The following is a 55660-nucleotide window of genomic DNA, read 5'->3' as shown; positions in this document are numbered from 1 at the left end:
GCCGGGTTGCCCACTGCGCAGAACCTCCACTCGGCCTCACGAGGGGGCGTACACCGCAACAGCGTCCGAGGCGGCCTACCGGCCGGCCTGGTTCTGATGCAAGCGCATTCCCCTGTAGGAGCTGTCGAGTGCAACGAGGCTGCGATCTTTTGGAGGTGATACATCCACAAAATTTCAGTCGGCTGTCGGGCCGCCATCGCGAGCAAGCTCGCTCCCACAGAAAAGCAAAGACAGAGCGGCATACACAGACGCTCTTCACCACTCAACAGGCCGAGCGTTAGCTCGCCTGCCGCTCTTGATCTTGATCCACCCGCCCCCTCGGAAGGCTGAGTGGGTGAGTCATACCAGCGAGACTTTTTGGTTCCTTTTGTGTCGTTTGACAAAAGGGACTCGCCGTAAGGGCGAAACCGCCAGCCGCCGCTACCGCAGAAACGGATATGCACACCCCCTCAAAGAACACCCCTCCCCAAAGCGATACAAAAAACAAATACGACACGTCATTTTGTGTTTGATATTAAATTCTGTATCGCTTATAAAGTCCCCATGCCCCAGAACAGATTCAAGGCGGGAACTCAAAAATGTACGCACAGCTCGTAGAAACAGGCGTAAAGCGCATCAAGGACCTCTCGGAAATGTCCGAACAGGAACGCGCCTTCCAGGAAAAAATCGATTCAGAAATCAAGATCGAAGCCAAGAACTGGATGCCAGATGCCTACCGCCAGACCCTGATCCGGCAGATCTCCCAGCACGCCCACTCCGAAATCGTCGGCATGCTGCCCGAAGGCAACTGGGTCACCCGCGCGCCGTCGCTCAAACGCAAACTGCAACTGATGGCCAAGATCCAGGACGAAGCCGGCCACGGCCTGTACCTGTACAGCGCCATGGAAACCCTCGGCGCCGACCGTGATGAAGAGATCGCCAAACTGCACAGCGGCAAGGCCAAGTACTCGAGCATCTTCAATTACCCGACGCTGAACTGGGCCGACATGGGCGCGGTGGGCTGGCTGGTGGATGGCGCGGCGATCGTCAACCAGGTGGTGCTGCAGCGCACCTCCTACGGCCCGTACTCCCGGGCGATGATCCGCATCTGCAAGGAAGAGAGCTTCCACCAGCGCCAGGGCTACGAAATCCTCCTGACCATGATGCGCCACGGTAACCAGGCGCAAAAAGACATGGTCCAGGACGCGATCAACCGCCTGTGGTGGCCGTCGCTGATGATGTTTGGCCCGAGCGATGAACATTCGCCGAACAGCGCGCAATCCATGGCCTGGAAGATCAAGCGCCAGAGCAACGACGAACTGCGCCAGCGCTTCATCGACCAGACCATCCCGCAGCTGGAACTGCTGGGCTGCACCTGCCCCGACCCGGACCTGAAGTGGAACGCCGAGCGCGGCCACTACGACTTCGGCGAAATCCAGTGGAACGAATTCTACGAAGTGCTCAAGGGCAACGGCCCGTGCAACCAGGAACGCGTCGCCGCCCGCCGCAAGGCGATCGAAGACGGTGCCTGGGTTCGCGAAGCCGCCGTCGCCCACGCCCGCAAAAAACAAAACAAGAACGCCGCCTAAGACAACCGTACCCCCTGTAGGAGCTCGCTCGCGATGGTCGTCAACGTTAACGTTGGTTGCCTGACACCCCGCGGTGCTCACGGGTACATCGCGAGCAAGCTCGCTCCTACAGAGCCTCTATGTGGAGTAACTGAAATGTCCGAGTGGACCCTCTTCGAAGTCTTCGTGCGCAGCAAGCACGGCCTGAACCACAAGCACGTCGGCAGCGTGCATGCCGCCGACACCACCATGGCCATCGAAAACGCGCGCGAGCTCTACACCCGTCGCAGCGAAGGCGTGAGCCTGTGGGTGGTGCCTTCGGCATTGATCACCGCCTCGTCGCCGGATGAAAAAGACCCGCTGTTCGACCCGTCGGACGACAAGGTCTACCGCCACGCCAGCTTCTACGAGCTGCCGGCCGAAGTCGGGCACATGTGAGGTCGACCATGGACAACAAGACTGATCTGATCGAATACCTGCTGCGCCTCGGCGACAGCGCCCTGATCCAGGGCCAGCGCCTGTGCCAGTGGTGCGGCAAGGCACCGGCACTGGAAGAAGAGCTGGCACTGATGAACGTCGGCCTCGACCTGGTAGGCCAGGCGCGCAACTGGCTGGAATACGCCGCCGAACTGCTGGACGACGGCCGTGACGCCGATCACCTGGCGTTCCGTCGTGACGAGCGCGCTTACCGTAATCTGCTGCTGGTGGAACAACCCAACGGCGACTTCGCGGTGACCATGCTCAAGCAGTTCCTCTACGACGCCTGGCACTTGCCGGTGCTGCAGGGCCTGAGCCAGTCCAGCGACGAACGCGTCGCCGGGATCGCCGCCAAGGCGGTGAAGGAAGTGACCTATCACCTGCGCCGCTCCGGCGAGTGGATCGAGCGTCTGGGCGACGGCACCGAGGAAAGCCACAAGCGCATGCTCGCGGCCATCCCTGAAGTCTGGCGTTTCACCGTCGAACTGATCGCCGCCGATGACAGCGAGCAGCGCCTGTGCGACGCCGGCATCACCCCGGACATCGCCAGCGTGGCCGCCCAGTGGCAAGCCAAAGTCGAGCAGATCTTCGCCAGCGCCACACTGCCCGTTCCCGCCGCGCCTAGCTATTTCTACCTGAATGCCCGCAAGGGCCTGCACAGCGAACACCTGGGCATCCTGCTGGCCGAGATGCAGTGCCTGCCACGAGCGTACCCCGATGCAACCTGGTGAGCTGATCGCCAGCGACCTTGGCGCCCGGCCGGCGGGGCCGACCGACCTGGCCGCCGCGTGGGCGATTCTGGCTGAGGTCATGGACCCGGAAGTGCCGGTGGTCAGCGTGGTTGACCTGGGCATCGTCCGCGACCTGGACTGGCAGGCCGGCCACCTTCACGTGGTGGTCACGCCGACCTACTCCGGCTGCCCGGCCACCGAAGTGATCGAGAGCGATATCCGTGAAGCCCTGGAACTCGCCGGGTTCAAGGCGCCGCAGCTTGAGCGCAAATTGACTCCGGCCTGGACCACCGACTGGATCAGCGCCAGCGGCCGTGAACGCCTGCGCGCCTACGGCATCGCACCGCCCGAGGGCAGCACCAGCAAGCGCAGCCTGCTCGGCGAAAGCCCGCAGGTTATGTGCCCGCAATGCGGCAGCGCCCACACCGAGGTCCTCAGCGAGTTCGGCTCCACCGCCTGCAAGGCGCTGTACCGCTGCGTCGATTGCCGGGAACCGTTCGACTATTTCAAGTGCATCTGAGCGGCGAATCGGCCGTCCCAGCTGGAGAACAACAATGAGCAAATTTCACAGCCTGACCATCAAGGACGTGCGCGCCGAGACCCGTGACGCGGTGTCCATCGCCTTCGAGATTCCGCAGCACCTGCAAGACAGCTTTCATTTCACCCAGGGCCAGCACCTGGTGATGCGCACCCAACTGGACGGCGAAGAAGTACGCCGCTCCTATTCGATCTGCACCGGGGTCAACGACGGTGAACTGCGTATCGCGGTCAAGCGTGTGGCCGGTGGACGCTTTTCGGCGTTTGCCAACGAACAGCTCAAGGCCGGGCACACCCTGGAAGTGATGCCGCCTGCCGGGCATTTCTGCGTCGAGCTCGACCCGGCTCGCCACGGCAATTACCTGGCCGTGGCCGCGGGCAGCGGGATCACGCCGATCCTGTCGATCATCAAGACCACCCTGGAAACCGAACCCCACAGCCGCGTGACCCTGCTGTACGGCAACCGCTCCAGCTCCGGCGCGCTGTTCCGTGAGCAACTGGAAGACCTGAAGAACCGCTATTTGCAACGCCTGAACCTGATCTTCGTGTTCAGCCGCGAGCAGCAGGACGTCGACCTGTACAACGGCCGGATCAACGCCGAGAAGTGCGAGCAGCTGTTCACCCGCTGGCTCGACGTCAAGGCGCTCGATGCGGCGTTTATCTGCGGCCCGCAGGAAATGACCGAGACCGTGCGCGACAGCCTCAAGGCCGAGGGCATGCCAGCCGAGCGCATCCATTTCGAACTGTTTGCCGCCGCCGGCAGTGAGCAAAAACGTGCGGCCCGCGAAGCCGCCCGTCAAGTGGACGCGGCGGTCAGCCAGATCACCGTGATCAGCGACGGCCGCGCCCTGGCCTTCGACCTGCCGCGCAACAGCCAGAGCATCCTCGACGCCGGTAACGAGCAAGGTGCGGAATTGCCCTACTCGTGCAAGGCCGGCGTGTGCTCGACCTGCAAGTGCAAGGTCATCGAAGGCGAAGTGGAAATGGACAGCAACCACGCCCTGGAAGACTACGAAGTGGCCGCCGGCTATGTGCTGTCGTGCCAGGCGTTCCCGATCAGCGACAAGGTGGTGCTGGATTTCGATCAGCTCTGATCGGCCCGCACCGCCCCCCTGTAGGAGCGAGCTTGCTCGCGATGGTCGTGAACGATGACGCGGGTTGCCTGATACCCCGCGGCGATCTCAGGTTCATCGCGAGCAGGCTCGCTCCTACAGAGGTCACGCCGTACTTGCTTCACCACCCAAAACAAAAACAACAAAGGAGCGCGCGTCATGACACCCCAGGAAATAGAACTCATCCGCCAGCACCCGGATTTCATCCAGCTGGTTCGTCGCAAACAGAAGCTGTACTGGTCACTGAGCCTGGCCATGCTGGTGATCTATTACGGCTTCGTGCTGCTGGTGGCTTTCTCCCCTTCTACCCTCGGCCAATCCCTGAGCGGCGGCGTGACCACCGTGGGCATGCTGGTGGGTGTCGTGATCGTCGGGCTGGCCTTTGCGCTGACCGGTTTCTATGTCTATCGCGCCAACAACGTGATCGATCCTTTGAATGAAAAACTCAAGCAGGAGTGCGCCCGATGAGCCGCCTTCTCGCCTTGTTCCTGCTGCCGCTGGCGGTGGTCACTGATATCGCGGTGGCTGCCGATGGCGTCTCCCGCCCGCTGAACTGGAACGCCATCGGCATGTTCCTGGTGTTCGTCCTGTTCACCCTCGGTGTGACGCGCTGGGCGGCGCTTCGCACCCGCTCCGCCGCCGACTTCTACACCGCCGGCGGCGGCATGACCGGTTTCCAGAACGGCCTGGCGATTGCCGGCGACATGATCTCGGCCGCCTCGTTCCTCGGCATTTCCGCGATGATGTTCCTCAATGGCTACGACGGTCTGCTTTACGCATTGGGCGTGCTGGCCGGCTGGCCGATCATCCTGTTCCTGATTGCCGAACGCCTGCGCAACCTGGGCAAATACACCTTTGCCGACGTGGTGTCCTATCGCCTGGAACAGACCCCGGTGCGCCTGACCTCGGCCTTCGGCACCCTGACCGTGGCGCTGATGTACCTGGTGGCGCAGATGGTCGGCGCCGGCAAGCTGATCGAGTTGCTGTTCGGCATCGACTACCTCTATGCGGTGATGCTGGTCGGCGTGCTGATGGTGTTCTACGTCACCTTCGGCGGCATGCTCGCCACCACCTGGGTGCAGATCATCAAGGCGGTGATGCTGTTGTTCGGCACCAGCTTCATGGCGTTCATGGTGCTCAAGCACTTCGGCTTCAGCACCGAGGCCATGTTTGCCGGCGCCACCGCCGTACATGCCAAAGGCAACGCGATCATGGCCCCCGGCGGCTTGCTGTCCAACCCGGTCGATGCGATTTCCTTAGGGCTGGGCATGATGTTCGGCACCGCCGGCCTGCCGCATATCCTGATGCGTTTCTTCACCGTCAGCGATGCCAAGGAAGCGCGTAAAAGCGTGTTCTACGCCACCGGTTTCATCGGCTACTTCTACTTGCTGCTGATCATCGTCGGCTTCGGCGCCATCGTCATGGTCGGCACCGATCCGGCGTTCCGCGACGCCAGTGGCGCGATCATCGGCGGCGGCAACATGATCGCCGTACACCTGGCCCAGGCGGTAGGCGGCAACCTGTTCCTCGGTTTCATCTCGGCGGTCGCCTTCGCCACCATTCTGGCGGTGGTTGCCGGGCTGGCACTGTCCGGTGCCTCGGCGGTGTCCCATGACCTGTATGCCTGCGTGATGCGCAAGGGCCAGGCCACTGAACAACAGGAAATGCGCGTATCGCGAATCGCCACCCTGTGCATCGGTGTGCTGGCGATCATCCTCGGCCTGCTGTTCGAGTCGCAGAACATTGCCTTCCTCTCGGGCCTGGTGCTGGCCATCGCCGCGTCGGTGAATTTCCCGGTGCTGTTCCTCTCGATGTACTGGAAAGGCCTGACCACCCGCGGCGCAGTCCTCGGCAGTCTGTCCGGCCTGGTCTCGGCGATTGTCCTGCTGGTGCTGAGCCCGGCGGTGTGGGTCAACGTGATGCATCACGACAAAGCGCTGTTCCCGTACTCCAACCCGGCGCTGTTTTCCATGAGCCTGGCGTTCTTCAGTGCATGGCTGTTTTCCGTCACCGACACCTCGCCCCGTGCAGCCCTTGAGCGCGGTCGTTATCTGGCGCAGTTCATCCGTTCGATGACCGGCATCGGTGCCACCGGCGCCAGCAAACACTGAATATTGCCAGGGAATAAAAATAATGAAGCCCGCACGTAACGCACCTCGTGAATCGCTGTTTTCGCTGGCCGCCGCATTAAGCCTGCCCATGTTCGCCCCCAGCGCCATGGCCGACTTCATCGGCGACAGCAAGGCCCGCATCGATATGCGCAACTACTACATCAACCGCGACTTCCGTCAGCACAACGCGCCGCAATCCAGGGCCGAGGAATGGGCCCAGGGTTTCACGGCGCGTGTCGAATCCGGATTCACCGACGGCACCTTCGGTTTCGGTCTCGACGCATTGGGAGAGTTGGGGCTGAAGCTCGACTCCAGCCCGGATCGCCGTGGCACCGGGCTGCTGCCGTTTGGCCCGCAGAGCCATGAGCCCGACGACGAGTACAGCGAACTGGGCCTGACCGGCAAATTGAAAGTATCCAAAAGCGTGTTGAAACTCGGCACCTTGCAGCCCTTGTTGCCCGTGGCGACTTACAACGACACGCGCCTGCTGGGTTCGACCTTTGAAGGTGGCTTGCTGACCAGCCAGGAAATCGACGGCCTGACGGTGAATGCCGGACGCCTGACCAAGGCCAACCTGCGGGACTCCTCCAGCAACGATGACATCGGCTACGGCGCCGCCACCAGCGATCACTTCGACTTCGGCGGTGGCAGCTACGCGTTCAGTCCACAACTGAACCTGAGCTACTACTACGGCAAGCTCGACCAGATCTATCGCCAGCAATTTGCCGGACTGCTGCATACGCAAGCGCTGGGCAACGGCTTCAACCTGCGCAGCGATGTGCGCTACTTCGACAGCCGGGGCGACGGTGCCGAACGCGCCGGGCGTATCGACAACCGCAACTTCAACAGCATGTTCACGGTGTCCCACGGCGCCCACAAGGTCAGTGCCGCCTACCAGCAACTGTCCGGCGACAGCGCCTTTCCGTTCCTCAACGGCGGTGACCCCTACGTGGTCAACCTGGTGACGTTCAACACCTTTACCCGCGCCGAGGAGGATTCCTGGCAGCTGCGTTACGACTATGACTTCGCGGCGCAAGGCATTCCCGGCCTGACCTTCATGACCCGCTACACCGACGGCCGCCACGTCAAGGCGGGCAGCGTCGACAACGGTCGCGAATGGGAGCGCGACACCGATATCAGCTACGTCATCCAGAGCGGTGTGCTCAAGAACGTCAGCCTGCGCTGGCGCAACGTGACCTTCCGTTCCGGCAACGGCTTGACGACCGACCTCGATGAAAACCGCTTGATCGTCGGCTACACCCTGGCGCTTTGGTAATTCCGAAAGGGCGCGGTCGCGGCCGCGCTTCAACCCTTCATCACCTGGAGCAATCGTGATGTCCTCTTCACCTGCAACTCTGCAAAGCTTCATCGCCGGCCGCTGGATCGGCCAACACGGCGCACAAATCCTGCGCAGCGCCATCGACGGCCATGAAATCTTCCGTACCCATGAAGAACGCCCGGACTTCGCCGAAGCCATCGAGCACGGCCGTCGCCAGGGCATCAGCGGCTTGATGGCGCTGGACTTCCAGCAGCGCGCCCAGCGTCTCAAGGCCCTGGCCCTGTACCTGAGCGAGCGCAAGGAACAGCTCTACGCGATCTCCCACCACAGCGGCGCGACCCGTGCCGACAGCTGGATCGACATCGAGGGCGGCAACAGCACGCTGTTCACCTACGCCAGCCTCGGTTCGCGGGAACTGCCGTCGGGCAACGTCGTCCACGAAGGCCCGGCGCTGCAACTGAGCAAAATGGGCACCTTCGCCGGTACCCACATCCTCGTGCCGCGCGGTGGCGTGGCCGTGCACATCAATGCCTTCAACTTCCCGATCTGGGGCATGCTGGAGAAGTTCGCGCCGAGCTTCCTCGCCGGCATGCCGTGCATCGTCAAACCGGCCAGCGCCACCAGCTACCTGACCGAAGCCGTGGTGCGCCTGATGGATGAATCCGGCCTGCTTCCGGCGGGCAGCCTGCAACTGATCATCGGCGGCACCGGCGACCTGCTCGACCGCCTGCAGGGCCAAGACGTGGTGACCTTCACCGGTTCCGCCGACACGGCGGCCAAGCTGCGGGTCAATCCGAACCTGATCCGCAACTCGGTGCCGTTCACCGCCGAAGCCGACTCGCTGAACTGCGCGATCCTCGCCCCGGACGTGACGCCGGACGACGAAGAGTTCGAGCTGTTCATCAAGGAAGTCGCCCGGGAAATGACCACCAAGGCCGGGCAGAAATGCACCGCCATCCGCCGCGCCATCGTGCCGGCCAAACACATCGACGCCGTCGCTACCCGTCTGCGTGATCGCCTGGCCAAAGTGGTGGTCGGCGACCCGTCGGTGGAAGGCGTGCGCATGGGCGCACTGGCTTCCCACGACCAGCAGAAGGACGTGGCCGAGCGCCTGGAAGCCCTGTTGCAGAGCAGCGACATGCTGTTCGGCGCCCGCGACGGTTTCGAACCGCGCGGTGAACATGTCGACAAAGGCGCGTTCTTCGCCCCGACCCTGTTGCAGGCCCGTGACCCGCATGCCGAGGGCGGTGCCCATGACATCGAAGCGTTCGGCCCGGTCAGCACCCTGATGGCCTACGACGATCTTGACGAAGCCCTGGCCCTGGCCGCGCGCGGCAAAGGCAGCCTGGTGGCCAGCCTGGTGACCAAGGATCCGCAGATCGCTGCCAAGGCGATTCCGGTGGCGGCAGCCTTACACGGGCGCCTGCTGGTGCTGGATCGCCACTGCGCCGGTGAATCCACCGGTCACGGCTCACCGCTGCCACAACTCAAGCACGGCGGCCCGGGCCGCGCCGGCGGCGGTGAAGAACTCGGCGGCCTGCGCGCGGTGAAACACTACCTGCAACGCGCGGCGGTGCAAGGTTCGCCCACCATGCTGGCGGCGGTCACCGGCGAATACGTGCGCGGCGCCAAGGTCGTCGAAACCGACGTGCATCCGTTCCGTCGCCATTTCCAGGACCTGCAGATCGGCGAGTCGCTGCTGACTCACCGCCGCACCGTCACCGAAGCCGACCTGGTGAACTTCGGCTGCCTGTCGGGCGACCACTTCTACATGCACTTCGACGACATCGCGGCCAAGGAATCGCAATTCGGCAAGCGCATCGCCCACGGTTACTTCGTACTGTCGGCAGCAGCCGGATTATTCGTATCCCCCGGCGTCGGCCCGGTGCTGGCCAACTATGGCCTGGACACCCTGCGCTTCATCAACCCGGTGGGCATCGGCGACACCATCCAGGCGCGCCTGACCTGCAAACGCAAGATCGACCAGGGCAAGAAGAGCCCGCAGGGGATTCCGCAAGGGGTGGTGGCGTGGGATGTGGAGGTCACCAACCAGTTGGGTGAGCTGGTGGCGAGTTATGACATTTTGACCCTGGTCGTAAAACGCGAAGACTGACGCAACACCTGTAGGAGCGAGCCTGCTCGCGATGACGGCGGGTCAGTCAACATCAATGATCCTGACAGATCGCTATCGCGAGCAGGCTCGCTCCCACAGGGTTCTGGGTTGGTCGAAAAATCTGAGGTCAACCATTTACAACTGTGGGAGCGAGCTTGCTCGCGATGACGGAGTGTCAGTCAACATCAAGGGTCCTGACAGATCGCCATCGCGAGCAAGCTCGCTCCCACAGGTTATTGGGAAATCTGAAAAGTCAGTGCTTGCGCAACCACTCGATAAACAACGCAAACAACTCCGACTGCGAACCCACCGCCAGCTTCAGGTACAGGTTCTTGCGGTGCATGCGTACGGTTTCCGGCGAGATGTTCATCTGGCTGGCCGTGGACTTCACCGAATGCCCGCGCAGCACCATGTGCGCCACTTCCCGCTCGCGCTCGGTGAGCAGTTCACAACCGAAGTTCTCGAACGCCGCCTGCACGCGATGCTTGAGATCGTCGCGCAGGCCTTGCTCGTCATCACGCTCGATCCCGGCACTGCGCAGCAGTCCACGCTGGCTGAATTCGCTGATGAATTCACGCACCAGCGGTTCGACGGCTCGCAGCAGGTTCAACTGTGCGTCGCTCAGGCATTCACCGCCGAAACCCTGATAGAGGCTGACGGAAATCTTCGTGTCATTGCCGGTATCGACGATGTAGTAGCTGTCTTCCGAACAGCCCGCCTTCAGGTAATAGGATTTGTAATAGTCACTGTCGAAGAAGTTGTCCGGGGCGATTTCCTCCAGGTGATAGAAGCCTTGCGCCAACCCCTGCTCCACCGCCAGGCAGAACGGGTCGAGCAAATAGCCCCCGGAAAAATAGCGCTCAAGAATCGAGACCTGATACTCCTGGGCAATCCCGCGCTGATGCAGCAGCTGTGGTGCGCGGTCCTTGCGCTCCAGGCTGATCATCATCGACTCCACGGACACCAGCTGCGCCAATGCTGACGCCAGGTACTGCAGGGCGTCCGGCTCATCGACATGGGCGAATGCCTCGCGCATTCCCCCATGCCATTTGTGCAACGCCCCGAAGGGCATCGCGATCAGCGTATCGTCGTCTGGTTTGCTCATGCCCCGCAGTCTAGCGGGTGCACAGGCCCTTGGTAATAGCCTGTTCAGCGAGTTCATTGGCCGAAGTACTGGCCGCTCTGCTCAAGCTCGGCCGCCACTTCGAGAATGCATGTACGCAAGGTCTCGACGATCTCATCGACCTGGGCAAACGTCAGGATCAGCGGTGGCGACATCACGTTGAGGTGCATGATCGGCCGCACCAGCAAACCCCGGGCCTGCGCCCGCACGTGGATCTTCTCGCCGATGTTGATCTCGTCGGGGAACAGCGCCTTGGTGTGTTTATCGGCGACGAACTCCACGCAGGCCATGAGTTTCTGGCAGCGCACATCCCCCACCAGCGGCAAGTCGCGCAGGGTGGCCAGGCGCTCTTCCAGATAAGCGCCCACCGTGTCGACATGGGCCAGCAGGTTTTCCCGCTCGATGATTTCGATGTTCTTCAGCGCCGCCGTGCAGCACACCGGGTGGCCGCTGTAGGTGAAGCCGTGGGTGAAGCAGCGGCCCTTGCCGGGCTCGGCGATGACTTTCCAGATGCGCTCGGAAAAGATGCACGCGCCCAGCGGCAGGTAGGCCGAGGTCAGGCCCTTGGCGGTGGTGATGATGTCGGGCTGCACGTCGAACACATCCCGGGAAGCGAAGAACTTGCCGAGGCGCCCGAACGAGGTCACCACCTCGTCGGCGACGAACAGGATGTCGTAGCGCTGGCAGACGTCCCACATGCGCTTGAGGTAGCCCCGGGGCGGAATGATCACTCCGCCCGAGCCCATGATCGGCTCGGCAAAGAAAGCGGCGACCTTGTCCGCGCCGATGGCCAGGATCTTGTCTTCGAACTCCTTGACCAGGAACTCGAGGAACTGTGCCTCGTCCATGCCGTCCGGCGCGCGGTACGGGTTGGGGTTGGAGACGTGGTGGATCAGCGGGTTGGCGTAATCGAACTCCGGCACCCGGTCGGCGGCCTTGTTGCCGATCGACATGGTCAGGGTGGTGGAGCCGTGATAGGCGTTGAACCGGGCGATGACGTGCTTCTTTTCCGGCTTGCCGCGGCAGTTCTGGTAGTACTGGATCAGCCGGTAAGCAGTGTCCACCGCGGTGGAGCCGCCGGTGGTCAGGAACACATGGTCGAGATCGCCGGGAGCCAGGCTGGCGAGTTTTTCGCACAGCTGGATGGCGACGTTGTTCGACATGTCGGAAAACGGATTCGAATAGGCCAGCTGGCGCACCTGGTCGGCGATGGCCTCGGCCATTTCCTCGCGGCCCAGGCCGATGTTGGTGCACCACATGCCGCCCACCGCATCGAGAAAGCGGTTGCCCTGGGTGTCGTAGATGTAGGCGCCATCGCCGGCAACGATGTTCAACGAGCCTTGTTCGGCGTGTTCGTCGAACATGTGGTAGCCGTGCATGTGATGGGCCTTGTCGGCCTTGACCAGCCGGGACTCGTCCGCTGGGGAGAAAACGCTGCGTGTTGGCGTCGCCATAAATAAACCTCTAACCGAAATGACTCACGATCGAACAAATCAGATGCCGCTTTTCACGGTGCTCCAGACCCGGGTAATCGCCCGCATGTCCTTGGCGTCCTGGGTCTTCTGCGGGAACAGGCGCTTGCGGGTCTGTGCATCGGGGTAGATCGCCGGGTTGTCGCGCACTTCGGCGTTCAACAGGGGCGTGGCCGCTGCGTTACTGTTGGCGTAATTGATGTAGTCACTCACATCCGCCATCACCTGCGGCTGCATCAGGTATTCCAGGAATTTGTGCGCATTGGCGACGTGCGTCGCATCGGCCGGGATGTACAGGTTGTCGAACCAGATCAGCGAGCCTTCCTTGGGGATGAAGTACGCCAGGTTGATCTGCTTCCTGGCTTCTGCCGCGCGGGCCATGGCCGTGGCGTAATCGCCGGACCAGGTCATGGCCATGCACACATCGCCGTTGGGCAGGCTGGTCAGGTAATTGACCGAGTCGAATTTGCGGATGTAGGGCCGCACCGACAACAGCAAGTCCTGGGCGGCCTTCAAATCCTCCGGCGCGGCGCTTCTCGGGTCGCGTCCCAGATACGTCAAGGCCATGGGGATGACTTCGGTCGGCGCATCGAGCAGGGTCACGCCACAGTCGGCGAAGCGCGAGACGATCTTCGGATCGAAGATCATCGCCAGCGAACCGATCGGCGCGTCCGGCATGCGTTCCTTGATCTTGTCGACGTTGTAGGTCACGCCGTTGCTGCCCCAGGTGTAGGGCGCCGAGTACTGGGTGCCGGGGTCGTAGCCTTGCAGATCCTCGAGGACTTGCGGGTCGAGGTTGGTCCAGCCCGGCAGCTGTTTTTTGTCCAGCGGCTGGAACACCTTGGCCTTGATCAGGGGTGGCGCGAGTGACGCGTTCAATACGATCAGGTCATAACCGGAATGGCCGGTGAGCAACTTGGCCTGTACCGTTTCATAAGAGTCGAAGGTGTCGTAGACCACCTTGATACCGGTGGCCTTTTCGAAGTCGGCGATGGTTTTTTCACCGATGTAATCCGCCCAGTTGTACAGCCGCAGCGTATTGCTCTCGTCCCCTTGTGCGGCGTAGGCATGAAAGGTCAGCGGTACAACAAACAGACTGGAAATCACCTTAAGCAGTGTCTTGCCCATAGCAAATGCACCTTATAGCGAGTTCGGCTCTGGATGAGCGGATGCCTCCACTATTGGTCGATTGGCCGGGCGGAACCATACCCCGAATGGGTGTGTGTCGTTTTTGGCACACCGGCATGGCAAAAAGCGGCAGCGCAGTTGACCCGTTTTGCCATAGATCGGGATTTGTCCGACGCTTAAAGTGGCAGCCTGAACCGACCCTGCGGAGCCTGCGATGACAGAATTGATCAAACACGAGCAACGCGACGGCGTGTTGACGCTGACCATCGACCGCCCGGACAAGCTCAACGCGCTGAACAACGCCATGTACACGCAACTGGCCGACCTGTTACTGGCCGCCGACGAAGACCCGCAGACCGGCGTGATCATCCTCACCGGCGGCCCGACCTGCTTCACCAGTGGCAATGACCTGGTGGATTTCCTCCAGCATCCGCCGACGCATCTGGACGCCCCGGCGTTTCGCCTGATGAAAGTCGTCACGCACCTGCAAAAGCCGCTGATCGCGGCAGTCTGCGGGGCAGCCATCGGCATCGGCACCACCTTGCTGCTGCATTGCGATCAGGTGCTGGTCACCCGCAACGCCAAGCTGCGCATGCCGTTCGTCAACATCGGCCTGTGCCCGGAATTCGGTGCCAGCCTGTTGCTGCCCCGTCGACTCGGCCACGCCCGCGCCGCGAACCTGCTCCTGCTGGGCAACGGCCTGGACGGCAACGACGCGGTGAACTGGGGCATCGCCAACGAAGCCTTCGACGACGGCGAGCAATGCCTGGCAGCGGCCAGAAAAATCGCCCAGCGCTTTTTGGCCCTGCCCCAGGAGGCCTTGCGCCAGTCCCGGCAGTTGATGAAACAGGCGACGTTGCCGGAACTGGAAGCCACCCTGCGCGAAGAAAACACGCTGTTCATCCAGCGCCTGAATACCGACGAGGCGAAAACCGCCTTGAACGCCCTGCTCAATCGCAGTACAGACAAGAATCCACCGAAAGGAAACCAGCCATGAACACTCCAGAAATCTACGTCGTCAGCGCCGCCCGTACCGCCATCGGTACGTTCGGCGGTTCGCTCAAGGACGTGCCCCTGGCCGACCTCGCGACCACGGCCGTGAAAGCCGCCCTGGAACGAGCCGCCGTGGACCCGGCGCTCGTTGGCCATCTGGTGATGGGCAACGTGATCCCGACCGAAACCCGCGACGCCTACATCTCCCGCGTCGCCGCGATGAACGCCGGCATCCCGAAGGAAACCCCGGCCTACAACGTCAACCGCCTGTGCGGTTCGGGCCTGCAAGCGATCATCAACGCCGCCCAGACCCTGATGCTCGGCGATGCCGACATCGTCGTCGGCGCCGGTGCCGAATCCATGAGCCGCGGTCCGTACCTGATGCCTTCGGCCCGTTGGGGTTCGCGCATGGGCAACGCCCAGGTCATCGACTACATGCTCGGCATCCTGCATGACCCCTTCCATGGCATCCACATGGGCATCACCGCCGAAAACGTCGCCGCGCGCAACGGCATCACCCGCGAAATGCAGGACGCCCTGGCCCTGGAAGACCAGAAACGCGCGGCACACGCGATTGCCAACGGCTTCTTCAGCGAGCAGATCGCGACCGTGGAAATCCAGGATCGCAAAGGCGTCAAACTGTTCAGCGTCGACGAACACCCGCGCGCCACGTCCCTGGAACAGCTGGCAGCCATGAAGCCGGCGTTCAAGAAGGACGGCTCGGTCACCGCCGGCAACGCCTCGGGTCTGAACGACGGCGCCGCCGCGCTGGTCATGGCCAGCGGCAACGCGGTCCAGGCCAACAACCTGAAGCCACTGGCCCGCCTGGTCAGCTACGCCCACGCCGGCGTCGAACCGGAATTCATGGGCCTGGGCCCGATCCCGGCCACCCGCCTGGCGCTCAAGCGCGCCGGCCTGACCGTCGCCGACCTGGACGTGATCGAAGCCAACATCGCCTTCGCCGCCCAGGCCTGCGCCGTCAGCCAGGAACTGGACCTCGACCCGGCCAAGGTAAACCCGAACGGCTCGGGCATCGCCCTGGGCCACCCGGTGGGCGCGACCGGCGCGATCATCGCCACCAAGGCCATCCACGAACTGCACCGCACCGGCGGCCGTTACGCGCTGGTGACCATGTGCATCGGTGGCGGCCAGGGGATTGCGGCGATTTTCGAACGCGTCTAAGCAATCGCCGCAAAAAAGGCCGGTGATCGCGCAGATCACCGGCCTTTTTCATTCCGGTAAACCAGTCGCGATCCCCTGTGGGAGCGAGCTTGCTCGCGATGGCGGCGTGTCAGGCACCATCATTGTTGACTGGACTACCGCTATCGCGAGCAAGCTCGCTCCCACAGTGGTTCTCTAGCGCACACAGAATCTCCTTCTCTCTGAACAAAGCACCTGACGACCGGCAGCAAAAACCATTTGCCACAAAATATTACATACGTCATATTACAGGCATCATAATTAACGCCGCCTGACAGGTATCCCTCCATGACCAGCATGTCCGCCGTTGAACCCGACCTGGACGCCCCGGTGAAACCGGCAAAACGCCCCCTGCTCAAGCGTCTGCTCCTGCCAACAATGGGCATCGCAGCGTTGGTGTTGGCCGGGGTGTATGGCGCGCATTGGTGGACGGCCGGGCGTTTCATCGAAGAAACCGACGATGCCTACATCGGCGGTGACGTAACGGTGATCGGGCCAAAGGTGGCGGGTTATATCGATGAAGTGCTGGTGACCGATAACCAGAAGGTCAAGGCCGGCGATGTGCTGATCCGTCTCGATTCGCGCGACTACCGCGCCAACCTGGCCAAGGCCGAAGGCGCAGTGGCCGCCCAGGAAGCCTTGCTGGCCAACCTCGACGCCACCGAAGAACTGCAACGGGCCGTCATCGGCCAGGCCCGTGCCGGCATCGACGCCGCCGGTGCCGAAGCCACCCGTTCGCGGGATGACGATGCCCGCTACAAAAAACTGGTGTCCACCAACGCCGTCTCGGTGGAAAGCGCCCAGCGGGCCAATGCCACGTTCAAGACGGCCCAGGCGCAAAGCAACCGCGCCCAGGCGGAATTGCTGGCCGCTCAGCGCCAGTTGAATGTGATCGACACCCAGAAACAACAGGCCCGGGCCGCCTTGATCCAGGCCAGGGCCGAGCGCGATCTGGCGCAATTGAATGTCGGCTACACCGAACTGAAGGCACCGGTTGACGGCGTGATCGGCAACCGTCGGGCACGGGTCGGCGCCTATGCCCAGGCCGGCGCGCAATTGCTCTCGGTGGTGCCTTCCAGCGGCCTGTGGGTCGACGCCAACTTCAAGGAAGACCAACTGGCGCACATGGTGCCGGGGCAACGGGTGGTGATCCGGGCCGACGTGCTGTCGGGGCAGGCGTTCCACGGTCACCTGGACAGCCTCGCCCCCGCCAGCGGTTCGCAATTCAGCGTATTGCCACCGGAAAACGCCACCGGCAACTTCACCAAGATCGTGCAGCGGGTACCGGTGCGGATTCACCTCGACCCGGCCGACAGTGTGCTCGGCCACCTGCGTCCGGGGTTGTCGGTGACCGCTGAAGTGGACACGCGCAAGGCGCCTGATGCGCCAGCCGTAGCCAGCGCGCCATGAGCCGCGCCCTCGCCGCCCCGGCGCAACCGTTCAATGCCGCGGACATGGCAACGGCCACCAAGGTCTTCGCCTTTGCCAGTATGTGCATTGGCATGTTCATTGCGCTGCTGGATATCCAGATTGTCTCGGCCTCGTTGCGTGACATCGGCGGCGGACTCTCCGCCGGCACCGACGAAACCGCGTGGGTGCAAACCAGTTACCTGATCGCCGAGATTATCGTGATTCCGCTGTCGGGCTGGTTGTCCCGGGTGTTTTCCACGCGCTGGCTGTTCTGCGCATCGGCGGTGGGCTTCACCCTGACCAGCCTGCTGTGCGGCGTGGCCTGGAACATCCAGAGCATGATCGCCTTCCGTGCCCTGCAAGGCTTTCTCGGCGGTTCGATGATCCCGATGGTGTTCACCACGGCGTTCGTGTTCTTCACTGGCAAGCAACGGGTGATCGCCGCCGCGACCATAGGCGCAGTGGCGTCCCTGGCGCCGACACTGGGGCCGGTCATCGGTGGCTGGATCACCGACATCTCGTCCTGGCACTGGCTGTTCTACATCAACCTGGTGCCGGGGATTTTCGTCGCGGTTGCCGTGCCAATGCTGGTCAAGATAGACCAGCCCGAACTGTCGCTGCTCAAAGGCGCGGATTACTTGAGCATGGTGTTTCTGGCGCTGTTCCTCGGCTGCCTGGAATACACCCTCGAAGAAGGCCCGCGCTGGAACTGGTTCAGCGACCGCACGATACTGACCACCGCATGGATCAGCGGCCTGGCCGGGCTGGCGTTCATCGGCCGGACCCTGCACGTGGCCAATCCGATTGTCGACCTGCGCGCCCTGAAGGATCGCAACTTTGCCCTGGGCTGCTTCTTCTCGTTCGTCACCGGCATCGGCCTGTTCGCCACCATTTACCTGACGCCGCTGTTCCTCGGCCGGGTGCGTGGCTACGGAGCGCTGGACATTGGTCTGGCGGTTTTCTCCACCGGGGTGTTCCAGATCATGGCGATTCCGCTGTATGCCTTTCTGGCCAACCGCGTCGACCTGCGCTGGATCATGATGACCGGCCTCGGGCTGTTCGCGTTATCGATGTGGGATTTCAGCCCGATCACCCATGACTGGGGGGCCAGGGAGCTGATGTTGCCGCAAGCCTTGCGCGGGATTGCCCAGCAACTGGCGGTGCCGCCCGCGGTGACGCTGACCCTCGGCGGCCTGGCACCGGCGCGGCTCAAACATGCCTCCGGGCTGTTCAACCTGATGCGTAACCTCGGCGGGGCCATCGGCATCGCCGCCTGTGCGACCATTCTCAACGACCGCACCAACCTGCATTTCACCCGGCTGGCGGAAAACCTCAACAGCACCAACGAGGCCCTCAACCAATGGCTGTCCCAGGTAGGCAACAACTTCGCCGCCCTTGGCCAGAGCGGTGACGCCGGGGTCACCGCCAGCCTGCATCAGCTATGGTTGCTGACCTACCGCGAAGCCCAGACACAAACCTATGGCGACGCGTTTCTGATGATCGGGGTGTGCTTCGTCATCGCCACGGCGATGGTGCCCCTGATGCGCAAGGTGCAACCACCGGCCGCGCCGAGTGCCGATGCCCATTGAGGCATCGGCGGTTTGTTGAACATCAGGCCTGAGGCGTTTTACGGAAGCCGACCGCCAGGCGGTTCCAGCTGTTGATGGTGCTGATGGCGACGCTCAGGTCGACCATTTCCCTGGGCGTGAACTGTGCGCTGACCACTTCGTAGTCTTCGTCCGAGGCGTGGGTCAGGCTGAGCTGGGTCAGGGATTCGGTCCACAGCAGCGCCGCGCGTTCACGCTCGGTGAAAAACGGCGCCTCGCGCCAGGCCGTCACGGCGAACAGACGACGCGGGGTTTCGCCACCCTTGATCGCATCGGCGGTGTGCATGTCGATGCAGAAGGCACAGCCGTTGATCTGCGAAGCGCGCAGCTTGACCAGTTCAATCAGGTTTTTTTCCAGCGGCAGCTTCGACACTGCGGTTTCCAGGGTGATCATCGCCTTGAGGGCGTCGGGGCTGGCAGTGTAGAAATCGATACGGGGTTGCATGACGTGCTCCAGGGCAAGTGGGTGTGTCGCTACGTTAGTCCCTCGGTTGGTCTGCACAAATAGCCAATATTCCAGAAGTCGAGGAGGCCATTGGCGCGGGTGTGATGGGTTTCACTCTTCACTTTTGGTGAATTCACTGCCGTCATCGCGAGCAAGCTCGCTCCCACAGGGAAATGCACTCAAATGTGGGAGCGAGCTTGCTCGCGATCCGCGCAGCGGCCATTCACCACCGAGCTCAAACCCGATTGCGCAACCACCGCAGAAAGCCCTTTTTCTCCACCGCCACCGGCAGCTCCTGAGTCAGGGTTTTCGCTTTTTGCAGCCGGTAATCGAGCAAGGCTTTCATTGCACTGTTGATGTCGTGACGGGCATCCAGGCACGGCTTGAGGTAGGACTTTTCGATGCGGTACAGGCCACAGAATGTCTTGGCGGTAAACTGCGCAGGCAGCGCGCTGTCGGTGAGAATACCCGCCTCGCCGATCACCTCCCCCGGCCCCATGCGTCCGGATTCGTAGGGCATTCCGTGGCGCATCAAGGTCACCGAGATCACCCCGGATTCGATAATGAACAAGTGATCGCTGACCTCCTCCGCTTCCAGGATCACTTCCCCGGCGCGAAAGGTTTGCAGGGTCATGTTCTGGCTGAACGTGTCTTTCTCTTCCTGACGCAGGGTGGAGAAAATCGGCGAGCTGTCCAGCAAGGCCCGCTTGCGTGTCGAGTTGATCGGCGGGCTGGGCTCCACGCTCGACAACAAATTGACCCCGGAGGCCTGCAAGTGCCGGTAGGCCAGGTCGTACAGCTGGTTGCGCACTGAGCGTTTCTCGTCCATCGACGCGACAAAACCGTTGATTTCGTAGACCGCGCCGGTGTTGCTGGCACTTTTGAGACCGACGCTCGGCGAGGGTGTTTCCAGCAGAAAGCGGCAACCTTGCATGGCCCGCTCCAACGCGTCGATCACCGTGTTCGGCCTCGCGTGGGGGCTCACTTCCAGGGATACGGAGATACCGAACATGTCGTTCGGCCTGCTGAAATTGATGATCTTGGCCTTGGCCGCCAGGGAGTTGGGAATCACCGCCATGCAGCCCTGGGAGGTCTGCAGGCGGGTGGCGCGCCAGTCGATGTCGGTCACCTTGCCCTCCATGCCGTCGATGGAGATGTAGTCATCCAGTTGATAAGGCTTGGTGGTGTTGAGGACGATCCCGGAGAACACGTCGCTGAGGGTACTTTGCAACGCCAGGCCGACGACAATCGCCAACGCACCGGAGGTGGCCAGCACGCCCTTGACCGGCAGTTCCAGCACATAGGCCAGGGCCGCTATCACCGCGATCAGGAAAATCACCGCGCCGAGCAAATCCTGGAGCAAGCGTCCGGTATGCCCCACCCGCTGCATCATCACCGCGCCGATCAGTACGGTCAGGGTCCGCGCGCCGAACAACCACCAGCCGATCTGCAAGCCGGTGGCGGCCAGGTGCAGCGGCACGTTATCGGCCCAGGGCGGCGGCTCCATCGGGTTCAGGCCTTCGTTGAACAACAGGAGGCTGAACAACGAGAAAATCACCACGCGCACCAGCAGCCGCCAGCCACTGCCGGCGGCGCTGAGCAAGTACCACAACCCGAGATCAATCAGGATCAGCGCCATGGCGCAGATCAATGGGTGTTCAGTGAGCAATGACAGCATCAAGCAACTCCATCCAGGGCCAATGACGCGAAGATCGCATGGATTGGCACTAGTGTAGGAGCAATTGATTTGGCGGGATTCCGCAATCGCCACAAAAACAAATGTGGGAGCGGGCTTGCTCGCGAAGGCGGTGTGTCAGGCAACGTTTATGTTGATTGACATAGCGCCTTCGCGAGCAAGCCCGCTCCCACAGGGGGATGCGTGACGCCGAAGTTATTTGCTGTTGGTCAGCGTGCTGTAGCTGGTCATCAGGTTGCGGTAGTCCGGAATATGGTTGGAGAACAGCGTGCCCAACCCTTCGATATCGTTGCGCCAGTCGCGGTGCAGTTCACAGGCCAGGCCGAACCAGGTCATCAATTGCGCGCCCTGGGCGGTCATGCGGCTCCATGCCGATTCGCGGGTCAGTTCGTTGAAGGTGCCGGACGCGTCGGTAACCACGAACACATCAAAGCCTTCGGCCAGCGCCGACAGTGCCGGGAACGCCACGCAGACTTCCGTCACTACGCCGGCGATGATCAGTTGTTTCTTGCCGGTGGCCTTGATTGCCTTGACGAAGTCCTCGTTGTCCCAGGCGTTGATCTGGCCTGGGCGAGCGATGTACGGCGCGTCGGGGAACTGTGCCTTGAGCTCCGGCACCAGCGGGCCGTTGGGGCCGGTTTCGAAACTGGTGGTGAGGATGGTCGGCAGCTTGAAGTACTTGGCCAGGTCGGCCAGCGCCAGCACATTGTTCTTGAAGCGATCAGGATCGATGTCGCGGACCAGTGACAGCAGGCCGGTCTGATGATCCACCAGCAGAACGGCGGCGTTGTCCTTGTCCAGACGCTTGTAGGAAGTGGTCATTGCAGTAATCCTCGCAGGTTATCGATGCCGATTGGAGATCGGCGTGGGGCAGCCGGTTAGCGCTGGGAATCCAGCGCCTCGTGTTCGTTCGCCACTTGCTGGGCCTTGAGGTAGCTCTCTATCAGCAATTGATAATGCGGCATGGCCTGGGCGTAGACAGCGGCCCACTGTTCGGCATCGGGGCGGTTCCACGAGCCTTGCAGCTCGGAGAGCGTCGCCATGATGTCGATCGGCACCACCCCGGCCTGGGCCAGGCGGGCAACGGTCAGGTCAGTGGCCAGTTTCGAGTGGTTGCCTGAGGCGTCGACCACCGCAAACACCTTGTAGCCTTCATGCACGGCGGCGATGGACGGGAACGCCAGGCACACACTGGTCAGGGTGCCGGCGATCACCAGGGTTTTCTTGCCGGTGGCTTTGACCGCTGCGTGAAACTCCGGGTTGTCCCAGGCATTGATTTCGCCTTTGCGCGCCACGTACTGCGCATGGGGTGCGGCCTCGTGGATTTCCGGGATCAACGGCCCGTTCGGTCCTTGCGGAACCGAGGCAGTGGTAATCACCGGCATTTTCAGCAAGGTCGCGGCCTTGGCCAGGGCAATGGCGTTGGCGCGCAGTTGGGGCACGTCCATGTCCTTGACGATCTGGAACAGTCCGCTCTGGTGATCGATCAACAGCATCGCGCTGTCATTGGGATCGATGGTCGGTTTCTGGCCGTTGAAGTTGGCCGCGTAGACAGTACTCATGTGCGTTTCCTCTTTCTTTTGGGCAACAGCCATCCCTGGCCTGAAAACCGGCCTACTCATCCTGTGTAGAGTCGGGTGTTGAAGCGCTGCGAATTAAGCGTGCATCCGGCCGAAGCGGCCGGACTGGAAGTCGGCGAAGGCCTGGTGGATTTCTTGCTCGGTGTTCATCACGAACGGCCCGTGGCCGACGATCGGCTCATCGATCGGCTCGCCGCTGAGCAACAGCACCACCGCGTCTTCGCTGGCTTCGAGGGTCATCTGATCGCCCTTGCGATCGAACAGGGCGAGTTGCCCCTGGCGCACCGATTCCAGACCGTTGACCTGAACCGTGCCACGCAAGACCACCAGTGCGGTGTTGCGCCCTTCATGCAGGTCAAGGGTGAGCAACTTGCCGGCATTCAAACGAATGTCCCACAGGTCGACCGGGGTAAAGGTGCGTGCCGCGCCCTTGTGGCCGTCGAACTCACCGGCGATCAGGCGCAGGCTGCCGGCGTTGTTTTTCAAGGCGATGCTCGGGATGTCAGCATCGAGAATCGTCTGGTAGCCGGGATCGGCCATTTTGTCCCTGGCCGGCAGGTTGACCCACAGTTGCACCATCTCCAGGGTGCCACCGCTTTTGGCGAAACCGTCGGAGTGAAACTCTTCGTGCAGGATCCCCGAGGCCGCGGTCATCCATTGCACATCGCCGGGGCCGATCTTGCCGCCGCTGCCGGTGGAGTCCCGATGCTCCAGTTCGCCCTTGTAAACGATAGTCACGGTTTCAAAACCACGATGAGGATGCTGACCAACGCCACGTCGCTCGGTGGTCGGGGTGAATTCAGCGGGGCCGGCGTGATCGAGCAACAGGAACGGGCTGATGTGTTTGCCCAGGTTGTCGTAGGAAAACAGCGTGCGAACCGGAAAACCGTCGCCAACCCAATGGGTCCGTGGACTGGTGTAGATACCGATGATGTTTTTCATGGTGTCTCCTGATGAGGGGGTGAATCCATGGACAAAGCTTAAAACCGTGACCTTTGCTGCGCTAGACTGCAAAAATCAGCTTTAGCGTTCTATTTGGAGAACGATGGTGGAAGACCTCAACACCCTCTACTACTTCACCCAGGTGGTGGAGCATCACGGTTTCGCTGCGGCCGGCCGGGCACTGGACATGCCCAAGTCGAAGCTCAGCCGACGCATTGCCGAGCTTGAAGAACGCCTCGGCGTGCGCCTGCTGCACCGCACCAGCCGGCATTGCTCATTGACGGAAATCGGCCAGGCCTATTACCAGCGCTGCCTGGCCATGCGGGTGGAGGCGGAAAGCGCCGCCGAACTGATCGAACGCAACCGCTCCGAGCCTCAGGGCATAGTGCGTATCAGTTGCCCGACGGCGCTGCTTAACACCTGGGTCGGGCCGATGCTGACCCGCTACATGCTCAAGTACCCGTTGGTGGAAGTGTTCATCGAGAGCACCAACCGCCGGGTCGACCTGATTCACGAAGGCATCGACATTGCGCTGCGGGTACGCTTTCCACCGCTGGAAAACACCGACATGGTGATGAAGGTGCTGGGCAATAGCACCCAGAGCGTGGTCGGCAGCCCGGCCTTTTTATCGCGCCTGTCGACACCGGCCTCCCCGGCCGACCTCAGCGGCTTACCAAGCCTGCACTGGGGCGCGGCGCAGCGCGAATATCAGTGGGAACTGTTCGGCGCCGATGGCAGCACGGCGATGATCCGGCATGCCCCGCGCATGGTCACCGATGACCTGTTGGCCTTGCGCCATGCGGCGGTCGCCGGGATCGGCATCGTGCACCTGCCCAGCGTGGTGGTGCGCGATGAAATCGCTGCCGGGCAACTGGTGGAACTGGTGCCGGGCTGGGCACCGAAGAGCGGTGTGATCCATGCGATCTTCCCCTCGCGTCGAGGGTTGCTGCCATCGGTGCGCACGTTGATCGATTTTCTCGGGGAGGAATTCAGCCGCAGTGATATTGCTTGAAGGCAGCGGCAAGCTTTGAAGTGCGGGGGGAAAGATTCTGAAACCGAGTCGCCCCCTTCGCGAGCAAGCCCGCTCCCACAGGGAAATGTATTCCAAATGTGGGAGCGGGCTTGCTCGTGAAGGCGCCGGATCAGACACCATCACCCCACCAGACTGCCGATGATTCTTGATTTGCGGTAAACATTGCTTTGCCAATCCAGCGGTTTTTCTCACGGATGCAGGCGCGGATACTGCCGCCCATTCCCACTGCAACCTCTGGAGTCATCAATGTCCATTCCCGCTTTCGGCCTGGGTACGTTTCGCTTGCAAGGCCAGGTGCTCATCGATTCGGTGAGCACCGCCCTGGCGCTTGGTTACCGGGTGATCGATACCGCACAAATCTACGAGAACGAAGCCGAGGTCGGAGAGGCTATCGCCGCCAGCGGCATCGCCCGGAAGGACCTGTTCATCACCAGCAAGATCTGGGTCGCCAACCTGGCCGGTGATCGACTGATCGACAGCCTGAAGGAAAGCCTGGACAAACTGCAGACCGATTACCTGGACCTGACCCTGATCCACTGGCCGTCGCCGGACGATCAAGTGCCTGTCGCAACGTTCATGGGCGCCCTGCTCGAGGCCAAACGCATGGGCCTGACGCGGCAGATCGGCGTGTCCAACTTCACCCTCGACCTGATGAAACAGGCGATTGCGGCCATCGGCGCCGAGCACATCGCCGCGAACCAGATCGAACTGCACCCCTACCTGCAAAACCGCAAGGTCGTCGCGTTCGCGCAAAGCCAGGGCATTGGCATCACGTCCTACATGACCCTGGCGTACGGTGAAGTCCTCAAGGACCCGCTCATCCAGCAGATCGCCGAACGCCTGCAAGCGACGCCGGCTCAGGTCACCCTGGCGTGGGCCATGCAATCGGGTTACTCGGTGATCCCGTCGTCCACTCGCCGGACAAACCTGGAAAGCAACCTGAAGGCTCGCGAACTGACCTTGAGCGAGGCCGACATGGCCTTGATCGCAACACTGGACCGCGGCCACCGTTTGACCAGCCCCAAAGGCATCGCACCGGATTGGGATTGATCCTCAGTCCTGCTCGAGACGCTGGTCCAGGCGGGCCATGGCTTGCTGCAACTGGTCGACAGCGGCGTCGATCAGTGCCGCGCGGCCGTCATTGCACGCCCGCTCCAGTTGTTCGCAACACTCGACCAGGGCAAGCGCTCGCACCATCAGCGCCCCGCCCTTGATCCGGTGTGCCAGCGTCTGCAAACCCGGGCGATTGCCGCTGGTGTGCAAGGCCAGTAAATGCATGCGGTCCTCGCGGTTGGTCAACGCCAGATCGTGCAGCAGTTGATCGATCAGCTCACGATCCGATTCCGCATAGCGCTCCAGCCCGCTCAAGTCGAACTCGGCCAAACCTGGATCGTCATTTGCCGCCGGGGGAGCGCTGGAAAACCGCTGGGCCAGCCACGCCTGCAAATCCACCAGGCGAATGGGTTTGAACAGGCAATCGTCCATGCCCGCCGCCTGACACCGGGCTTTTTCCTCGGCCTGCGCATTGGCGGTAAAGCCCAGGATCAGCGTCGGCGACAGCCCCTGCAGCCGCTCTTGCTCACGTATCGCGCCGGCCAATTCGTAACCGCTGAGCACCGGCATGTTGCAGTCGGTAATGACCAGTTCGAAACCCTGTCCGAAACCCTGTCCGCGCCACTGTTCAAGCCCCTGCGCCCCGTTCTCCGCCAGCACCACACTGTGGCCCAGATAGCTCAGCTGCCGCGAGAGCAGCAGGCGATTGGCCGGGTAATCGTCGACCACCAGGATCGACAACGCCCGGGTCGTGAGCCGTGCCGAGTCCTGGGCCATCTCCCCCGCGGGCAACGCTGGCAGGGCGGGCAGCACCAGGCTGATGTCCACCCGAGTGCCGCGCCCAAGCTCACTGTCGAGATGCAACTGCCCGCCCATCATTTCGCACAGGGTGCGACTGATCACCAGACCCAGGCCGGACCCTTGCCGGGCAGTCTGCTGATTGTTATCGGCCTGCACGAACGGGCTGAACAGGCGTTGCTGGTCGAAAGCGCTGATGCCGATGCCGCTGTCTTCGATCCGTACGCTGACGGCGAGATGCGCCGGAGCTTGCGGCCGCACTCGCAGTGTCAGGCTCACCTGGCCTTCACGGGTGAACTTGATCGCGTTGCTCAGCAGATTGGACAGCACTTGTTTGAAGCGCACGGGATCGAGCATCACATCGCGGTCACTGTGTTCGGCGAGCTCGACCCGCCATTGCAGATTCTTCTGAATCGCCAACCCTTCGAACACCCGGCAGACCGACGCCACCAGCGCATGCAGGTTGACCCGCTCCGGCGCCAGCGACAAATGCCCCGATTCGATCCGGGCGACATCCAGAATGTCGCCGATCAAATCCAGCAACTGCTGCCCGGCGTTGGACGCCACCTCGATGGCGGCGCGGTCGGTCACCCCTTCATCGGCCCGCTTCAGCGCCAGCTCGAGCATGCCGATCAAAGCGTTCATCGGCGTGCGGATTTCATGGCTCATGGTGGCCAGGAACGTGGTCTTGGCCCGGTTGGCGTCGTCCGCCGCGTCCTTGGCTTCCTGCAATTGCCCGAGCAATTGCTGACGCTGGCGAATCTGCCGGCGTTGCCAGACGATCCCGGCCAATGCGAGCAACAGCAAGACCCCCGCCAGCGCAAACGCCTGCACGATCGCCTGCCGGTGTCGCAGCCAGTAACTCTGCTCGACCATCGAGTCATAACGCCAGGGTTGAGTCAGCTCGTCGATTTCTTCGGGCGGAATGCTGAGCAGCGCTTTGTCCAGGATCGAATGCAGCTCAGTGGCCTCGCGACTGGTCGCCAGGGTGCTGCGGGCGGGGTCGGTGCCCACGGTGCTGGTCACTTGCAGGCGATCGCGATACTGCCGGGAAATCAGGTAACGGGCGCTGATCAAGGAGTTGATGCCGCCGTGGGCCTTGCCCTGGGCGACCATTTCCATGGCATCCGTCGACAGCGGCGCATCCACCATCTGGATCTGCGGGTAATGCTTGCGAAGGTACTCACCGGCAATGTTGCCCTGAGTCAGCGCCAGCGTCCTTCCCGCCATGTCATCCAGCGTCCTGGGACTGTCCGCGGCTACGCGAGTCACCAGTACCGAAGGGCTGCTCAGAAACGCCCGGGTGAACAGCAGTTCATCTTCACGCTGGGAGCTGAGGCCGATACCGGCCAGCACATCGATCTGTCCATTTCTGATGCCGGTCATCATCTCGGCCACCGACTTCATGCCGCGGATGTCAAATTGCAGCCCGGTGCGCACACTGATTTTCGCCAGCAGATCGACACCGATGCCGCGAAACTTGCCTTCGCTGTCGATAAATGAAATGGGCGGGATATTTTCGTTGATCGCGACCCTCACGCGCGGGTGGCGTTCGAGCCAGAGCTGTTCGGCCACGCTCAATTGCAATGACTGGGTGCCGGGGATAGACACCCCGTTTGCCCCCCAACGACGCAGGATGTTCATTTGTTCATTGGTGGTGATGGCCGCCAGCGCCTTGTTGACGATGTGCAACAGCGAATCGTTGTCGCGGGCCATCGCAAAGGCAAAACGCCCGGACTCCATGGGCGAGAAGTCGGTCAGTTGCACGTTGTTCAGGTAGTTCTTGCTGATCAGATAGTGGGCATTGATCGCATCGCCCAGGTAGACATCGGCCTGGCCGAAAGCCACGGCCCCCATCGCCGCCAGCGTCGAGGGAAACAGCTGGACCTGCGCCCTGGAATAGAACTGTTGCACGCTGTATTCGGGCAAGTAGTGATACAGCATCACCAACCGCTTGCCGGCCAGGGTCGGGTCGAGCACCGGAGGGAAATCGGTACGCGTGACCAGCACCGGCTGATCGACTGCGTAAGCGCTGGACATCTGTAGCTGCGGATCTTCCGCCTCAAATCGATTGGCCGTTCCCAGCAAGTCCGCCCGCCCCTCCTTGATGGCCTGCACCGCGTCGGCTCGCGACGGATAACAGTGCACCTCTACGACGACGTTCAACAACTGTTCGAGCAACCCGGCGTAATCGGCTGTCAGGCCTTCGAACACCTTGCCCGCCGTATTGAACTCGAAGGGGGGATAGTCCGGCGCCGAGACCGCCAGCACCAATCGGCCCTTTTGCTGCAGCCAGCGCAACTCGGTGTCCGACAACCCGGCGCTCAGGCCTTCGGCACTCGAGCGTCCCAACAAGGTCAATGACTGTTGCGCACAGACACTCGATGACCAAAGAAGAAGGCCCGTCAGCACCCAACCCGCCAGCCATCGGAGAAGGTTCATTCAGATCAGATGATTGCGCAGGGCGAAATCCCTCAAGTGCACCGACGAGCTCATGTTGAGCTTGAGGGTGAGTCGGGTCTTGTAGGTACTGACGGTCTTGTAGCTCAGGTGCATGATCTCGGCGATTTCCAGGTTTTTCGAACCCCGGGCCAGGTACTGCAAAATGGTCAGTTCACGATTGGAGAGCTTGTCGATCAACTGCTTTTCACTGCGTTGCAACTCCCCCATCGCCACGGAACTCGAAGGGATCTGGGCGAAATAGGTGTAGCCGGCGATTACCGAATTCACCGCCGCCTTCAAGTCATCCAGGTCCTTGCTCTTGGACACATAGGCCACAGCCCCGGCACGCATGCAGCGATCCTGATAAAACTGCGCCTCCAGCGAGGTGAACACCACCACGCGACATCGGGTGTTTTCGGCCTTGATGCGATCCATCACCTCAAGCCCCGCCACACCGGGAAGGCCCAGATCAAGCAGCACGACATCCGGTTGATGCTCCCGGATCAACGACAGGACCTCGTCGCCACGGGAGGCCTCGTAAATCTGCTTGAATCCTTCGCCCTTGAGTACGAGTTTGATCATGGAGCGAACCACCGGATGATCTTCCACAATCAGTGCTGACTTCATGACAACTCCCGTGCAAAACAACACGATCGGGCAAAAAAATGCCCTCCAGGCATCGCAGCAGCTGGGCACAACGCTGCGCATAGACTTTTGCATGGAAGGCTGGAAAGAACTACCTGACAGAAATGACAGTTCCGACGAACGGTAACCTACAATCAATCGCGCTCATCAACTGCTTAATCGACGCCAGGTCAGGCAGAGCGACCTGGCTGACCTGGACCTTGCCCGCGACGGGCGGCAGCGGCGCCAGCTGTTCATTGAAGATAAACCCGTGATGAACCTGCGGGTTGTCGGCCAGGAAACTGAACAGATCCAGCCCTTCGCTGGCCATCGCCCCATTGACGAGCACCAGATCCAGAGGCTCGCCAGCGTACTCCACCAGTGGCAGGAGCTCGTCGAGGCTGTGCACCGGCGCCACCCGAAAGTAGCCGAGCTGGTTGAACAGCCGCTCGATCCGCAGGCAGTTGAAGTGCTGCGCATCGGCGATCAGGATGCGCAAGGATTTATCCGGCAAGGTGACCTCCAAAAGGATGTCGGTTTCAAGAGGTCGCAAAGCCTACGGAACACCGCCCTAGGTTTATGTAGGAATATTCCTAAAGAATTGCCGGTTAGTCTGACGCTTGCCAGGGAAACCTTGGTCTTCATTCCGTAGTACTCGGACTCCAGAACGCCTGCACCACAAGGGTCGAGGTCGAAATCCGTGCCACCAGCGCATCCAGTTCATCCCCGTCGACCGAGGTGGTCGCCAGGGTGGCTTCGATTTCAATTTCTTCCGTGCCGAAGGCATGCACATCGACATCGCTGGCCGGGTAGTTGCTGCGCTCCAGTTCGGCTTCGAGCAAGGCCAGCACGGTTTTCTGCTGCGTACGCCGGGCGATGACATAGACGATGTTGGTGACTTCCGCCGAAATCACGTCCAGCGGCTGACGGTTGATGCTGTTGACGATCGGCCGCAGCAAGGTGTTGGCCGCGAGCACGAACAGCGTGCCGAGCAAGGCCTCGGCCAGCAGGTCGGCACCGGCGCAGGCACCGACCGCCGCCGAGGTCCAGAGGGTGGCGGCCGTATTGAGGCCGCGCACATTGCCCTCTTCGCGCATGATCACCCCGGCACCGAGAAAACCGATGCCGGAAACCACGTAGGCTACGACCCGCACGGCGCCTTCGGCACCGGCGAGCCGGTTGGCCATGTCGACGAAAATCGCCGCGCCCACCGCCACCAGCACGTTGGTGCGCAGGCCGGCGGTGCGCTGCCGGTACTGGCGCTCGAAACCGATCAGGCCACCGAGGACGAAGGCCGCGCTGAGGCTGACCAGAGTGTCGAGCAGAGAGGTCAGGTTGAGGTTGTTAAGTGCTTGCATGATGAATCCCTTGAAAAAAACACGATCCCCTGTAGGAGCGAGCTTGCTCGCGATGCTCTCAAGAGCGCCGCGTTTAGCCAGTAAACACGCGTTATCGTTAACGACCATCGCGAGCAGGCTCGCTCCTACATCTGGCAGCATTACTGCCAGCCAAACCGCCGAATGTAGAACCCCTTCACCGCCTGGGTCAGCGCCATGTACGCCAGCAGGATCACCGGCAGGAACACGAAGTACAGCGACGGCAATGCCTGCAGCTTGAAGTAGTGCGCCAGCGGGCCCATCGGCAGGAAAATCCCCACGGCCATGATCAGCCCGGTCATCACCAGCAACGGCATGGCCGCGCGGCTTTGCAGAAACGGGAGCTTCGGCGTGCGGATCATGTGCACGATCAGGGTCTGGGTCAGCAGCCCGACCACGAACCAGCCGGACTGGAACAGGGTCTGGTGATCCGGGGTATTGGCATCGAACACGTACCACATCAAGGCGAACGTGGTGATGTCGAAGATCGAGCTGATCGGCCCGAAAAACAGCATGAAGCGCCCGACATCCGCCGGCTGCCAGCGCTGCGGTTGCTTGAGCATCTCGTCGTCGACGTTATCGAACGGAATGGCAATCTGCGAAATGTCATAGAGCAGGTTCTGCACCAGCAGGTGCATCGGCAGCATCGGCAGGAAGGGGATGAACGCACTGGCCACCAGCACCGAGAACACGTTGCCGAAGTTCGAACTGGCGGTCATCTTGATGTACTTGAGCATGTTGGCGAAGGTGCGGCGTCCCTCCAGCACGCCCTCCTCCAGCACCATCAGGCTCTTTTCCAGCAGGATGATGTCGGCCGCCTCCTTGGCGATGTCCACGGCGCTGTCCACGGAAATACCAATGTCGGCAGTGCGCAGGGCTGGGGCGTCGTTGATGCCGTCCCCCATGAAACCGACCACATGGCCGTTGCCCTTGAGCAGTCGGACGATGCGCTCCTTGTGCGACGGCGTCAGTTTGGCGAAGACATTGGTGGTTTCCACCGCTTTCGCCAGCTCGGTGTCGCTCATGCGCTCGATGTCGTTGCCCATCAGCAGGCCCTGCTGCTCCAGGCCGACTTCGCGGCAGATCTTCGCCGTCACCAGCTCGTTGTCGCCGGTCAGCACTTTCACCGCCACGCCGTGAGCCGCCAGCGCCTTGAGGGCCGGCGCGGTGCTTTCTTTCGGCGGATCGAGAAAGGCCACATAACCGATCAGCGTCAGGGCCTGTTCATCGGCCAGGCTGTAGGTGTCGCGGCCTTCGATCATCGGCCGCGCGGCAACCGCCACCACCCGCAAGCCCTCGGCGTTGAAGGTGGCCGTGACCTGACGGATGCGCGCCAGCAGTTCTTTGCTCAAGGCTTCATCGACGTCGCCGTGACGCACCCGCGAGCACACCGCCAGCACCTCTTCCACCGCCCCCTTGCAGATCAGCAGGTGCGGTTGATCGCGCTCGGCGACCACCACCGACATGCGCCGGCGAGTGAAGTCGAACGGGATCTCATCAACCTTGCGAAACGCCGTGCCGACTTTCAGTTCACGGTGGATTTCGACGTGTTCGAGCACCGCCACATCCAGCAGGTTCTTCAGGCCGGTCTGGTAGTAGCTGTTGAGGTAGGCCATTTCCAGCACGTCATCCGAGTCGTTGCCCCAGACGTCGACGTTGCGCGCCAGGAAGATCTTGTCCTGGGTCAGGGTGCCGGTCTTGTCGGTGCACAGCACGTCCATGGCGCCGAAGTTCTGGATCGCATCAAGGCGTTTGACGATGACTTTCTTGCGCGACAGGAACACCGCGCCCTTGGCCAGGGTCGAGGTGACGATCATCGGCAGCATTTCCGGGGTCAGACCCACGGCAATCGACAGCGCGAACAGCAGCGCTTCGGTCCAGTCGCCCTTGGTGAAACCGTTGATGAACAACACCAGCGGCGCCATCACGAACATGAAGCGGATCAACAGCCAGCTGACTTTGTTGACGCCGGTCTGGAACGAAGTCGGCGCGCGATCCGTCGCACCGACCCGCTGGGCCAGCGCACCGAAATAGGTGCTGTTGCCAGTGGTGAGGATCACCGCCATGGCCGTTCCGGACACCACGTTGGTGCCCATGAACAGGATGTTGTCCAGATCCAGCGGGTTGAGCGTGTCACGGTCCTGCTGCCGGGAAAATTTTTCCACCGGCATCGATTCGCCGGTCATGGCCGCCTGGCTGACGAACAGGTCCTTGGCGCTGAGCACCCGGCAATCGGCGGGAATCATGTCCCCGGCAGACAGCACGATCAGGTCACCCGGCACCAGTTGTTTGATCGGCAGTTCGATGCGCTGCGCGCGGCGCTCCTCAAGGTCCCGGCGCATCACGGTGGCCGTGTTGCTGACCATGGCCTTGAGGGCATCGGCAGCCTGGTTGGATTTGGTTTCCTGCCAGAAACGCAGCAAGGTCGAGAGCACTACCATGGAGAAAATCACGATGGCGGCTTTCATGTCTTCGGTCAGCCAGGAGATGACCGCCAACAGTGTCAGCAGCAGGTTGAACGGATTCTTGTAGCAGTGCCACAGGTGCGTCCACCAGGGCAGCGGTTGTTCGTGCTCGACTTCGTTGAGGCCGAATTGCTCGCGCAGGGCATCGGCTTCAGGTTCGCTCAAGCCATCGGTGTGGGAGCCGAGTGTGTTGAGCAACTGGCCGGTGTCGCTGCCGGCAGCGGTTACCAGGGTTTGCGCCAGGGTGGGCGGGACTTCACGGCTGACCGTGGTGTCGGTGAAGGTTTCCAGCAACGCCAGGCGACGGAAGTGCCGGGCGATGTGGCGGTTACGCAGGAAGCCTGCGAAGAATTCCTTGAGGGTAAGTTTCATGGCTGGTGCCCCTTTGGTCAGCCGGGAAACCGTCGAGCAGGCAGGTCCACGCCTATGCCGCCGGAACAACCGGCAAGGCAAGGCCTGGCGCGCCGGTCACGAATGACAGGCGTGTCGATAGAGCGGCGGCCACGACAAAAAGTCGAAACCACGCACTGTTCAGTGTCGATGAGAGGGACGTCGGGACACGGCCGGGACTGGCCATGATCAGGATGCCGCTGCTCGCTTGTCGGCGAGACAACGGCACAGGAGACTGCGCGTTATCTTGCCGAGAAAATGCCGGTTACCGAGACCGGCCGACAACTGTCACTCGAACAAGTACCCACTGTGGGTCTCCGTAATGGATGAAAACGCGCGAAGCTTACGCCCCGATGTTTGGAGAGTAAACCCGTTACAAAGTCTTGCAGGGGGAAACGCGGGGTTCTTCAGGAAGGGTTCAGGAATCAATATTTGCGGTGTTATTTCCGGCCCCTTTGCGAGCAAGCCCGCTCCCACAATTGATCTGCGAACACAGGGCAAAATGTGGGAGCGGGCTTGCTCGCGAAGGCGGCCTGTCAGGCGCCGAAAAACTTAGCTCGCGGTCGCCAACAACAGATCCACCACCGAGCGCCCATGCCCGCGATGCTTGCCATGCTCATACAACGAACCGGCAATCTCGTCGGCACGGATCGGCAGGATCGACAGCAAGGTGTCGCTCAGCCCGTGGCTGGCCTGGCAGAAGCCCTGCATATAGAGGCCGGCCTTGCAGCGCTCGTCGGTGATCAGTTTGTAGTTGCGGTCGACTTCAAAGTCACCGAGGTACTCCTCCAGCGGCGCCAGCAGCTTGCGGTGCATCTGCCGCTCGTAACCGGTGGCCAGGACCACGGCGTCGTAGTGACGCACCGAGACTTCACCGGTGGCGTTGTTGCGCAGCACCAGTTCGACGCCGCGTTCGTTGGCGGTGGCCTTTTCGATCGTGGTCAGAGTATGGAACGCATGGCGGGCGATCCCCGAGACCTTCTGCCGGTAGAAGATGCCGTAGATACGCTCGATCAGATCGATGTCCACCACCGAGTAGTTGGTGTTGTGGTACTCGTTGACCAGGCGCTCGCGCTCGCTGTCGGGCTGCTGGAACACCAGGTCGGTGAACTCCGGCGAGAACACTTCGTTGACGAAGGGGCTGTCGTCGGCCGGCTTGAGTGCCGAGCCGCGCAGGATCATGTCCACCTGCACCGACGGGAAGCTGTCGTTCAAATCGATGAAGGCCTCGGCGGCGCTCTGCCCGCCACCGATGATCGCAATGCTCATCGGCTGGTTGTTCACGCACGGCTGCCTGGCCATCTGCGCCAGGTACTGGGAATGGTGGAACACCCGGCCGTCATCCTTGAGCGCCTTGAACACTTCGGGAATACGCGGCGTGCCACCGGCGCTGACCACCACCGAACGGGTGGTGTGTACCTGTTGATGGCCGCTCGTATCACGGGAAATCACCCGCAATGCCTCGACCTGATGGTTGTGCAGCACCGGCTCGATGGTCAGCACTTCTTCGCCGTAGCGGCTTTGTGCCGTGAACTGCCCGGCAACCCAGCGCAGGTAGTCGTTGTACTCCATGCGGCACGGATAGAAGGTGCCCAGGTTGATGAAGTCCACCAGGCGCCCGTGGGCCTTGAGGTAATTGACGAATGAATAAGGGCTGGTCGGGTTGCGCAGGGTTACCAGGTCCTTGAGGAAGGAAATCTGCAACTCGCTCTGGGTTACCAGGGTGTTGCCGTGCCAGCGGTAGTCGGCCTGCTTGTCGAGAAACAGCACATCCAGGTTGCCCTGGCTCGCCCCGCGCTCTTGCAGCGCAATGGCCAGTGCCAGGTTCGACGGGCCGAAACCGACGCCGATCAGGTCGTGAACGAGGGGCGATGCAATTGCCTGTGTCATTTCCAGTGTCCTCTGGATGTTCCCCGCAACAGCGGGGCATTGAACCTAAGTGACCTGACAGGCCTTGGGCCGCACAACAGGTCGTCTGTTGAGTAGGAACGAGGACAATGGAACTAAATTTAACGGGGCTTGATGAATCCCGGAGGATCAGTGGCCTTCCCACTGACGCATCCGCGCACGGCAATGCTTCATGGCATTGACGATGTGCTTTTCCACCAGCGCACGGGAAATGCCCAGTTGCCCGGCGATTTCCAGATGGGACAGGCCCTCGATCTTGCGCAGCAGAAAACTCTCGCGGCACAGCCGTGGCAGTTCCGCCAGGGCACGCTGGAGCATGTCCAGGCGCTGGCCGTGATCGAGGACCTTGTGCGGTGAAGGTATGAAGCTGCTTTCTTCGCTGTCGAGTACGTCCAGTGGCTCGGTGCGCCGCAAGGCGTTGCGCCGATGGTCATCGACGACCAGGTTGAGAGCGGTGCGATAAAGGAATGCCCGGGGCTGCTCGATCGGTGTATCGCTGGAACGCTCCAGGACCCGCAGGTAAGCGTCATGCACCACATCTTCGGCCACCTGACGGTTGCCCAGCCTGGCGTTCAGGAAACACACCAGCTCGCGATAGTAGTTCTCCAACATGACTCCCGTCCGCACGGGGGTGCGGTTGCTGTCCTTGAGCCGTCTCGGCGACCGCTGGAACACGCAGTGGCACGATAGTGGCAGTTTGAGAAGTGTAATTTATAGTAATTCTCATATAGATTTAAAGTACTGCTTCACCGTGCGCGATAAATAGTCCCCCGTAGGTGTTACGTCGTGTGTCTGGGGCTAAATTCCCGGGGGCTTTCATCGTCCTAAGGACAGCTCCCCGTCTCTGCCCGGACGGGCCGATTTCCCAAGGCCGGAACCCTGCATGAAACGCCCCCGACAGACCCGACGCGCCCTGCTTGCAGCACTTTGTCTGATCCCCGTGGTGGCCGTCGCCGCCTGGCAGTTCATCCCGCCGGGCCGCGACCAGTTCACCACCGTCCAGGTCAGCCGCGCCGACATTGAAAGCAGCGTCACCGCCCTGGGCACCCTGCAACCGCGGCGCTATGTCGACGTCGGCGCCCAGGCTTCAGGGCAAATCCACAAGATCCACGTGGAAGTCGGCGACCGGGTCAAGGAAGGCCAGTTGCTGGTGGAAATCGACCCGTCCACACAACAGGCCAAACTCGATGCCGGACGCTTCTCTATCGAAAACCTCAAGGCGCAGTTGCAGGAACAACGGGCGCAACACGAACTGGCCCGGCAGAAATACCAGCGCCAGCAGAATCTCGCCGCCGGCGGCGCCACCCGTGAAGAAGACGTGCAGACCGCCCAGGCCGAACTGCGCGTGACCCAGGCGCGCATCGACATGTTCCAGGCGCAGATCCGCCAGGCCGAAGCCAGCCTGCGCAGCGATCAGGCGGAGCTCGGCTACACGCGGATTTATGCACCGATGGCCGGCACAGTGGTGGCGCTGGATGCCCGCGAGGGCCAGACCCTCAACGCCCAGCAGCAGACACCGCTGATCCTGCGCATCGCCAAACTGTCGCCGATGACCGTGTGGGCCGAGGTCTCGGAGGCCGACATCGGCCACGTCAAACCCGGCATGCACGCCTGGTTCACCACCCTGAGCGGCGGCACCCGGCGCTGGACCAGCACCGTGCGGCAAATCCTCCCCGTGCCGCCCAAGCCTCTGGACCAGACCAGCCAGGGCGGCGGCAGCCCCGCCAGCACCAGCAAAAGCGGGAGTGCCCGCGTGGTGCTGTACACCGTGCTGCTGGACGTCGACAACGCCGACAACGCGCTGATGGCGGAAATGACCACCCAGGTGTTCTTCGTCGCCAGCCAGGCGCAGAACGTCCTCACCGCGCCCATCGCCGCCCTGCAAACCGGCGCACAGCCAGACCTGCAGACCGCACAAGTGGTCGCCAAAAACGGCAGCATCGAACAGCGCAACGTGCGCACCGGCATCAGTGATCGCCTGCGGGTGCAGATCCTCGACGGCCTGCAAGAAGGCGATCACCTGTTGATCGGCCCGGTCGAAGGGAGTGGCGGCTGAATGCAGACGCCCCTGATCAAACTTTCGGACATTCGCAAAGCCTACGGCGGTGGCGACGCGCCTGAAGTTCACGTATTGCGCGGCATTGACCTGTCGATCCATGCAGGGGAGTTCGTGGCGATTGTCGGCGCTTCCGGCTCCGGCAAGTCGACGCTGATGAACATCCTCGGCTGCCTCGACCGTCCGACCTCGGGCGAATACCGCTTCGCCGGGGAAAACGTCGCCGCCCTCGACAGCGACGAACTGGCCTGGCTGCGGCGTGAAGCCTTCGGGTTTGTATTCCAGGGCTACCACCTGATTCCATCCGGTTCGGCCCAGGAGAACGTCGAGATGCCGGCGATCTACGCAGGCTTACCGGCCGCCGAACGCCACGCCCGCGCCGCCGCCCTGCTCGACCGCCTCGGCCTGGCTTCGCGCACCGGCAACCGCCCCCATCAGCTCTCCGGCGGCCAGCAGCAACGGGTGTCGATCGCCCGTGCGCTGATGAACGGCGGCCACATCATTCTCGCCGACGAACCCACCGGTGCCCTCGACAGCCACAGCGGCGCCGAGGTCATGGTCCTGCTCGACGAGCTGGCGAGCCAGGGCCACGTGGTGATCCTCATCACCCACGACCGCGAGGTGGCGGCCCGGGCCAAACGCATCATCGAGATCCGCGACGGCCTGATCATCAGTGACAGCGCCGCTGAAAACCCGACCGTGCAAAACTCGGCCAACCCGGGTGCGCTACAAGCCGTCGACCTGCGCAAGCGCTTGAGTGAAGGCGCAGAAGCCACCGGCGCCTGGAAGGGCGAATTGGTCGATGCCGTGCACGCGGCGTGGCGGGTGATGTGGATCAACAAGTTCCGCACCGCGCTGACCCTGCTCGGGATCATCATCGGCGTCGCCTCGGTGGTGGTCATGCTGGCCGTGGGTGAAGGCAGCAAGCGACAGGTGATGGCGCAGATGGGCGCGTTCGGTTCCAACATCATTTACCTCAGCGGCTCGGCGCCCAATCCGCGCACGCCGATGGGCATCATCACCCTCGACGAGGTCGCGGCGATTGCCAGCTTGCCTCAGGTGATGCGGATCATGCCGGTCAACGGCCAGGAGGCCGGAGTGCGCTTCGGCAACCTTGATCACATGAGCTATGTCGGTGGCAACGACACCAACTTCCCGGCGATCTTCAACTGGCCGGTGGTCGAAGGCAGCTACTTCACCCACGCCGATGAACAGAACGCCGCAGCGGTCGCGGTGATCGGGCACAAGGTGCGGACCAGGCTGCTCAAGGACGTGGCCAACCCGATCGGCCAGTACATCCTGATCGAAAACGTCCCCTTCCAGGTGGTCGGCGTGCTCGCCGAAAAAGGCGCCAGCTCCGGCGACTCCGACAGCGACGACCGCATCGCCATCCCCTACTCCGCCGCCAGCGTGCGCCTGTTCGGCACGCACAATCCCGAGTACATCGCCATCGCCGCCGCCGACGCGCGCAAAGTCAAGGAAACCGAAAAAGCCATCGAGCAATTGATGCTGCGCCTGCACGACGGCAAGCACGATTTCGAACTGACCAACAACGCCGCGATGATCCAGGCCGAGGCACGCACGCAAAACACCCTGTCGCTGATGCTCGGTTCGATTGCCGCCATTTCGCTGCTGGTGGGCGGGATCGGCGTGATGAATATCATGCTCATGACCGTGCGCGAACGTACCCGCGAGATCGGTATCCGCATGGCCACCGGTGCGCGCCAGCGCGACATCCTGCGCCAGTTCCTCACCGAGGCGGTGATGCTCTCGGTGGTGGGCGGCCTCACCGGCATCGCCCTGGCGCTGATCGTCGGTGGCGTGCTGATTTTCAGCGAAGTGGCTGTCGCGTTCTCCCTGATAGCGGTGCTGGGCGCCTTCGGCTGCGCCCTGGTCACCGGTGTTGTTTTCGGCTTTATGCCGGCCCGCAAAGCTGCCCGACTCGACCCGGTCACGGCCCTTACCAGTGAATGATCGATTGATGAAGCCGCCACTCAGTGTGTTAACCCTGTGCCTGTTGCTCAGTGCCTGCAGCACCCCGGCCCAGCGCCCCGACAGCGGCATCCAGCCGCCGGCCGCCTGGCAATCGCCGCACACCGCAGGCGCTGTCCATGACAACCGGCAATGGTGGAACCGCTTCGGCAGCCCGCAACTGGGTCGCCTGATCGAACAGGCGCGGCTCGGCAGTTACGATTTGGCCGCCGCCATCGCCAGAGTGCGCCAGGCCCAGGCCGACACGGTCATCGCCGGCGGCTCGCAACTGCCGGAGGTCAAGGCCGCGGCCAATGCCAATCGCCAGAAACTGATGCGGGGCAGCGGCTACAGTCAGCTCGATGCCGACAGCGATAACGACGCCGTCGACTACTTCAATGCGAACCTGGTGGCCAGCTACGAAATCGATTTCTGGGGCGGCCAGCGCGCCAGCCGCGACAGTGCGCAATTCAGTCTGGACGCCAGCGAGTTCGATCAGGCCACCGTGGAGTTGACCTTGCTCAGCAGCGTGGCCAACAGTTACGCGCAAGCCTTGTCGTTGCAGGAGCAGAGCCGCATCGCCGAGTTGAACCTGGCCAATGCGCAAAGCGTGCTGAAACTGGTACAGACCCGCTTCGATTCGGGCTCGGCCACGGCCCTGGAACTGGCGCAGCAAAAAAGCCTGGTGGCGGCGCAGCAACGCCAGCTGCCGCTGGTGCGGCAACAGACCGAAGAGGCACGAATCAGCCTCGCCGCCCTGCTCGGCCGCCCGGTGCAGGCACTGTCGCTGGGTCAGGAACGCTTCGATCAACTGACCTGGCCCGCCATCGACGCCGGGGTACCCAGCCAGTTGCTCAGCCGCCGTCCGGACATTGCCCGGGCCGAGGCGCAACTGGCCGCCGCCCAGGCCGACGTCACCGTCGCCCGGGCCGCCATGCTGCCCACCGTGACCCTCACCGCCGAAATCGGCTCCGGGGCCGACCGGGCCGACGATATTCTGCGCAGCCCCTTCTACAACCTCAGCGCCGGGCTGCTTGCGCCGGTGTTCAACAACGGCCGCCTCGGCGCCCAGCGCGACAAGGCCACGGCGCGCCAGCAAGAACTGCTGGAAACCTATCGCGGCGCGATCATCAATGGCTTCGCCGACGTCGAAAAAGCCCTCAACAGCATTCGCGGGCTGGATGAACAGCGCGGGTGGCAGAGTGAAGAACTGAGCCAGGCACAGACCGCGTTCAACATCGCGCAAAGCCGTTACCAGGCCGGGGCCGAGGATTTGCTGACGGTCCTGGAAACCCAGCGCACGCTGTATGCGGCGCAGGATTTGAATGTGCAACTGCGCTTGTCGCGGATGCAGGCGAGTATTGCGTTGTACAAGGCGTTGGGTGGGGGGTGGCAGGTTCTTTAATCGTGGTGTCTGTCAGGACGCCTTCGCGAGCAAGCCCGCTCCCACATTTTGACCTGTGTTCGCAGATCAATTGTGGGAGCGGGCTTGCTCGCGAAGGGGCAGGAACATTCAACTTCAATCCCCCTTCTTTCTCGATTTGACGGTAACGCAGTTATCAAGCCTGGCTCTGTTTAGCCTTCAGATTGCGCGCATACCACGGCCGCTGCGGCACCTTGCGGAACAAATCCTTCAGCTTCTTCTCGTCCTCGCCAAAGGTAATGCGCAGCGCCAGCTTCATGGTTTCCGGGTCCATTTCCACTGACTTGCCCGCCTGTAACCCCGGCGTGGTGCTGCAGCCATGGGTGACCGGGCCGAGCCAAGGGTCATCGATTTCGACCCAACGCCCCGGTGCAAACCAGGGCACGCCATTGACCAGCAGCCGACTGACCTGCCCCGGGTGGAAGCGCTCATGGGCGCGGAACCAGTCCTCCAGACGATCGTCGATCCAGCCGTGGAAATGCCAGAACACCGGGTTCACATGGGAGGAAAACGGGTCGCCGAGGAAGTCGTTTTCCGCGGCGAACCAGCGCGCGGAAAAGTCTGCCGGATCACGGGCAAACGGAACCGGCTGACCGTTGGACGGATCGCGCGGCACCGAAGCCCAGCGCATGTGCAGCCAGTCGTGCAGGCCCAGTTCAACCTCCGAGCCGAACTGGCCAAGGGTGAGCGTCGACAGATAACGCGGATCACGGTAGCGCGATTCCCAGACCTGGAAATTGCTGTGATACGTCTCGCCGGTCTTGATGTCACTGACCCATTGCGTGTACTCGTCATCGTCCTCGGCCAGCCAGGTCGGCGGCAGCGCGGTGCCGTCGTGGTTGTCGAAGTATCGGGCGAAGCCGGGCCGGTCCCGCGCCAGCTCCGGTTGCGGCAACGGGAAGTGCGTCCAGGACGGCAGGTCCTGCATCGAACGCGCCGTGCCAAGCATGTGCCGGTGCATGAAGAAAAAGTCCACGCCCGAACCGTTGCGATCCTTGCGCACACCTCGGGCATCGCGCTCCCTGTCTCGCGGGCCGGGTTGCCAGCCGAGCCCGCGCAGGGCGCCGCGCTGGTCTTCGGAGAGCTTGTGCCATTTGTCCCGGGAGGCATGCCAGAGCTGGTGGAACAAACGGTGCTGCGGCGATACCAGCCAGGCCAGCAGGGTCGGATTGAGGCCGCTGCGTTCGCGCGCTTCAGGGAATACCCGCTTGACGGCAATGAAGCGATTGTCCTGGGCCGTCAGCATCAGCGGGCGCTTGAGGTCCAGCACCCGCCCGCTGAGACTGCCGCTGCCGGCGTTGCCGAAACCGGCCCAGACCTCATCCAGGGTCATGTCGAATGCGTACTCGCAACAGCCGCTGGCGCCCAGCAGTCGCCACCCGAGTTGCTTCGGGTTGGCCCTGGACAGATCGCCGAGCACCCGGTAACGGGGCTCCTCGGTGGAGCGCAAACGCTCGGCAGTGTCGAGGAAACCGACGACGCCGCGACCTTTGTGAGCGATGTCGAGAAAGACCTCCAGCCCCTCCAGGGGCAAGCCGTCGAGACCGGCGTCACGACCTTCGAACCGAATCTGCCAGACCCCGCGCAAGGCGTCCGCCAACCGCTGGCCAGCCACGTCCGCCACGTCGAACGAGGCTTCGTCCGGGGTGATCGTCGGGTCCGGTTTGGTCAGTTCGCGATGCCCGTAGTAGACCGCAGGCACGGCGGCACCGGTCAGCGCCAGACCCGCGAGGAACCATCGTCGAGAAATCGTCATTGCCCTACCTGTGTCAGCCATGGAGCAGGCTTTATCCAAGCTAGAACGTTTGTTGTGCCGCAGAATTTAAGAGCTTCGTCGGAACGCCGCCCGGAGCAAGCCCGCTCCCACATTGGAATGCGGTCACCTGTGGGAGCGGGCTTGCTCGCGAAGAGGCCGGTACAAACAACTAAATTCTCAACCCTGCCACTCGTTCCCCCCAGATAGCAAAGGCCCCCGCGCCTGATCCCCGACGGCGAACCTGACTGAGACGGCAATGACAAAACCACGTTCGAAAAAGGCTCTTTTCATCGGCTTGCCGCTGGCCCTGGCGATCAGCGCGGGGGCAGGCTTCGCGGTTTGGGACTACTGGTTCAGGGACAATCCCGGCTACCCGGTGAAGGTGATGAAACAGGCCGATCAACTGCAGGAGCGTATCCTCTCGTTCGACAGCCACATCACCATACCGATGGACTTCGGCACCGCCGGCAACGAAGTCGACAAGGACGGCGAAGGCCAGTTCGACCTGGTCAAGACCGGACGCGGGCGCCTGTCCGGGGCGGCGCTGACGATTTTCGGCTGGCCGGAAATCTGGAACGGCCCCAACGCGCCCCATCGCCCGACCGCCGGCTTCGTCGACGAGGCCCGACACGAGCAGGAAACCCGCTACAGGATCATCAGCGCGATGGTGCGTGACTTCCCCCATCAAGTCGCCATCGCCTACACCCCCGACGACTTCCGTCGCCTGCACGGCGAAGGCAAGTTCGCGATCTTCATCAGCATGCTCAACGCCTACCCGCTGGGCAATGACCTCAACGCCCTGGACAAATGGGCGGCGCGCGGCATGCGCATGTTCGGCTTCAGCTACGTGGGCAACAACGCCTGGGCCGACTCGTCGCGGCCCCTGCCGTTCTTCAATGATTCGCGGGACGCCCTCGGCGGGCTGTCGGACATCGGCAAGCAAGCGGTGCAGCGCCTCAACGACCTGGGCGTGATCATCGATGTGTCGCAGATGTCGACCAAGGCCCTGGAGCAGGTCGCGCACCTGAGCCGCACGCCGATGGTCGCCTCGCACTCGGCGCCGCGCGCCCTGGTGGACATCCCGCGCAACCTCAGCGATGGGGAAATGCAGTTGATCAAGAACAGCGGCGGCGTGGTGCAGATTGTCGGTTTCCCGACCTACATCCGCCCGCTGAGCCAGGCCACCCAGGACAAGCTCAACGCCCTGCGTGCGCGCTTCGACCTGCAACCGCTGCAAGGCCTGGAGATGGCGCTGATGCCGGGTGACCCGGTGATCACCGTCTGGCCCGAGCAGCGTTTCGGCGAATACGCCAGCCAGCTCTATTCGATCCTCGACGAAGAACCCAAGGCCAGCCTCAAGGATTACGGCGACGCGATCGATTACGCCGTGAAAAAAATCGGCATCGACCACGTCGGCATCAGTTCCGACTTCAACGATGGCGGCGGCCTCGACGGCTGGAAAGACGTCAGCGAAGCCCGCAACGTGACCGCCGAACTGATCAGCCGCGGCTACAGCGAGGCCGACATCGCCAAGCTCTGGGGCGGCAATTTCCTGCGGGTCTGGGACCAGGTGCAAAAGTCCTCCCGGCCCGTGGTCCAGAACTGATTTTTCCTTTTGCCAAAGCGAACCGAAGCCATGACCAACCGTCGTTCATTCCTCAAGCAGGCCGGCATTCTGGCGGCCGGCATTCCCCTGGCCTCGACCGTGAACCTGCCGGCACTGGCCGCTGCCCCGGCGCCCTTGCCCAAGGACAAATGGGACCAGTTGCGTCAGCTGTTCACACAGGACCCGAACTACCTGCACTTCGCCAATTTCCTGGTGACCTCGCACCCGCGTCCGGTGCGTGAAGCCATCGAGATGCACCGCGCCAACCTCGATCGCAACCCCGGCCTGGCCATGGACTGGCATCGCGGCGAAACCGAACGCCGCGAAGAAGAGGTGCGCGTCTGGGCCGGTCGTTACCTGAATGCCAAGCCGTCGCAGATCGCCCTGACCGGCAGCACCACCGAAGGCCTGGCGATGATCTACGCCGGCATCCACGTGCGCCCGGACCAGGAAATCCTCACCAGCGAACACGAGCACTACGCCGCCAACAGCGTGTTCGAATACCGTACCCAGAAAGACGGCACCCAGGTTCGCAAGATCAAATTGTTCGAAGACCCGTACAAGGTCTCGACCGCCGAAGTGCTGGCCGCGATTGAACGCAACATTCGCCCCGAGACCCGCGTACTGGGCATGACCTGGGTGCACTCCGGCAGCGGCGTGAAGCTGCCCATCGGCGAGATCGGCAAACTGGTGGAAGAGAAGAACCGCGGCCGCGAGGACAAGGACCGCATCCTCTACGTGATCGATGGCGTCCACGGCTTCGGCGTGGAGAACCTCGACTTCCCGGACATGCATTGCGATTTCTTCATCGCCGGCACCCACAAATGGATGTTCGGCCCACGGGGCACCGGGATCATCTGCGCCCGTTCCGACGAGCTCAAGGACGTGACCCCGACCATCCCGACCTTCTCCGAAGCCACGCAGTTTTCCACGGTGATGACCTACGGCGGCTACCACTCGTTCGAACACCGCTGGGCATTGACCGAAGCCTTCAAATTGCACCTGGATCTGGGCAAGGCCGAGGTCGCGGCACGCATCCATGACATCAACAGCTACCTGAAAAAACGCTTGCAGCAGCACCCGTCGGTGGAGCTGGTCACGCCCCTGTCACCGGAATATTCCGCCGGTTTCACCTTCTTCCGCATCAAGAACCGCGACTGCGAAGAAGTCGCCAATTACCTGATGGATCAGCGCGTGGTGTGCGATGCCGTAGACCGTGATGTCGGGCCGATCATTCGAGTGTCGCCGGGGTTGCTCAATACCCAAGCGCACATCGACAGGTTGATGGAACTGCTGGCCAGCCGGCTCTGACCCACCGCTTTCAAGGAGCGAGAACCCGTATGAAAAGCCCCCTCAAAAACATCGGCGCCCTGATCCTGCTGGGATTGCTCGGCAGTACCGTGCCAGGCCTGGCCCAGGCCTATACGGCGCCATTACCGGGCAAAGTCTTCAAGGATTGTCGTGACTGCCCGGAAATGGTCGTGCTGCCCGCCGGCACCTTCACCATGGGCACCCCGGACGACGAAGTCGGCCGCGAGCCTGATGAAGGCCCGATGCATGAGGTGACGTTCGACAAACCCTTCGCCATGAGCCGTTACCAGATCACCGCCGGCGAATGGAACCAATACATGAAGGAAACCGGCATCACCCTGCCCGATGGCGACACCCGCCCCGGCCGCGCGTGCACCAACGGCAAGCCGAGTTACCCCCAGGGCCCGCGCCAGCCGGCGGTGTGCATGAACTTCGCCGAGGTCAGCGCCTACGTCGCCTGGCTGTCGATGAAAACCGGCCAGCACTACCACATCGTCAGCGAAGCCCAGCGCGAGTACGCGGCCCGTGGCGGATCGACGGGCGCGTTCCCCTTCCCGTTCGACCCCGGCACCGAGTACAGCATCGCCACCCACGCCAACACCTACGGCCCGACCGACGGCTACAGCTACAGCTCGCCGGTCGGCAGCTACCCAGCGAATGCCTTTGGCATGTACGACATGCATGGCAACGTCTACGAGTGGATCGCCGACTGCTACCACCCGGACTACGTCGGCGCACCCACCGACGGCAGCGCCTGGACCGAGCCTGACTGCGACACCCTGCGCATCCGTGGCAACGACTGGGGCGAAGCACCGGTGTTTTCCCGTTCGGGCAACCGCAACGACATCGACCCGCAGACCCGTGGCGACTGGATCGGATTCCGTGTAGTACGCAGTCTCTAACCTCCCCCCATACCTTGTGGGAGCGGGCTTGCTCGCGAAGGCGTCGTGTCAGCCAACATCAATTTTTCTGACCCGCCGCCTTCGCGAGCAAGCCCGCTCCCACAGGGGTTTATGTAACTCCCCAGCCACCAGTCGCCCCGCCTTTAAATTAAGCCCTCCATCAGACGTTCTACTGGGTATCTGCCTCAAGACCCAAGGAACCCTCTGCTCATGACTCAGCCAACGCGCGGTGCAATTCATGAATTGTTCAGCCTCCTGAAACCGTTCCGGCTCGTCGTCAGTCTGTCGATCCTCCTGGGCATGGTCGGCGGCCTGAGCGTCACGGTGCTGCTGGCCACCATCAACAACGCGCTGCATTCGTCGGACGGCCTGACCCAGGGCGTGGTCGCGCTGTTCGGCGGCCTGTGCCTGCTGGCCCTGGGCAGTTCGATCTGCTCGGACATCGGCACCAACTACGTCGGCCAGCACATCATTGCCAAACTGCGCAAAGAGCTGGGGGAGAAAGTGCTCTCGGCGCCCATCGAGCAGATCGAGCGCTACCGCAGCCACCGGCTGATCCCGGTGCTGACCCACGACGTCGACACCATCAGCGACTTCGCCTTCGCCTTCGCGCCGCTCGCCATTTCCCTGACCGTGACCCTCGGCTGCATGGGTTACCTGGCGATGCTGTCGTGGCCGATGTTCCTGATGATGGTGCTGGCGATTGCCATCGGCACCGGCATCCAGTTCTACGCGCAGGGCAAGGGTATCCAGGGGTTCATGGCCGCCCGCGACGCCGAAGACGAATTGCAGAAGCACTACAACGCCATTGCCGGCGGCGCCAAGGAATTGCGTATCCACCGTCCGCGCCGCCAGCGCATGTTCGTCAAGGGCATCCAGGGCACCGCCGATTTCATCTGCAACACCCAGGTACGTTCGATCAACACCTTCGTGATCGCCAAGACCCTCGGCTCGATGCTGTTCTTCGTGGTCATCGGCCTGGCACTGGCCCTGCAATCCTTCTGGCCCAGCGCCGACCAAGCGGTGATGAGCGGATTCGTGCTGGTGCTGCTGTACATGAAAGGCCCGATCGAGCACCTGGTCAGCACCTTGCCGATCGTGAGTCGGGCGCGCATCGCCTTCCGCCGCATCGCCGAACTGTCGAGCCGGTTTTCCTCGCCGGAACCGCACCTGCTGCTCAACGCCCCAGGCACCCCGCCGGCCGTGGTCGACAGCCTGCAACTGAACAACGTCAGCTACGCCTTCCCCGCCGCACCGGGCAGCGACGCGTTTCGCCTGGGCCCGGTGAACCTGAGCATGGCGCAAGGCGACATCATTTTCATCGTCGGCGAAAACGGCTGCGGCAAGACCACGCTGATCAAGTTGCTGCTGGGCCTCTACGCCCCGCAACACGGCGAAATCCTGCTCAACGGCCAAGGCATCGATGCTCACAATCGAGACGACTACCGCCAGTTGTTCACCACGATCTTTGCCGACTACTACCTGTTCGATGACTTGGTGCAGGGTGACCAGCACATTCCCGAAGATGCCAATGCCTACCTGCAACGCCTGGAAATTGCGCACAAGGTCAGCGTCAGGGACGGCAGTTTCACCACCACCGACCTGTCCACCGGCCAGCGCAAGCGCCTGGCCCTGGTCAATGCCTGGCTGGAAGAACGCCCGGTGCTGGTGTTCGACGAATGGGCCGCCGACCAGGACCCGACCTTCCGCCGCATCTTCTACACCGAGCTGCTGCCGGACCTCAAACGCCTGGGCAAGACCATCATCGTCATCTCCCACGACGACCGCTATTTCGACATGGCCGATCAACTGGTGCGCATGGAGTCGGGCCGGGTCGTCACCGAGCGCGCGACTGCCTGACACCGGTGGTTGCACGCAGGTTGTTGTTTTTTGAAGTTTGTTTTCCGGTTTAGGCAAAGTGGTACGTCTAATAATAATTATCATTAACTAAAAAACTGCACACACCCTTCTGGAGCGATTCGAGCAATGCAAAGCCTTACTCTGTCCCGCGCACCCTTGGCATTAGCCATCGATCGGCAAAAGAAATTCCGAACGGTCGTGCCGGGCGCGCTGTTGACCCTGTTGCTGCTGGGTACTTCCCAGGTCGAAGCGGCCCCGGTAAACGTCAACGTGCCGGCCCAGTCGCTGGCCAGTGCATTGCGCGAACTGGGCCAGCAGACCAACCTGCAGATTCTCTACAGCCAGGACATGGTCAACGGCATCAAGTCCACGGCAGTGTCCGGCAACATGGAACCGGAACAGGCACTGAAAACCTTGCTGCTGGGGAGCGGCATCAATTTTCAGTTGAATGGCAACACCGTGTCGCTGGTGCCGGCGGTCGGTGACTCCAGTGCATTGCAGCTGGGTGCGACTTCCATCACCGGCGTGGCGTTGGGGCCGACCACCGAAGGCACGCACTCCTACACCAGCGATGAAGTGACCATCGGCAAAGGCAACATCAAGGTCAAGGACATCCCGCAGTCGGTGTCCGTCGTCACGCGCCAGCGCATGGACGACCAGAACATGAACAGCCTGCAGGACGCCATGCGCCAGGTCACCGGCGTGACCATCAAGACCTACAACTCCGGTTCCAGCCTCAACGACGTCTACATGCGCGGATTCCTCGTCGACCAGGTGCAGGTCGACGGCGTCTCGCAACCCACCGGCCAGGGCGACATGGCCACCAGTTTCGACCTGGCGATGTACGACCGCATCGAAGTGCTGCGCGGTCCGTCGGGCCTGTACCAGGGCGCGGGTGAACCCGGCGGTACGATCAACGTGGTGCGCAAGCGCGCCCTGGGTAAATTCGCCCTCGGTGGCGAACTGGCCGCTGGCTCCTACGATCATTACCGTTCCATGGTCGATGTCACCGGCCCGCTGAACGACCAGGGCACCGTGCGCGGACGCTTCATCACCGCCTACGAGAACAACCAGTCCTTCGTCGACTACGCGCAGAACGAACGCCCGATGGTCTATGGTCGCCTGGAATTCGACCTCGACCCGGCCACCACCTTGTCGGTCGGTGGCGCTTACCAGAAGAACAACTCCACCCCGGCGTTCGGCTTGCCGGCCTATGCCGACGGCACGTTGCTGGACGTTCCGCGCTCGACCTTCGTCGACGCCAAGTGGAACACCCTGAACGAGAAGGTCTGGGAATCCTTTGCCGAAGTTGATCACGAACTGGACAACGGCGGTCAGTTCAAGACCACCCTGACCTACCGCGACGCCGAAACCCCGGAGCGTAACTTCACCTGGGCCGACGGCGCGGTCGACCCGGCCACCGGTGACAGCTGGGCCGTGGCCTACGACTACTACACCCACATCAAGACCATCGGTGTCGACAGCTTCGTCACCACGCCCTTTGAGTTCGCCGATCGCCGCCACGAGTTCACCCTGGGCGCCGAGTACCAGCACCTGGACAAGGACTTCACCTACGGCGGCGGCGAGTACTTCCCGATCAACGTATGGGATCCGGGCAGCATCGACATTCCCCGCAACGACTATGCGCACGTCAACGGCAACTGGTCCAAGTCCGACCAGTACGGGGTCTATACCCGTGCCAAGTTCAACGTCACCGACTGGCTCGATGTCATCGGCGGCAGCCGTGTGACCTGGTACGAAGCCGACGCGAAGAACGCCAATGCCTTCTTCAACAACTTCGGCGAAGCCCACACCAGCATCAACCGCAAGGTCGTGCCGTACGGTGCCCTCATCGGCAAGATCACCCCGGAACTGTCGACCTACTTCAGCTACACCGGCGTGTTCAAGCCGCAGAGTGAAATCGGCACGGACGGCCAGCCGGTCGGCCCGCGCAAAGGCAAGCAGTACGAGATCGGCCTCAAGCGCGAGTTCTACGACGGTCGCCTGAACGCCAGCATCGCGGCGTTCCGCATCTACGATGAAAACCGCGCCGAATACGACAACAACTCCGGTGCCTACATGACCGAAGGCCGGGCACGCAGCGAGGGTTGGGAAACCGAGCTGAGCGGCAACCTGACCGAGAACTGGAGCATCGTCACCGGTTACGCCTACACCTCCACCAAGTTCCTGGACGGCGACGCGGCCAACAAAGGCAAGACCTTCAACACCATCACGCCCAAGCACAACTTCAACCTGTGGACCAAGTACGAGTTCACCGACGGTCCGCTCAAGGACTTCAGCGTCGGCGGTGGCGTGCGGGCGGTCAGCGACACCTACTACCAGCGTGACGTGAAGTTCCAGCAAGGCGGCTTTGCAATCACCACGGCGCAGGTCGGCTACAAATTCAACGAAAACCTGTCGTCGACACTGACCGCCAACAACCTGTTCGACCGCAAGTACTACGACCGCGTGGATGCGTCTTGGGGCACCAACTTCTACGGCGACCCGCGCACCGTGACCCTGAGCCTGCGCGCGCAGTACTGATTGCCGGCAGCTAATGCCTGTCAGCCGAGGCGCAGAACCTGTGGGAGCGAGCTTGCTCGCGATGACGATTGCACAGTCAACATCATCGTTGACTGACATTGCGCTATCGCGAGCAAGCTCGCTCCCACAGAAGTTGCAGCGGCCAAAGCCTTGCCAGATTCTGTTTTCTGAGGCGTGCATGTGACAACTCGGCGCTCTCTGCCTATCCTGCAAGGCAGTCTTTGCCCCCCTCACAACACACCATTCATGGATCGAAAATGGCGACGCCAGCGGATGACCCCAACAGCGCCATCAACGAGCAAGGTAGCCGCGCGAAGCTGTCCAGGCCCCTGCCCATCGACCTGCGCGGACTGATTCTGTTCTTCGTCCTGCTGTCGGTCCTCGCGACGCTGTGCAACAGCCTCTACGTCGCTTACCGGGTGCAGCGTCAGTCCCTGATCCATACGACGCTTGAGGCCAACGCAGCCTATGCCGCAAAAGTCGCTTCCAGCATCGGTGAGTTCCTGAATTCGGCGCACAGTCGCTTGAACTACAGCGCCACGACCCTCGGCCAGCACTGGAACGACCCCGAAGTGCTGCGCAAAGAAGCCATCCGCCTGCAAGCCCAGGATGCCGACTTCAACTCCATTGCCATTGTGGATGCGGCAGGCAAAGTCCTGCAGGCCTATCCGGATACCTCGCAGATTGTCGGCGCCACATTGACCTCGGAGGGCATCCAGCAGGCGCTCAAGGAACGTCGTCCAGCGGTCAGCGCCGCTTACGTTTCGGCGGCGGGCAACCTGGTGGTGTTCATTTCACAACCGGTTTTCAACCCGTCAGGGGCGTTCCTCGGCGTCGTCGGCGGCTCGGTCTACCTGCTCAAGCAAAGCACCTTTCATACGATCATCAGCCGTCACTTCCATCACGAAGGGACCTTTGCGTTCATCGCCGACGGCAATCGGCGGCTGCTGTATCACCCGGATCAGAAGCGCATCGGTGAGGTCCTGGGCTGGAGCCTGACGGTCGATGCGGCCTTGCGCGGCGAACGTGGCTCCCTGGAAGGCCCGAACTACAAAGGTGTGCCCATGCTCGCCGGTTTTGCCCAGGTGCCGGACGCCAACTGGGCGGTTGTCGCGCAACAACCCCGGGACCTCAGCCTGGCGCCGCTGGGACAACTCATGCGCGACATGGTCCTGGACATGATCCCTGCCGGGCTGTTGGGCCTGGGGCTGATTTTGCTCGGGACAGCACTGATCGCCCGCCCGTTGCGCCAGTTATCAGCTGCCGCCGACCAGTTGGCCGCCCCGCAAACGACCGAGCAACTGCGGCAAGTCCATGCCTGGTACCGCGACGCATCGGCCATTCGCCAGGCCATGCTGACCGGTGTGCAGCTGCTCCAGCAAAAGCTTGGCCAGCTCAGCCACGAAGCGCAAAGCGATCCCCTGACCGGCCTGGCCAATCGAAGGGCCATGGGCGGCGTACTGGATCTGCTGGCAAAAACCGGGCAAGCCTATTCGGTGCTGGCGCTGGATATCGATCACTTCAAAAAGGTCAACGACACCTTCGGGCATGACGCCGGTGACGTGGCCCTGAAGGAGGTCGCCGACATACTCAAGCAGAACTCCCGGACCGGCGACCTCGCCTGCCGCGCCGGTGGTGAAGAGTTCGCGCTGATCCTTCCGGATACGCCGCTGGATACCGCCAGGGTCATTGCCGAGCGGATACGCGAGCACATCGCACAGACCGAGGTGCCGCAGGTTGGAAAGCTGACGATGTCCATCGGCGTGGCTTGCCGGAGTGCGGACACCCCGATGCCCGAAAGCGTACTGAAGCTGGCCGATGAGCGTCTCTATCTGGCCAAGCAGAGCGGGCGCAACCGGGTGATGGCGTAGACGTCGCTTAATGGCCGGGTAAAACAGGTCGATTCAGGCCGTCACTGCGTGGGCTCTTTCACTTCGTCCTTCGAACCACTTGAGGTCGCGGCATCCTTTTCTGCCGCTTGCGAATCGGCGCCGGAGTTTGAGCCCGCGGCCTCCTCGCCCTTCTTGTCGGCCTTCTCGTCTTTGGCTTCAGCGCCTTGAGGCTGATTGATGCCAGGCACGGCAGCAGGCGGGACAGCGGAACCCGCCGTCGCGCTCTCGGCGACCAGTGCCAAAAAAGAACCCGTCGACAGCAGACCCGCAGCCATGAGTGCGAGCATTTTCCTGTTCATTATCTGGGTCTCCCCGGTGAGGTATAAACCTTGGAAGACCCGGCATCGGGAAAGGTGCTGGCTCGCTGACGAACGGTGAGGCGCCGGGGTCAGGAATCGACCTTGCTGTCGTGCGCGTCGGCCCTGAGCTGCTCGGTATCGACGCGCACAAACGTGGAGTCCCCGACAGCGGTCAGCACGTCCCCGGCGAAAACCTCACAGATGACGCGACTTTTGCGCCCGACATCACCCTCGACTCTTGCCCGCAATGTCAGGCGTACGCCCATCGGGGTAGGCTTGATGTACTTGATGCCCAGGTTACCGGTGACGCAAGTGACGTGGGGCAAACTGCCCACTTCGCGCTGTTCGGCGCGGTAGTGATAAGCCATCGCGGCCCAGTTGGAGTGGCAATCGACCAGCATCGCGATCAAACCGCCGTAAACCAGACCCGGCCAGCCGCAATACTTGTCATCGGGCATATGCTCGGCCATGACATGCACCCCGTCTTCATGCCAGAAGCTCTTGATGTGCAGCCCGTGCGGGTTCTGGCTGCCGCAGCCATAACAAACGCCTTCAGGCGCGGCGATGTCTTGAAGCGAAATTTCCTGCGTGGTCATGGCGTGTTCGTCCTAAGTAGCAGGTGGTTCAAAGCGGGCCGGGTCGCAACGGATCGCAACGGCTGATCAATAAGGAGGAGACGCTTTTCTCTTTCCCGGCGGGCGTGAACGGCGGGTAGCATCGGGCCGATGTCGATATTACATAGCCGATACACGATGCGGAAGATAGCTCGGCAACCCCGTCCGTAGCTTGAGAACTACTCCCTCAGGCGTGAAAATTGCTGAACCACAAACGCCCCCACGGTGACCGCGCAGGCTACCCACGCACACGCCACCTGCCAATGCTTGAAAGGGCCGAGTACATCCCCCATCAGGAAACCGGTCGAAAGCAGAAACATAAACAATGAAATGGCCGCCAGGATGACGCGTGGAATCGCCATTACCCACCGCCACCAGGCTCCGGGTACAAAGCGCCGTGCGCCCCAACGAGTCAACACGGTCAGTCCCGCCAGCAAGGGGGCAAAAATAATCAGCAGCAGCGGAAAGATGTAGAGCGTCAACGTGAGTTCGACTTCCCCGCCATCCTCGCCGGGTGTGTAGAAACTTTCCACCCAGATGTCCCTGCACAGGGCGGCGGTGAGAAAAATGACGGCGACAGGGGCGATGGGGAATATCAGGCAACTGATGAGGTTTTTTCTAAGATCCGACATTGAATCGTCCTTGGTTTTTTTCAGGACACCGATGGGCTGGGGGTAGCCATCAACCGGGCAACAGGTTTCATGAACGAACAATCCTTTTCGTGCCAGTCGGGCGGTGAATTTAGCAGTTTTTTTCAGATCGTAAGGGCTGTACTTCCCACGGCCAACCGCAAACTTCCGTAGGACTCTTCCTGCCGACTCCGGGGATTTCAACGTTCATTGATAAGGCATAACAACAGGTCAAGACCTACTCGACAGCGCCTGTTTAAGCGGCCTACAGGTTACTTCATGAAAGCCACAACGCCTTGCGTCGTTGCCTACAGGTACGCCAGAATCCGCCGGCTTGTGCGTCTTGGGGGTCGTCGGTAACTTGGTTCGGGTCACTGATTGTCAGTGATCGGGTTTAGTAGCCCGGCCAAGGTAAGAGCGGTCGCATGAGTATCATCAGTCAGGTATTCGCCTTTGCTTGATGGTGGCTGTGCGCATGGCGTCCTCGGGCGCGCCGGTTTTTGCTTACCTCACCGGTCTACTAACTTGCGCACAGCTGCCACCCCCTTCGTTTAGTAGCGAACTGGTGCGGCCCTCTTTAAAGGTAAGTATCTATGTTCAAAGTTACTCCGAGTCCGCCGGACACCGACCCGGCCTCCCCACACGAAAGTTCCGAATCAAAACAAATCCACGAAACCGCCGATTGCGCCTTCGATCCAGGCCCCAACATCATGGCCACCCCGCGCGCACCCAGCACGATGTTCATCGTCAACCCCGAACTCAGTACCGAAACCCTGCTGGTGCACGCCTGTGAGTCGCTGGCGTCGGCCAATGTCATGGCCAACGATCTGGTGGATCATTTGCAGGGGACGAGTCGCAATGCGCTGTTGGGGATTGCGCAGGTGATCATGCTGGGGGAACTGGCGGTGAATCGGGCGCTGGATCGACTTGATCCGCCCTGACCACAATCTCCGGATCACCGATAGACCTGTGGGAGCGAGCTTGCTCGCGATGGCGGTGGGTCAGACACATAGATGTTGAATGTACGACCGCTATCGCGAGCAAGCTCGCTCCCACAGGGATTGCATTTAACTGATCGGCATCCGTTAATCCCCTCACAACAAATCAGCCCAGACTCTCGCCAATCTGCGCCGCCAACTGCACCAGCATCCCCGGTACTTCCTGGACCATCTCGCTCATGCGCGTGAGTCGCTGGCGTCGGCCAA

Annotated in this window: 44 protein-coding genes; 25 read left to right on the top strand and 19 right to left on the bottom strand. The window is 62.1% G+C overall.

The annotated features are described in order from the left end of the window. Positions 1-578: 578 nt before the first annotated feature. From paaA to paaZ, 9 genes are all read left to right on the top strand, one after another. Complete coding sequence (gene paaA / locus PMI26_RS06500) at positions 579-1568, top strand: 1,2-phenylacetyl-CoA epoxidase subunit PaaA (RefSeq protein WP_007978015.1); 990 nt, start codon at positions 579-581, stop codon at positions 1566-1568. Between the two features lie 135 nt (positions 1569-1703). Beyond that, positions 1704-1985 carry a 1,2-phenylacetyl-CoA epoxidase subunit PaaB gene (gene paaB / locus PMI26_RS0129785; RefSeq protein WP_007943393.1) on the top strand — a complete coding sequence of 94 codons (282 nt, stop codon included), beginning with the start codon at positions 1704-1706 and terminating at the stop codon, positions 1983-1985. 8 nt (positions 1986-1993) lie between these two features. Then, positions 1994-2755, top strand: a complete 762-nt coding sequence (gene paaC / locus PMI26_RS06505; RefSeq protein ID WP_007978011.1) for a 1,2-phenylacetyl-CoA epoxidase subunit PaaC — start codon at positions 1994-1996, stop codon at positions 2753-2755. Continuing rightward, a complete protein-coding gene (gene paaD / locus PMI26_RS06510) occupies positions 2742-3275 on the top strand; it encodes a 1,2-phenylacetyl-CoA epoxidase subunit PaaD (RefSeq protein WP_007978010.1) in 534 nt (177 codons plus the stop codon). Before paaC ends, paaD begins: the two co-directional genes overlap by 14 nt. A gap of 34 nt (positions 3276-3309) precedes the next feature. Then, positions 3310-4386, top strand: a complete 1077-nt coding sequence (gene paaE, locus PMI26_RS06515) for a 1,2-phenylacetyl-CoA epoxidase subunit PaaE (RefSeq protein WP_007978008.1) — start codon at positions 3310-3312, stop codon at positions 4384-4386. Between the two features lie 177 nt (positions 4387-4563). Continuing rightward, positions 4564-4872 (top strand): DUF485 domain-containing protein, encoded by a 309-nt coding sequence (locus PMI26_RS06520; protein WP_007978006.1) that lies wholly within the window; start codon positions 4564-4566, stop codon positions 4870-4872. Further along, positions 4869-6515, top strand: a complete 1647-nt coding sequence (locus PMI26_RS06525; protein ID WP_007978004.1) for a cation acetate symporter — start codon at positions 4869-4871, stop codon at positions 6513-6515. The genes PMI26_RS06520 and PMI26_RS06525 overlap by 4 nt, the downstream gene beginning before the upstream one ends. Positions 6516-6537: 22 nt before the next feature. Next, a complete protein-coding gene (locus tag PMI26_RS06530) occupies positions 6538-7791 on the top strand; it encodes an OprD family porin (protein WP_007978003.1) in 1254 nt (417 codons plus the stop codon). A 58-nt stretch (positions 7792-7849) separates the two neighbouring features. Continuing rightward, positions 7850-9907 (top strand): phenylacetic acid degradation bifunctional protein PaaZ, encoded by a 2058-nt coding sequence (gene paaZ, locus PMI26_RS06535; protein ID WP_007978001.1) that lies wholly within the window; start codon positions 7850-7852, stop codon positions 9905-9907. A gap of 253 nt (positions 9908-10160) precedes the next feature. On the opposite strand, the gene PMI26_RS06540 is transcribed toward paaZ, so the two are convergent. From PMI26_RS06540 to PMI26_RS06550, 3 genes are read right to left on the bottom strand one after another with little or no spacing between them, the layout of a single operon-like run. Continuing rightward, on the bottom strand, positions 10161-11069 hold the full coding sequence (locus PMI26_RS06540) for a LuxR C-terminal-related transcriptional regulator (protein WP_007978000.1): 909 nt from the start codon (positions 11067-11069) through the stop codon (positions 10161-10163). Continuing rightward, positions 11066-12484, bottom strand: coding sequence for an aminotransferase (locus PMI26_RS06545; protein WP_007977998.1), 1419 nt, complete (start codon positions 12482-12484; stop codon positions 11066-11068). Before PMI26_RS06545 ends, PMI26_RS06540 begins: the two co-directional genes overlap by 4 nt. 39 nt (positions 12485-12523) lie before the next feature. After that, positions 12524-13630, bottom strand: a complete 1107-nt coding sequence (locus PMI26_RS06550) for a polyamine ABC transporter substrate-binding protein (RefSeq protein ID WP_007977996.1) — start codon at positions 13628-13630, stop codon at positions 12524-12526. 214 nt (positions 13631-13844) lie between these two features. On the opposite strand from PMI26_RS06550, the gene PMI26_RS06555 reads away from it, so the two are divergent. The 4 genes from PMI26_RS06555 to PMI26_RS06570 all read left to right on the top strand — a co-directional run bounded on the left by PMI26_RS06555 (position 13845) and on the right by PMI26_RS06570 (position 18822). Then, positions 13845-14627, top strand: coding sequence for an enoyl-CoA hydratase-related protein (locus PMI26_RS06555; protein WP_007977995.1), 783 nt, complete (start codon positions 13845-13847; stop codon positions 14625-14627). Then, complete coding sequence (locus tag PMI26_RS06560) at positions 14624-15805, top strand: acetyl-CoA C-acyltransferase family protein (RefSeq protein WP_007977993.1); 1182 nt, start codon at positions 14624-14626, stop codon at positions 15803-15805. The genes PMI26_RS06555 and PMI26_RS06560 overlap by 4 nt, the downstream gene beginning before the upstream one ends. 306 nt (positions 15806-16111) lie before the next feature. After that, positions 16112-17233, top strand: a complete 1122-nt coding sequence (locus tag PMI26_RS06565) for an HlyD family secretion protein (protein ID WP_007977991.1) — start codon at positions 16112-16114, stop codon at positions 17231-17233. Next, positions 17230-18822 carry a DHA2 family efflux MFS transporter permease subunit gene (locus PMI26_RS06570; protein WP_007977989.1) on the top strand — a complete coding sequence of 531 codons (1593 nt, stop codon included), beginning with the start codon at positions 17230-17232 and terminating at the stop codon, positions 18820-18822. Before PMI26_RS06565 ends, PMI26_RS06570 begins: the two co-directional genes overlap by 4 nt. A 22-nt stretch (positions 18823-18844) precedes the next feature. Here the strand turns inward: PMI26_RS06570 and PMI26_RS06575 are convergent, their stop codons facing one another. The 5 genes from PMI26_RS06575 to PMI26_RS06595 form a co-directional block, all read right to left on the bottom strand. Next, positions 18845-19285: a carboxymuconolactone decarboxylase family protein gene (locus PMI26_RS06575; RefSeq protein ID WP_007977987.1), complete on the bottom strand. Its 441-nt coding sequence runs from the start codon at positions 19283-19285 to the stop codon at positions 18845-18847. A gap of 235 nt (positions 19286-19520) precedes the next feature. After that, complete coding sequence (locus PMI26_RS06580; protein ID WP_007977985.1) at positions 19521-20963, bottom strand: mechanosensitive ion channel domain-containing protein; 1443 nt, start codon at positions 20961-20963, stop codon at positions 19521-19523. A gap of 213 nt (positions 20964-21176) precedes the next feature. Beyond that, complete coding sequence (gene ycaC / locus PMI26_RS06585) at positions 21177-21803, bottom strand: isochorismate family cysteine hydrolase YcaC (protein ID WP_007977984.1); 627 nt, start codon at positions 21801-21803, stop codon at positions 21177-21179. Between the two features lie 56 nt (positions 21804-21859). Next, positions 21860-22543, bottom strand: a complete 684-nt coding sequence (locus PMI26_RS06590; RefSeq protein WP_007977982.1) for an isochorismatase family protein — start codon at positions 22541-22543, stop codon at positions 21860-21862. 93 nt (positions 22544-22636) lie between these two features. After that, a complete protein-coding gene (locus PMI26_RS06595; protein ID WP_007977980.1) occupies positions 22637-23503 on the bottom strand; it encodes a pirin family protein in 867 nt (288 codons plus the stop codon). Between the two features lie 103 nt (positions 23504-23606). On the opposite strand from PMI26_RS06595, the gene PMI26_RS06600 reads away from it, so the two are divergent. Together PMI26_RS06600 and dkgB are read left to right on the top strand one after the other, a co-directional pair. Further along, positions 23607-24515 (top strand): LysR family transcriptional regulator, encoded by a 909-nt coding sequence (locus PMI26_RS06600; protein WP_007977979.1) that lies wholly within the window; start codon positions 23607-23609, stop codon positions 24513-24515. A 267-nt stretch (positions 24516-24782) separates the two neighbouring features. After that, positions 24783-25586, top strand: a complete 804-nt coding sequence (gene dkgB, locus PMI26_RS06605) for a 2,5-didehydrogluconate reductase DkgB (protein WP_007977977.1) — start codon at positions 24783-24785, stop codon at positions 25584-25586. Positions 25587-25589: 3 nt separating this feature from the next. Here the strand turns inward: dkgB and PMI26_RS06610 are convergent, their stop codons facing one another. The 7 genes from PMI26_RS06610 to PMI26_RS06640 form a co-directional block, all read right to left on the bottom strand. Beyond that, positions 25590-28829 carry a transporter substrate-binding domain-containing protein gene (locus tag PMI26_RS06610; RefSeq protein WP_033048173.1) on the bottom strand — a complete coding sequence of 1080 codons (3240 nt, stop codon included), beginning with the start codon at positions 28827-28829 and terminating at the stop codon, positions 25590-25592. Further along, positions 28830-29456: a response regulator transcription factor gene (locus PMI26_RS06615; protein ID WP_007977973.1), complete on the bottom strand. Its 627-nt coding sequence runs from the start codon at positions 29454-29456 to the stop codon at positions 28830-28832. A 109-nt stretch (positions 29457-29565) separates the two neighbouring features. Then, the gene (locus PMI26_RS06620; RefSeq protein ID WP_007977970.1) at positions 29566-29967 is read right to left on the bottom strand and encodes a hypothetical protein; all 402 of its coding nucleotides are present in this window, start codon (positions 29965-29967) and stop codon (positions 29566-29568) included. A gap of 127 nt (positions 29968-30094) precedes the next feature. After that, positions 30095-30811, bottom strand: coding sequence for an MgtC/SapB family protein (locus PMI26_RS06625; protein ID WP_033048172.1), 717 nt, complete (start codon positions 30809-30811; stop codon positions 30095-30097). 140 nt (positions 30812-30951) lie between these two features. Further along, entirely contained in the window at positions 30952-33666 is a 2715-nt protein-coding gene (gene mgtA, locus PMI26_RS06630) for a magnesium-translocating P-type ATPase (protein WP_007977966.1), read from the bottom strand. A 570-nt stretch (positions 33667-34236) separates the two neighbouring features. After that, complete coding sequence (locus tag PMI26_RS06635; protein WP_007977964.1) at positions 34237-35574, bottom strand: lysine N(6)-hydroxylase/L-ornithine N(5)-oxygenase family protein; 1338 nt, start codon at positions 35572-35574, stop codon at positions 34237-34239. A 147-nt stretch (positions 35575-35721) separates the two neighbouring features. After that, positions 35722-36204, bottom strand: coding sequence for a sigma-70 family RNA polymerase sigma factor (locus PMI26_RS06640; protein ID WP_007977962.1), 483 nt, complete (start codon positions 36202-36204; stop codon positions 35722-35724). 271 nt (positions 36205-36475) lie between these two features. On the opposite strand from PMI26_RS06640, the gene PMI26_RS06645 reads away from it, so the two are divergent. From PMI26_RS06645 to PMI26_RS06655, 3 genes are read left to right on the top strand one after another with little or no spacing between them, the layout of a single operon-like run. Next, on the top strand, positions 36476-37648 hold the full coding sequence (locus PMI26_RS06645) for an efflux RND transporter periplasmic adaptor subunit (protein WP_007977959.1): 1173 nt from the start codon (positions 36476-36478) through the stop codon (positions 37646-37648). Continuing rightward, entirely contained in the window at positions 37649-39622 is a 1974-nt protein-coding gene (locus PMI26_RS06650) for a MacB family efflux pump subunit (RefSeq protein WP_007977957.1), read from the top strand. 7 nt (positions 39623-39629) lie between these two features. Further along, on the top strand, positions 39630-41024 hold the full coding sequence (locus PMI26_RS06655) for an efflux transporter outer membrane subunit (RefSeq protein ID WP_007977955.1): 1395 nt from the start codon (positions 39630-39632) through the stop codon (positions 41022-41024). Between the two features lie 154 nt (positions 41025-41178). Here the strand turns inward: PMI26_RS06655 and pvdP are convergent, their stop codons facing one another. Next, complete coding sequence (pvdP, locus tag PMI26_RS06660) at positions 41179-42798, bottom strand: pyoverdine maturation tyrosinase PvdP (protein ID WP_007977953.1); 1620 nt, start codon at positions 42796-42798, stop codon at positions 41179-41181. A gap of 256 nt (positions 42799-43054) precedes the next feature. Between pvdP and pvdM the strand changes: the two genes are divergently transcribed. The 6 genes from pvdM to PMI26_RS06690 all read left to right on the top strand — a co-directional run bounded on the left by pvdM (position 43055) and on the right by PMI26_RS06690 (position 52892). Continuing rightward, a complete protein-coding gene (pvdM, locus tag PMI26_RS06665; protein ID WP_007977951.1) occupies positions 43055-44404 on the top strand; it encodes a pyoverdine-tailoring dipeptidase-like protein PvdM in 1350 nt (449 codons plus the stop codon). A gap of 30 nt (positions 44405-44434) precedes the next feature. After that, positions 44435-45715 (top strand): pyoverdine-tailoring periplasmic protein PvdN, encoded by a 1281-nt coding sequence (pvdN, locus tag PMI26_RS06670; RefSeq protein WP_007977949.1) that lies wholly within the window; start codon positions 44435-44437, stop codon positions 45713-45715. Positions 45716-45744: 29 nt separating this feature from the next. Continuing rightward, positions 45745-46617, top strand: coding sequence for a dihydropyoverdine dehydrogenase (gene pvdO / locus PMI26_RS06675; RefSeq protein ID WP_007977947.1), 873 nt, complete (start codon positions 45745-45747; stop codon positions 46615-46617). Between the two features lie 210 nt (positions 46618-46827). Continuing rightward, positions 46828-48477, top strand: coding sequence for a cyclic peptide export ABC transporter (locus tag PMI26_RS06680; RefSeq protein ID WP_007977945.1), 1650 nt, complete (start codon positions 46828-46830; stop codon positions 48475-48477). A 126-nt stretch (positions 48478-48603) separates the two neighbouring features. Then, positions 48604-51021, top strand: a complete 2418-nt coding sequence (locus PMI26_RS06685) for a TonB-dependent siderophore receptor (protein ID WP_007977943.1) — start codon at positions 48604-48606, stop codon at positions 51019-51021. Positions 51022-51278: 257 nt separating this feature from the next. Beyond that, a complete protein-coding gene (locus PMI26_RS06690) occupies positions 51279-52892 on the top strand; it encodes a sensor domain-containing diguanylate cyclase (RefSeq protein ID WP_007977941.1) in 1614 nt (537 codons plus the stop codon). A 41-nt stretch (positions 52893-52933) separates the two neighbouring features. Here the strand turns inward: PMI26_RS06690 and PMI26_RS06695 are convergent, their stop codons facing one another. The 3 genes from PMI26_RS06695 to PMI26_RS06705 form a co-directional block, all read right to left on the bottom strand. Further along, complete coding sequence (locus PMI26_RS06695; RefSeq protein ID WP_007977939.1) at positions 52934-53212, bottom strand: hypothetical protein; 279 nt, start codon at positions 53210-53212, stop codon at positions 52934-52936. An 89-nt stretch (positions 53213-53301) separates the two neighbouring features. Next, the gene (locus PMI26_RS06700; protein WP_007977937.1) at positions 53302-53808 is read right to left on the bottom strand and encodes a PaaI family thioesterase; all 507 of its coding nucleotides are present in this window, start codon (positions 53806-53808) and stop codon (positions 53302-53304) included. 197 nt (positions 53809-54005) lie between these two features. Continuing rightward, entirely contained in the window at positions 54006-54539 is a 534-nt protein-coding gene (locus PMI26_RS06705; protein ID WP_157222284.1) for a hypothetical protein, read from the bottom strand. A 509-nt stretch (positions 54540-55048) separates the two neighbouring features. On the opposite strand from PMI26_RS06705, the gene PMI26_RS06710 reads away from it, so the two are divergent. Then, positions 55049-55396, top strand: a complete 348-nt coding sequence (locus tag PMI26_RS06710; protein ID WP_007977933.1) for a DUF6124 family protein — start codon at positions 55049-55051, stop codon at positions 55394-55396. Positions 55397-55660: the final 264 nt, after the last annotated feature.

This window comes from Pseudomonas sp. GM33 (assembly GCF_000282295.1).
In the GTDB taxonomy this organism is placed as follows: domain Bacteria; phylum Pseudomonadota; class Gammaproteobacteria; order Pseudomonadales; family Pseudomonadaceae; genus Aquipseudomonas; species Aquipseudomonas laurylsulfatiphila.
This window is presented reverse-complemented; position numbering and strand designations above follow the sequence as displayed.

Coding starts and splice junctions, on each gene's coding strand:
- PMI26_RS06555 (WP_007977995.1), top strand. CDS start 13,845: ATGACAGAATTGATCAAACACGAGCAACGCGACGGCGTGTTGACGCTG.
- dkgB (WP_007977977.1), top strand. CDS start 24,783: ATGTCCATTCCCGCTTTCGGCCTGGGTACGTTTCGCTTGCAAGGCCAG.
- ycaC (WP_007977984.1), bottom strand. CDS start 21,803: ATGACCACTTCCTACAAGCGTCTGGACAAGGACAACGCCGCCGTTCTG.
- PMI26_RS06590 (WP_007977982.1), bottom strand. CDS start 22,543: ATGAGTACTGTCTACGCGGCCAACTTCAACGGCCAGAAACCGACCATC.
- PMI26_RS06625 (WP_033048172.1), bottom strand. CDS start 30,811: ATGCAAGCACTTAACAACCTCAACCTGACCTCTCTGCTCGACACTCTG.
- mgtA (WP_007977966.1), bottom strand. CDS start 33,666: ATGAAACTTACCCTCAAGGAATTCTTCGCAGGCTTCCTGCGTAACCGC.
- PMI26_RS06540 (WP_007978000.1), bottom strand. CDS start 11,069: ATGAACTCGCTGAACAGGCTATTACCAAGGGCCTGTGCACCCGCTAGA.
- PMI26_RS06550 (WP_007977996.1), bottom strand. CDS start 13,630: ATGGGCAAGACACTGCTTAAGGTGATTTCCAGTCTGTTTGTTGTACCG.
- PMI26_RS06695 (WP_007977939.1), bottom strand. CDS start 53,212: ATGAACAGGAAAATGCTCGCACTCATGGCTGCGGGTCTGCTGTCGACG.
- paaZ (WP_007978001.1), top strand. CDS start 7,850: ATGTCCTCTTCACCTGCAACTCTGCAAAGCTTCATCGCCGGCCGCTGG.
- paaC (WP_007978011.1), top strand. CDS start 1,994: ATGGACAACAAGACTGATCTGATCGAATACCTGCTGCGCCTCGGCGAC.
- PMI26_RS06640 (WP_007977962.1), bottom strand. CDS start 36,204: ATGTTGGAGAACTACTATCGCGAGCTGGTGTGTTTCCTGAACGCCAGG.
- PMI26_RS06635 (WP_007977964.1), bottom strand. CDS start 35,574: ATGACACAGGCAATTGCATCGCCCCTCGTTCACGACCTGATCGGCGTC.
- paaB (WP_007943393.1), top strand. CDS start 1,704: ATGTCCGAGTGGACCCTCTTCGAAGTCTTCGTGCGCAGCAAGCACGGC.
- paaD (WP_007978010.1), top strand. CDS start 2,742: ATGCAACCTGGTGAGCTGATCGCCAGCGACCTTGGCGCCCGGCCGGCG.
- paaE (WP_007978008.1), top strand. CDS start 3,310: ATGAGCAAATTTCACAGCCTGACCATCAAGGACGTGCGCGCCGAGACC.
- pvdN (WP_007977949.1), top strand. CDS start 44,435: ATGACCAACCGTCGTTCATTCCTCAAGCAGGCCGGCATTCTGGCGGCC.
- pvdO (WP_007977947.1), top strand. CDS start 45,745: ATGAAAAGCCCCCTCAAAAACATCGGCGCCCTGATCCTGCTGGGATTG.
- PMI26_RS06580 (WP_007977985.1), bottom strand. CDS start 20,963: ATGCTGTCATTGCTCACTGAACACCCATTGATCTGCGCCATGGCGCTG.
- PMI26_RS06570 (WP_007977989.1), top strand. CDS start 17,230: ATGAGCCGCGCCCTCGCCGCCCCGGCGCAACCGTTCAATGCCGCGGAC.
- PMI26_RS06525 (WP_007978004.1), top strand. CDS start 4,869: ATGAGCCGCCTTCTCGCCTTGTTCCTGCTGCCGCTGGCGGTGGTCACT.
- PMI26_RS06645 (WP_007977959.1), top strand. CDS start 36,476: ATGAAACGCCCCCGACAGACCCGACGCGCCCTGCTTGCAGCACTTTGT.
- PMI26_RS06560 (WP_007977993.1), top strand. CDS start 14,624: ATGAACACTCCAGAAATCTACGTCGTCAGCGCCGCCCGTACCGCCATC.
- PMI26_RS06600 (WP_007977979.1), top strand. CDS start 23,607: ATGGTGGAAGACCTCAACACCCTCTACTACTTCACCCAGGTGGTGGAG.
- PMI26_RS06685 (WP_007977943.1), top strand. CDS start 48,604: ATGCAAAGCCTTACTCTGTCCCGCGCACCCTTGGCATTAGCCATCGAT.
- PMI26_RS06650 (WP_007977957.1), top strand. CDS start 37,649: ATGCAGACGCCCCTGATCAAACTTTCGGACATTCGCAAAGCCTACGGC.
- PMI26_RS06520 (WP_007978006.1), top strand. CDS start 4,564: ATGACACCCCAGGAAATAGAACTCATCCGCCAGCACCCGGATTTCATC.
- pvdP (WP_007977953.1), bottom strand. CDS start 42,798: ATGACGATTTCTCGACGATGGTTCCTCGCGGGTCTGGCGCTGACCGGT.
- paaA (WP_007978015.1), top strand. CDS start 579: ATGTACGCACAGCTCGTAGAAACAGGCGTAAAGCGCATCAAGGACCTC.
- PMI26_RS06610 (WP_033048173.1), bottom strand. CDS start 28,829: ATGAACCTTCTCCGATGGCTGGCGGGTTGGGTGCTGACGGGCCTTCTT.
- PMI26_RS06530 (WP_007978003.1), top strand. CDS start 6,538: ATGAAGCCCGCACGTAACGCACCTCGTGAATCGCTGTTTTCGCTGGCC.
- PMI26_RS06615 (WP_007977973.1), bottom strand. CDS start 29,456: ATGAAGTCAGCACTGATTGTGGAAGATCATCCGGTGGTTCGCTCCATG.
- PMI26_RS06680 (WP_007977945.1), top strand. CDS start 46,828: ATGACTCAGCCAACGCGCGGTGCAATTCATGAATTGTTCAGCCTCCTG.
- PMI26_RS06655 (WP_007977955.1), top strand. CDS start 39,630: ATGAAGCCGCCACTCAGTGTGTTAACCCTGTGCCTGTTGCTCAGTGCC.
- PMI26_RS06595 (WP_007977980.1), bottom strand. CDS start 23,503: ATGAAAAACATCATCGGTATCTACACCAGTCCACGGACCCATTGGGTT.
- PMI26_RS06565 (WP_007977991.1), top strand. CDS start 16,112: ATGACCAGCATGTCCGCCGTTGAACCCGACCTGGACGCCCCGGTGAAA.
- PMI26_RS06545 (WP_007977998.1), bottom strand. CDS start 12,484: ATGGCGACGCCAACACGCAGCGTTTTCTCCCCAGCGGACGAGTCCCGG.
- pvdM (WP_007977951.1), top strand. CDS start 43,055: ATGACAAAACCACGTTCGAAAAAGGCTCTTTTCATCGGCTTGCCGCTG.
- PMI26_RS06690 (WP_007977941.1), top strand. CDS start 51,279: ATGGCGACGCCAGCGGATGACCCCAACAGCGCCATCAACGAGCAAGGT.
- PMI26_RS06700 (WP_007977937.1), bottom strand. CDS start 53,808: ATGACCACGCAGGAAATTTCGCTTCAAGACATCGCCGCGCCTGAAGGC.
- PMI26_RS06710 (WP_007977933.1), top strand. CDS start 55,049: ATGTTCAAAGTTACTCCGAGTCCGCCGGACACCGACCCGGCCTCCCCA.
- PMI26_RS06575 (WP_007977987.1), bottom strand. CDS start 19,285: ATGCAACCCCGTATCGATTTCTACACTGCCAGCCCCGACGCCCTCAAG.